The following is a 57671-nucleotide window of genomic DNA, read 5'->3' on the forward strand; positions in this document are numbered from 1 at the left end:
TACAAACATACGGTTCACTTGATATTTGCGGGCTGCTTTCGTTGCTCCTTTTTTTAATGCATACTCACATAACCGTTGACGAAATCGCATTTCTTCTGTTATTATCACTTTATTCATTGTGATACCTCTTAGTTTAGTTTAGTTTTTTGCTTAATTTTATACTATATACTAAGAGGTATTTTTTTATACTTATTTTTGTAACATATGTCTCATAATCTTACATTTATTTTTGAAAACGGGAAAAATATAATAAACAAACCCATAATACCTGCAACTGCACCACTTGACCCTATTATAGGATATTCAAGAGAAGGCATCATAAATGCTTCAGTAATTGCAGCCATAACACCAAGCACAATATACAGGCATACAAATTTTACAGAGCCAAGATATTCTTCCACATTTTTACCAAAAATATATAAAAAATACATATTTACAGCAGTGTGTAAAAAACTGCTGTGTAAAAACATATATGTAAAAAAAGATGACATTTTTTCACTGATACTCACTATCTCTGAAGGCATGGAAAGCTTTAAAGGCAAAAAACCGTGGTCTGCAAAAAGCAGCCCGTGAAAATTAATACGAAAATATATATAAATAACTATATTTATTAATATTATAAGCCATACACCATAAGCAAATCTTGTTACTGGAATATTTGTTTTTAATGGAAACATAGCTCCTCTCATTATTTTGAAAAGTATTATAGTAGTTTGCAAACATAATTGCAAACAGTTTTATAAAAAAGAATAAATGAAATGAAAAGGCAGATAAAACCATCTGCCTTTATAATATAATTGATAAGTTAAAAAATTTACTATTTTGTTCTTGTATATGCAACAGGACCGCCTACTCTGCCCCATGGGTCTACATGGAAGAATAATGAATTGCCTCCGCTGTCTTTAACATAAACTCTAAAAGCCTGCATACCTCTGCCAGCTTTATTAAAAGTTTCTACTGATTCTATATAGTAGCCTTTTAAGTTCTGTATATATTTTTCAACAGCATTTTTTGCCTGTTCAGCAGTAATAATCACTGGCTCACCCACAGCCATACCTTTTTTGCCTGTTTTTGGTCCATAAACACTGCTTGTGCATAATGGACAGTCTGGATATGGGCAGTTATAATATGCACTATTATTACCATTACCATTTTTTACTCCAATATTATTTTGAGCAAAAACAAAGCCTGCAATAACAAAAATAAAAAGTAATGATAATACTATCCTTTTCAAAACACACCTCCCAAAAAATTACCTGCTTATACACCACTCTCTAATAAAAAAGCAGGCAGACAAATATAAAAGTTTTCTAATTATTATATTGTGCTGCATCAGTTAAAGGACCTCTTACATACCCAAAAGGGTTTACAAAATAGTATAACTGATTACCTGCACTGTCTTTAACATTTACTTTATATGCATTGCCTCTATGAACCTGTATTTCATCTGTAGATGTAATAGTATAGCCTTTTAAATTAGCAATAGCCTGTTTTACAAGTTCTTCTGCTTGAGATATAGTTGTAACTGCTGCCTGATTATTATTCATCTGACCATGACCCATACCATGATATTTACCATAGCCATGTCCCATTGGACCATGACCCATGCCGTAATTCATACCATAACCGCATCCAGTGTTGCAGAAATTATCTGCTGTTTCAGAAGTAACAGGACCTTGCACCAAACCAAAAGGTGTTACTACATAATATTCTGTGCTGCCTGCTGTATTTTTTACTTCTACTTTATAGCCAGTGCCTTTGCGAAGCTTCAGCTCCTTAGAGCCTGTTACATTCCAGCCATTATTTCCTATCATACTTTTTACCATATTTTCAGCTTGAGCCGATGATGTAACTTGAGTGCCGTTAGACCAGCATCCACCCATACCCATTTGTGCATAAGCAAATGAGCCTAATGCTAAAACAATAAAAGTTGTTAAAATTAATTTTTTCACGGTATTCACCTCATTTTATATTCAATTTTTTATATATCCATAACATTTTTACAGCTGCTGTTAAATTATTAGATAAATCAGTTTAAAATAAATTCGCTTTTTAATTTTTTATTTCAAAATATTTTAATAAACATAAAATAAACTGACAGATAAATATTAGTATTTAAGGGATAAAATGGTTAATACTATCTGCCAGCTTATATTTATTTAAAAAGTATAACTTCACCCCATGGGTTTACATGGTATTCATAAGTTTTGCCATTTTCATCAGAAACATTAATAATATACATTGTTCCCTTGTGATAATGCCCCTCTGATGCAGAAACAACTTTTACACCTTTAATATTAGAGGTCTGCTGTAATACTAATGCTTTAGCTTCTTCCACATTTACAACCTTTGTATTATGATGAACACCTGCTCTGCCCATACCCATTTGTGCATAAACTGACATACTAAATGCAAAAGTTAAAACTAAAGCTAATAACATTATTTTTTTCATAAACATCTCCTTATATTAAAGATTTTGACTTATTTTTTATACTGCTTTATGCTTGATAGACAGCACATTTATACAAAAGTTTTAAAAAAATATATACAGCTTTTTCAATAAATAAAATATTTATTATTATAAATAAGTTAAAGTATTTAAAATAAAATAGAAATATAAAGGGAAATTATTCAAAAATTTTTATTGCAGTTATTTTAAGTATGATTTAACAAACAAAAAAATCTAAATTATATATTGCAATAGTGTATGATATATTTAAATTATCTGTTTTGCTTTGAACTTACCCGAAAATTTTGAACTAAGCCACTAAATAACTATCTTTTTCCTGTAATGGAGTAAGTCCATTTGCTTTGATTCTGTAATTATTATAGAAATCAATATATTTTTCAAGTTCATATTTAAACTGTTCTATATTTTTGAACTTGTTAATGTAAACCAATTCACATTTTAAAGTAGCAAAGAAACTTTCCATAACAGCATTATCATAGCAGTTGCCACGCCTTGACATACTCTGCTCTATATTATTTTCCTTTAATAACTTTCTAAATTGATTAGTCTGATATAATATACCCTGGTCTGAATGTATCATTAAATCTGTTGTATCTTTTGTTTTATCTATTGCCTGTTTTAAATTATCTATTACCATTTCTTCATTATTATATTTGCTTACACTGTATGCTGTTATTTCTCTGTTATACAAATCCATTATTGCTGATAAATACACCTTTTCATTATTAATTTTTATCTCTGCCACATCTGTTACCCATTTTAAACATGGTCTCTCACTTGTAAAGGCTCTGTTTAATTTATTGCTGCATATATGACTTACTCTGCCTTGTTTATACCTTTTCTTAACCCTGATTAGTGATGAAATTTTTAGTTCTTTCATCAATTTATACACTGTCTTCCTGTCATAAGTATAACCCAGTTTCTCTAATACCTTTGATATTCTTGGATAACCATAAGTCTTGTTAGATTTTTCATATATTTCTAATATGGATGCCTTGACTTCTGCATATTTATCTAATGCAGCAGGCTTTTTAACATTATAATAGTAAGTGCTTCTTTTCATATTACTCACAGACAACAGGATATCCAAACTGTAATACAGCTCTTTTTCAAGCTCTGCTATTCTTGCTTTCATTGATTTGTATTCTTCACACACTTCTGTTTAATTATTAATATCTTTTACAAAGTGAAGATGTTTATTATTCGGGCTCTTATATGACATATTATCTCCATTATAATTACAGCAGAAATTATGCCAATCATATATTACTGATGCTGATGGTATATTAAAATGTATTGCTGTCTGCTCATAACTTAAATTATTTGATGCCTTATAAGTTAACACATTTAATTTAAAAGCTCTACTATATTCATTGCGGGTAAAGATATGATGTAAACTTGATTCGCCTGAATGCTTATATCTGTTATAGATATTACATATTACTCCTTTATGAATTTTACAGCGTCTTGATAATTCACTGGCACTCATTATTCCATTTTCTAGGACTGTTACTAGATATTTCTTAAACTCATAACTATATTTTCTTGCCATATACACTCCTTATATGGCTCGTCCAACTTTTTTGGGTAAATTCATCAGGACGAGCCGTCTGAAAGTAAGCTATATATGAACTTGTTTTGGCAGAGCGTGATTTTTCAAATCCAAAGGGAGCGTTTTTTTACTACACTCCGCTTCTAGTATAGAAAACGGCTTGCCATTAATATAGGCAAGACCCCGTTTTTGCGACGCAAGCATTTCCCTACCGAATAGGGAGGAAACAGAAATGAGTAGCTGGATTAAATTTGAAAATAAAAAATTAATAAGGATAAAAAAAGGCTGCTTATTAAGCAGCCAAAAATCGGGGTGACAGGATTTGAACCTGCGACATCATGTTCCCAAGACATGCGCGCTACCCCTGCGCTACACCCCGTTTGAGAGTATTATATATATATTAAACTAATAATATTGTCAATATATTTTTTTAAAAAAAAATTAAAAAAAATATTAAAAAAATGAAACACAAAAAATAACATCAAAATAGTATATTTTCTTCTGTTACTGCATTCATTGGACTTACAAAAATTAGACTAATCTATATAAAGAGCTCATAATAACTTTATACTGCATTTGATTTATAAGCAAGGTATAAAATAAGATAATTTAAATATATCATACACTTCTGCAATATAAATAATCTAGATTTTTCGCCTGAACTTACCCAAAAAAGTTGGACGAGCCATATAAGGAGATTATATGGTAAGAAAATACAGCTCTTCTGGAACTTCATAATCCGTTAATTTTAAAAACTCTTTCGCTTTTTCTATGCTTAATTTATCAAATTCATTAAAGAAATTTAATACATATGCTTTCCATCTTTCATATCCTGCTTTATCTAATTCGCAAAATAATTCTTCTATTGTCTGGTATTGTAGTTTATATAATTCTTCACTTTCTTCATCTTTTATTTCTACATAATCAGGATCCCATGGCAGTGGAACTTCGTACAAAAATATTGATGATAATTTTAACTCTTTACAGCATGTAACAACTCATTATTATTGGTTATTATTTCATATACTTGCTGCATTTCATAGGTTCTTTCTATATCTCCATAACCATAAAGCTGATATACTGCTAAAAACAAGACTGTATCTTGATTTTCAAACTTTAACTGCATTTTACCTCGTTTTATGCCTGCATCTTTATTCACACGCTTTTTATGATAAGTATTTATGTATGATAAAACATTAGATAATAATTTATCATTCGCTTCTGGAATATATGTTTTTATTATATTTACTATATTTATGCCTGTATCTAAAAACTTATCTGTTATGGTGATTGTATTATATCTTGAAAATCCTGCAATTTTAAAAATATCTACTTCTGGATAATCTTGTATATCAGAATACAGATATGTGGCATATTGTTTATTAGTATCATAATTTTTTAATTTATCCAATTCTATGGTATAAAATTCTATTTTTTTTGTAAAAATATCAATAATTAATAATAAACTTATTATTGAAGCACAAATAATAAAAAGAAAAATACCAATTTTCATAAAATCAGATAAATTATAATAATTTATTCCAAATAATAGAAAAAAACTGATTATTATAACTGCAATAAATAATACGACTATCATAGCCTGAACCTTTTCAAATAATACAATTTTTACATTAATCTTCATCTTTTTCATTCTCCAATATATTGGATATACCATAATAACCCAAAATACCACCACCTATTGAACCAATTAGACCACCAATAATTGTGCCAATACCTGGAGTTCCTATAACTGAGCCTGTAGCGATACCTACTTTTCCACCAGCCCACATTCCAATATATGCTCCACCCCAACCAGCAACTTGTTTCGTAACTTCTTGTACAATAGGTCTGATAGATTTTTCTTCTGCAGAATTTATACCCGCATTTACTATTTCTACTGAAGTAAATATACAAGCTAATGGAAAAAAAGCTCTTTCAAGTTTTACCAATAATTTTGCTTTTGATAAACTGGCATCTGTATATATAGATTGGACAGATTTTTTATCTGCACCCTTAACAAGCACTTCTTGGTCAACTATTGCTTTATGTCTTGCGTCGTTATTTCGTATAACAGCATGTATATCAACTTTATTTTTATTCATTAACTTTTTATTAGCATCAATAAAAGCTTCTGAAATTTCTTCTGTAGAAATAAGTGTTGCTCCTGACTGTTTTAATTTATTAATATCAATATATAATTTTTTGCTACTGCCATTTATATTAAATCTCTCTGCACCGTTTGATAATGTTTATGCAGAAACATATTGACTATTTTTAGTGGTTCCCCTTACATGACTAACAATACTATTGCCAGATTCTGGACTAACTGCATATAAACCATATTTCTCAGGAAATACTTTTAAGTCTGTTTTAATTCCAACTAACTCACCTTTACTATGATACTTAATGGCATTCTCTGTTGTTTTATATGTATACCTAACCAAAAAACCTTCTCTGCCAAAATCATAAACTATAAAATAAAAATTCAATGGTGTTATTTTTTCTATTATAGCATCATTAAGTATTTTTATACCATTTATATTATTATTAAAATTTCTAATATCTATATAATTAATATTAAAATATGGGATAGGAACAAATACATAATTATTGTTCTCTATTTGTTTTACTTCATCTTTGGATAATATTTTATTTGGAATTATTGATATTATCTCTCCAGTCTCTGATAGATGATGAAATTTCTCATAAAGCTTAATTGATGGTTTTAAAACTGTAATATTTGATAAAGATTTTAATTCCCTGTTATTTAATAACATATAGCCCCATTTTATTTTATTTGTATCTTCTACATTACTATATGCTTTAAATTTATGCTCTAAACTTAATCTATTAACTTTACTTGCTGCTATTTCTTCTATATTATATAATTCAATTCCAGATATTATATCTTGTGGTATATCTCCCCTATTTATCGTAAAAGTTCTTTCTGCTTTTTTATTTTTCCTGTCTGTCTTATTTATCAGCATAAAATCTAAACTTTTGCTGTTAGCTGCTTTTTTACTTGCAAAATCTGCCTTATTAAAAGAAAACAATACTTTCTGGTTACTGTTTGTTTCTTCTGGGTTATAATAAAAGGATGCTCTGCCATTGCTTATTTTGCTCTCAAATATTTCTCCTGTTTTATTTACATACATATAGTATGGTTTATCATTTATATTTATTCATTTAATGTTTCATCTAAACTTGTTAAGATTATATCTAATTTAAAGTCACTGATTAAAAATTTCATTTCATCTAACTAATTTAATAAAAGATTTATTTATTTGTCATTATTATCTTTGCACTAAAGGGGTTTCTTCTTGATATTTGTCCATCTATACACAATGCCTTATTTAACTTTGGATTATATGATATTTCATAATATTTAGTGCAATTATCAATGGTATCATAATAAAATTTTACTGAATAACTAACAGTATGTGAAAAAATATTGCTATATGAAATATAAGAAATAGCTTTATTTTGAAATAAATCAAAATTATAATAACAACCTGATTTATTTTGATTATCACAAAATACTAAATGAAATCTATTATCTTTAAAATTTGCATTACCTGTTATTGCTAAATTAGACATATTATCTGATAAACTTAATACTGTATGTTCTGAAAGCTGAGGAGCTTCATACAAAAAATTATCACTAACAAAGGATATAACTACTATCCACATCATCACTGCTGGCGGTACCGTTACTAGAAAAAATATAATTCTTTTGATAGTTTTTTTACGATACTTCATAAACTAACCAATATTAATATAATAGGATAAAAGAATAATATAAGTCATACATCAATATAAGAATAAGAAAAATAAATATAGGAAGATACACAACAATAAGCTTATATGGTAATATTATAAATTCCACAAAACTTTCATTTGGCTTTATAAAAAAACTCTTAGATATATAGTAAAAAAAATAAGATACAATTAAAAAAATATGTATACCAGCATTATCTAATAGTCTACTAAATATTTTTTTCAATTTTTGTTCTCCTTTATTGTTTCATTAATATATTGTCGGAAATCACATATGATAATATCTTATCTGCTTTAATAGTATTAGTTTGTTCATAAAAATTATACAAAGAAAAACCAAGTTTTATTGCTGACTTATCACTTTCTGAATCACCTTCGGGAATCATAAGTTTAAAAATATCTTTTATATTATAAATAAGTTGTATAATGTCTTTTGTATTATCAATAGTTTCTAATGTATCTTTCATATTATTACTTAACTGCTTTATATCGTCTCTATTAGAAATTCTCTGAGCAATGTCTGCTCCAACTAATAATGTATTTTCACTAAATCTACAATATTTACCTATTACACCAAAATGTATATTAGACCATACATCATATGGGATTTCTTTATCTCTATATACATGATGATAACGCCTTGATAAGCCCATACTTGGAAATAAGGCTGATAACTGCCACTTATGGTCCCAAAAACTATCTGTTTTTACTGCTTCATAAAACAAAAAATATGGTTGAGCTGTTCCATATAACGGTATCATATCATAAAATGGATTTGAGAACCTTATAATATCTTGAGCAACACTGCTTTTTAAATTATTTTCAATTTCCCCTGCCATATAATTTGCTACATCAACAGCATCAAAACCAAGTTGAATATATTTACCTTGTTCTAATACAGGATTATCTATAAATGGACATAAGATAACTGCACATTCCTGCTCGCTATTATTTAGCACATAATAATAAGTATTTTTATCTTCATTATATACAATACTTCCTTGATACCTATATTCTTTTAAATCGCATGCTTTTTTTACTTCACTATTAGATGCTGCTATAACACTCACATTACCTGTAACTTCTATTTTATCTGTGCTAAAGGATGCAAAATCTATTTCTAATGGATTATTTTTATATTTATCTATTATTTCTTTGCAGGCTTCTTTTAATGATAATTCCCATATTTCTCTATTATTATCATCTTCTTTCTTGTAATTTGATTTTAAATCTGTTCGTATAGTAATTTTTAACCATTTTAAACCTGCTATACCATATGAAAAATGATTAAAATTATTATCATAATTGTCGGCTTCTATTTTTATACCAAAAGTATATAGTTTTCTAATATTATCATCTTTTGGATTACCTTTCAAGCATAATTCTGGGTCTTTATTGTATAAATATTCTGCTTCATTTTCAACATTGATAACATACAATGACCTTCCATAATAGGATGTATATTTTTCTGATAATTGCAGCTTATTAAAGATCGGTTTCTTATCAGGAAAGATTATATAAAAATTATATCCTTTAAAACCTTTAAGAAATATTAATGATTTATTATATATTGCAGCTACTATTACTATCTCTTGATTTTGATGCAGCTGGTTTCTTTTTTCTTCATTAAATATACTGCTTGGTGTAAAATGAAAACAATCTCCTGTATTGATATATTCTATTTCTTTATAATTTACTATTTTATCTTTATCATACAGTATATTTAATTTATTGAGTGGTATGGTAAAATATCCCCATTGGATTTTATCTATATACTCTGAAGATGTATGAACATTAAAATGATGTTCACAGATAAAAAAATCATCTTTTGCAGATAACTCATCTATATTAACAAGTTCTATTTTATCTATAACATTATGAAACACATCCATTAAATTTATATTAAAAGTTCTTTCTGCTTTTTTATTTTTCCTGTCTGTCTTATTTATCAGCATAAAATCTAAACTTTTGCTGTTAGCTGCCTTTTTACTTGCAAAATCTGCCTTATTAAAAGAAAACAATACTTTCTGGTTACTGTTTGTTTCTTCTGGGTTATAATAAAAGGATGCACTGCCATTGCTTATTTTGCTTTCAAATATTTCTCCTGTTTTATTTACATACATATAATATGGTTTATCATTTATATCTTCTTCTTTTAATGCTTCATCTAATATGCTTAATCTAACATCTACTGTAAATTCTCCGCTTGATTTATCTGATGATACTTCATATTCTTTACCCTGCATATCTACCTGTATATTGCCTGTATAGATGTCTGTTATAAAGTTATAGAGTTTTACTTTACTTATTATTTTTTCTTCTGTTTCACAAGTTATATGAAATATATTTGCATTATTACTTAATCTGCCTGATAATTTATTATTTTCTTCTGCACTGAATAATAATATATTCTTTTCATAACGGCTTTCTTCATTAGAATTTTTTTCTGCCTTAAAGGTATCTTTTAAAAGTTCTGGATGATATTTACCATCTTTCACACTGTATAACATTATGTTTGTCTGTGATGATGACTTCTTATCTACTTTAAAAGAATATGTATAACCTGCCTTTACTGCTATTGTAAAGTGAACATTTGGGCATTTAGACTGTAATATAGATATATCATTAACTATATCTGATGTGCTGTTTAAAAACAGCAATACATTACACTTTGCCTGTAATGATGAATATTTTAGTGACATCACTTCTAAAAACTTTTCTTTATTTATACATTCTACTACATATATATTTTCTAATAAAAATAATTCTTCACTGCCCTTTTTAGCTTTTAATTCTTCTCCAAAACTCTCTTTTATAAACTGGGTAAATATTGAAAAAATAGTGCTATGTGATGCAAAATCTATTATATTATCCAAAAATTGACCTTTAAAGTATGATGCATCAGTAAAAAAATCTTTTATAAAATCTACTGTTTGGAGTGAATTTTTTATAACATCATATCTTGACTGCATATTAAATAATACTAACCCATCATCTACAGCTTTTGTATCTATTATTTTACATCGCTCATTAGTTTTTATATAACTAAGATATGTATTATCAACACTTGCCATAAAAAAATTTAAATAGGAAAAAACATCAAGTATTGTTGCTGGAATATCTGCTTTTTTTGTATCTACTGCCTGATTTTCTATTAAACCAAACAAGGTTGATTCATGCAGCCGTCTTTTATACTGCTTAGTAAACCTTAATACATTATATCTTAATGTAAACCATAGTAAAAAACGGCTTCTATTTGCATGCATAAAATCATTTACACATTTTCTTAAACTAACATCTGTATATCTATATACAAAAGATAACAGTGATATATACAGTTTTGTTTCTTTGATACTCATGTGATTAAAGGGTTTATTGTGCTCTGTTAAATATATATTTAATTTATTAGTATATTCTTTTTTACCTATATTATATATAATATCTATTTCTTCCTCTGTAAATGTAAAGGAAAAAGATTTTACAGGGATTTTCTCTATTCCATCTTGTTTATTATATTCTTCTATTAGTTGCTGGATTTCCTTACTAAGTTTGTCTAGATGGGGAATTTTTTTATTATTTAATACTTTATAATCTGTTTTATGTCTGCGGATAATATTTAATAGTTTACTATTACTGCCTTTGCAACAGCATTCTATAAAATTATCATACTTTCCGTTGCTGTATGATAATACATCGCTCTTATAACCAATTCTTTCTATTTCTTCTAATGACTTTAAGCCTGAAAGTTTTTGAAGCATTGCTATAACAAGCCAGTTCGGATTGCCCTCTATATTAAAACCAATACCAAAGGTTAGTAAACCTGCATTATCTACATATAAATCATAATCTGTTGTTTTAGGGTCTGCTTCACAATGAAGGATAAATTTTTTCTCAAGCTCTTTATAATCATCTGTTGAAAGTTTTGTATAAATGCCCATTAGTTACCACCTGCCATATGCACTTATAAATAATAAGGTGATTAATTGCAGACCAGCATATTTATAATAAAGCGAACTAAATAAATCATTATTTAGATAGCACCTATCTACATCGCTTAGAGTATACATTCTATCCCACTCATAGCCCCGAAACATTCTTCTCTTATAAAAACATGGTGTCTTGACATGAAAATTATGAGTAAAGTAAAACTTTTGACCTGTCAGCTCTTCAACTTCTTTATAAGTATAGTACTCTTATGCTAATACAACTTAATGAATAAAATATATTTATAAAATATAGTATTAATTTGTATCAGTCTTGTTTTATATAAATGCCTAATTTGTCCTTATTATCGTTGCACTAAAGGGGTTTATTCTTGATATGTTTCCATCTATACACAATGCATTATTTAACTTTGGATTATATGATATTTCGTAATATTTAGTGCAATTATCTATTGTATCATAGTAAAATGTTTGAGGATATTTTACCAATGGATCATAATAAGATCCGTCCTCGTAATCATTTTTAATTAACCCTAAAAAATTATTTTTATATGCAATATAGGCAATAGTTTCATTTTGAAAAGAATCACACCTATAACTTTCTGTATCTTTGCAAAATTTTAAACAAAACTTATCGTCTTTAAAATCAGCATGACCTGTTATTGCTAAGTTAGATAAATTATCAAACAGACTTAACACTGTTTTCTCAGAAAGCTGTGGACCATAATCTATACCATCAATAGCATCACTATTATCAATAACAACAAAAAATAGTAGCAACCACATTGCAAGTGCTGGTGGAAACAGTATTAAAAAAAATACAATATTGAATATTATTTTTTTTCTATTTTTCATATATATCTCTACCTAATACAACATATATCCTCTATATGTTTCAATAAAAAAATTATATAAGGCAATATATGGCCATAATATATACCAAAGAAAGCCTTCCATAAAGAAAGGACCTACAATAATAAAGTAAAATACATCAGTTATCCCAGTAAAAACATATACACAATATGATAAAGATTGAAAAATTTTCTTTATTTTATTCATCTATACACTCCCATTTGTAAAAAGAATATTTAAAAAAATTATTATCAACTATATGTGATAACACAATACCAGCATTTATTGAGCGGCCTTGTATATAGTTATCATATAGAGAAAAACCTATTTTGATAGCAACTTTATCACATTGAGTATCACCTTGTGTGAAAGATCTATTAGACCATTTCTGATCCACATCTGCTCCATATAATAATGTGTTTTCACTAAATCTACAATATTTACCTATTACTCCAAAATGTATATTTGCCCATACATCATATGGGATTTCTTTATCTCTATATACATGATGATAACGCCTTGATAAGCCCATACTTGGAAACAAGGCTGATAACTGCCACTTATGGTCCCAAAAACTATCTGTTTTTACTGCTTCATAAAATAAAAAATATGGTTGAGCTGTTCCATATAACGGTATCATATCATAAAATGGATTTGAGAACCTTATAATATCTTGAGCAACACTGCTTTTTAAATTATTTTCAATTTCCCCTGCCATATAATTTGCTACATCAACAGCATCAAAGCCAAGTTGAATATATTTGCCTTGTTCTAATACTGCCCTTTCTATAAATGGACATAAGATAACTGCACATTCCTGCTCGCTATTATTTAGCACATAATAATAAATATTTTTATCTTTATTATATACAATACTTCCTTGATACCTATATTCTTTTAAATCGCATGCTTTTTTTACTTCACTATTAGATGCTGCTATAACACTCACATTACCTGTAACTTCTATTTTATCTGTGCTAAAGGATGCAAAATCTATATCTAATGGATTATTTTTATATTTATCTATTATTTCTTTGCAGGCTTCTTTTAACGATAATTCTTTCTCTTTCTTATTGTCATCTGTTTCTTTTACTTTTAAGGCTGTTGTAATGTTTATTTTTAACCATTTCAAACCTGCTATACCATATGAAAAATGATTAAAATTATTATCATAATTGTCGGCTTCTATTTTTATACCAAAAGTATATAGTTTTCTAATATTATCATCTTTTGGATTACCTTTCAAGCATAATTCTGGGTCTTTATTGTATAAATATTCTGCTTCATTTTCAACATTGATAACATACAATGACCTGCCATAATAGGATGTATATTTTTCTGATAAGTAAAGCTTATTAAATATCGGTTTTTTATCAGGAAAGATTATATAAAAATTATATCCTTTCAAACCTTTAAGAAATATTAATGATTTATTATATGATGCAGCTACTATTATTACCTCTTGATTTTGATGCAGCTGTTTTCTTTTTTCTTCATTAAATATACTGCTTGGTGTAAAATGAAAACAATCTCCTGTATTGATATATTCTATTTCTTTATAATTTAATATTTTATCTTTATCATACAGTATATTTAATTGATTGAGTGGTATAGTAAAATATCCCCATTGGATTTTATCTATATACTCTGAAGATGTATGAACATTAAAATGATGTTCACAGATAAAAAAATCATCTTTTGCAGATAACTCATCTATATTAACAAGTTCTATTTTATCTATAACATTATGAAACACATCCATTAAATTTATATTAAAAGTTCTTTCTGCTTTTTTATTTTTCCTGTCTGTCTTATTTATCAGCATAAAATCTAAACTTTTGCTGTTAGCTGCCTTTTTACTTGCAAAATCTGCCTTATTAAAAGAAAACAATACTTTCTGGTTACTGTTTGTTTCTTCTGGGTTATAATAAAAGGATGCTCTGCCATTGCTTATTTTGCTCTCAAATATTTCTCCTGTTTTATTTACATACATATAGTATAATCTATCATTTATATATTCTTCATTCAATGTTTCATCTAAACTTGTTAAGGTTATATCTAACTGATTAAAAATTTCATTTCATCTAACTAATTTAATAAAAGATTTATTTATTTGTCCTTATTATCTTTGCACTAAAGGGGTTTATTCTTGATATGTTTCCATCTATACACAATGCCTTATTTAACTTTGGATTATATGATATTTCGTAATATTTAGTGCAATTATCTATTGTATCATAGTAAAATGTTTGAGGATATTTTACCAATGGATCATAATAAGATCCGTCCTCGTAATCATTTTTAATTAACCCTAAAAAATTATTTTTATATGCAATATAGGCAATAGCTTCATTTTTAAAAGAATCACACCTATAACTTTCTGTATCTTTGCAAAATTTTAAACAAAATTTATCGTCTTTAAAATCAGCATGACCTGTTATTGCTAAGTTAGATAAATTATCAAACAGACTTAACACTGTTTTCTCAGAAAGCTGTGGACCATAATCTATACCATCAATAGCATCACTATTATCAATAACAACAAAAAATAGTAGCAACCACATTGCAAGTGCTGGTGGAAACAGTATTAAAAAAAATACAATATTGAATATTATTTTTTTTCTATTTTTCATATATATCTCTACCTAATACAACATATATCCTCTATATGTTTCAATAAAAAAATTATATAAGGCAATATATGGCCATAATATATACCAAAGAAAGCCTTCCATAAAGAAAGGACCTACAATAATAAAGTAAAATACATCAGTTATCCCAGTAAAAACATATACACAATATGATAAAGATTGAAAAATTTTCTTTATTTTATTCATCTATACACTCCCATTTGTAAAAAGAATATTTAAAAAAATTATTATCAACTATATGTGATAACACAATACCAGCATTTATTGAGCGGCCTTGTATATAGTTATCATATAGAGAAAAACCTATTTTGATAGCAACTTTATCACATTGAGTATCACCTTGTGTGAAAGATCTATTAGACCATTTCTGAGCCACATCTGCTCCATATAATAATGTGTTTTCACTAAATCTACAATATTTACCTATTACACCAAAATGTATATTTGACCATACATCATATGGGATTTCTTTATCTATATATACATGATGATAACGCCTTGATAAGCCCATACTTGGAAACAAGGCTGATAACTGCCACTTATGGTCCCAAAAACTATCTGTTTTTACTGCTTCATAAAATAAAAAATATGGTTGAGCTGTTCCATATAACGGTATCATATCATAAAATGGATTTGAGAACCTTATAATATCTTGAGCAACACTGCTTTTTAAATTATTTTCAATTTCCCCTGCCATATAATTTGCTACATCAACTGCATCAAAACCAAGCTGAATATATTTACCTTGTTCTAATACTGCCCTTTCTACAAATGGACATAAGATAACTGCACATTCCTGCTCGCTATTATTTAGCACATAATAATAAATATTTTTATCTTTATTATATACGATACTTCCTTGATACCTATATTCTTTTAAATCGCATGCTTTTTTTACTTCACTATTAGATGCTGCTATAATACTAACATTACCAGTAACTTCTATTTTATCTGTGCTAAAGGATGCAAAATCTATTTCTAACGGATTATTTTTATATTTATCTATTATTTCTTTACAGGCTTCTTTTAAAGATAATTCCCATATTTCTCTATTATTATCATCTTCTTTCTTGTAATTTGATTTTAAATCTGTTCGTATAGTAATTTTTAACCATTTCAAACCTGCTATACCATATGAAAAATGATTAAAATTATTATCATAATTGTCAGCTTCTATTTTTATACCAAAAGTATATAGTTTTCTAATATTATCATCTTTTGGATTACCTTTCAAGCATAATTCTGGGTCTTTATTGTATAAATATTCTGCTTCATTTTCAACATTGATAACATACAATGACCTGCCATAATAGGATGTATATTTTTCTGATAAGTAAAGCTTATTAAATATCGGTTTTTTATCAGGAAAGATTATATAAAAATTATATCCTTTCAAACCTTTAAGAAATATTAATGATTTATTATATGATGCAATTACTATTATTACCTCTTGATTTTGATGCAGCTGTTTTCTTTTTTCTTCATTAAATATACTGCTTGGTGTAAAATGAAAACAATCTCCTGTATTGATATATTCTATTTCTTTACAATTTAATATTTTATCTTTATCATACAGTATATTTAATTGATTGAGTGGTATAGTAAAATATCCCCATTGGATTTTATCTATATACTCTGAAGATGTATGAACATTAAAATGATGTTCACAGATAAAAAAATCATCTTTTGCAGATAACTCATCTATATTAACAAGTTCTATTTTATCTATAACATTATGAAACACATCCATTAAATTTATATTAAAAGTTCTTTCTGCTTTTTTATTTTTCCTGTCTGTCTTATTTATCAGCATAAAATCTAAACTTTTGCTGTTAGCTGCCTTTTTACTTGCAAAATCTGCCTTATTAAAAGAAAACAATACTTTCTGGTTACTGTTTGTTTCTTCTGGGTTATAATAAAAGGATGCTCTGCCATTGCTTATTTTGCTTTCAAATATTTCTCCTGTTTTATTTACATACATATAGTATGGTTTATCATTTATATCTTCTTCATTCAATGCTTCATCTAATATGCTTAATCTAACATCTACTGTAAATTCTCCGCTTGATTTATCTGATGATACTTCATATTCTTTACCCTGCATATCTATTTGTATATTGCCTGTATATTTATCTGATATTAGGTTATAGAGTTTTACTTTACTTATTATTTTTTCTTCTGTTTCACAAGTTATATGAAATATATTTGCATTATTACTTAATCTGCCTGATAATTTATTATTTTCTTCTGCACTGAATAATAATATATTCTTTTCATAACGGCTTTCTTCATTAGAATTTTTTTCTGCCTTAAAGGTATCTTTTAAAAGTTCTGGATGATATTTACCATCTTTCACACTGTATAACATTATGTTTGTCTGTGATGATGACTTCTTATCTACTTTAAAAGAATATGTATAACCTGCCTTTACTGCTATTGTAAAGTGAACATTTGGGCATTTAGACTGTAATATAGATATATCATTAACTATATCTGATGTGCTGTTTAAAAACAGAAACACATTACATTTTTCCTGCAAAGATGAATATTTAAGCTCCATCAGTGCAATAAACTTTTCTTTATTGATACATTCTACTGCATATATATTTTCTAATAAAAATAATTCTTCACTGCCCTTTTTAGCTTTTAATTCTTCTCCAAAACTCTCTTTTATAAACTAGGTAAATATTGAAAAAATAGTGCTATGTGATGCAAAATCTATTATATTATCCAAAAATTGACCTTTAAAGTATGATGCATCAGTAAAAAAATCTTTTATAAAATCTACTGTTTGGAGTGAATTTTTTATAACATCATATCTTGACTGCATATTAAATAATACTAACCCATCATCTACAGCTTTTGTATCTATTATTTTACATCGCTCATTAGTTTTTATATAACTAAGATATGTATTATCAACACTTGCCATAAAAAAATTTAAATAAGAAAAAACATCAAGTATTGTTGCTGGAATATCTGCTTTTTTTGTATCTACTGCCTGATTTTCTATTAAACCAAACAAGGTTGATTCATGCAGCCGTCTTTTATACTGCTTAGTAAACCTTAATACATTATATCTTAATGTAAACCATAGTAAAAAACGGCTTTTAGCAACTCCTTGAAATATATTACTATGTTCTTGTAAAGTTCCTCCCCCCTGCTGATATGTAAAGGATAATAATGAAATATAAAGCTTTGTATCTTTAATACTATGGATATTAAAAGGTCTACCTGTCCCTGTTAAGTATTTAGCCAATTGATTTTCATATTCTTTTTTACCTATATCATATATGAGCGATATTTCTTCGTCTGTAAATTCAAAAGAAAAATCATTCACAGGGATTTTTTCTATATCACTTCCTTTATTATATTCATCTATTAGTTTTTGTATTTCCTTGCTTAGTTTATCTATATTTTTTACCTTTGTATTTTTTGCTGTTTTATATTTACGGATTATTTGCAATACTTTATTATCTGAACCATTACCATTGCAATTTTCTTCTATAAATTTATTATATTTACCATTACCATATAATAATACATCTTTCTGATAACCAATTGTATTTATTTCTTCTATAGGTTTTAAACTTGAAAATTTGTGCAAAAGTGCTATAGCAAGCCAGTTAGGGTTATCCTCTATATTAAACCCTATACCAAAAGTAAGTTTCTTTTTGTTATCTACATATAAGCTGTAATCTGTTGATTTTGGGTCTGCTTCACAATGAAGTATAAATTTTTTTTCAAGTTCTTTATATTCTTCCTTATTAAGTTTGGTATATACTCCCACTATGCACCTCCAGTATATGTACTGATGAATGCTGCTGTAATTAACTGTAAACCCATATATTTATAATAAAGGGAAGATATTAGTATATTTTCATTTGTAGTATAAAGCACATCATCTATTGGGGACATTCTATCCCACTCATAACCTTTCATCATTCGGTTTCTATACATACATGGAGTTTTTACATGAAAATTATGGGTAAAATAAAAGCGTGTTCCTAAAATCTCTTCCGTTTCTTTATATGTATATTCATATATTTCTTTAATAATATTTCCTTTATCATCTGTTATTCTTTCTGGATACTTCCTCATAGGTGGTGCAGGCTCTTCTATGGGAGTAAAAAACCATTTAGTATATAAATCTCTTTCTCCGTGCTTATTTGCCTTTGCCTGCTCTATAGACCTGCCACATACTTCCCATAACTCATCATAACCAGGACCTAGTTTAGGATTATAATAATCATTTTGAAAATTATATGACTGCTCTTTATATTTTTTATTGTATTCATTATCAGCACTTTTTACTATTATACTTTTATCTGATAGTAATTTTGGAGTTGTACATTCTAGGCGAACTATATTCCTATCTATATTTGGAAAAAGTTCTAACTCTGTTTCAGAACCATATAACTGGTTAAACTTTAACTCTTTATAAGTAAATGTATTTTTTGGTAGTTTATAAAGTGGAATATACTTATTTATAATACCATTTTTAAATGATGCTCTTAATGTTTTACATACTCCGTTATAAAATAAATCATATATAAAATCATATAAGGTAAAATCTGTATTTCTAAATGCATCATCTACAGCAAATTCAAAATCTGCAATGTTATATATTATTTCTTTACTATAATCATCATACCCTGATTCTTTTTTATATGATATTGTCTTATACTTCTTACCATCTAACTGTTGAAGTATAGATGCCATGGATTCAAATGTGGCTGTATAACCAAAATCACTCTCAATATCTGGGTTTTTGGTATATTCTTCATAGGGTAAGTAATGATAACTTAAATATTTATTAAATGATTTATAATCTTTTATAAATTCTGATGCACCTATTAATTTTGGGTTGCTTTGGCATATACTATATATTTTATTGAGTATCCAATATTCTACTATTAACTGAATATATGGATATTTCAGCACTAAACGAGATAAATGACTATCTGACTGTTTCGCTGTTAATACTGCCTCTTTCACTAGCTCTGCAGGAATTGGGATACTAAAAGCATAGTAACTGCCATATTGTTTTTCATTATCAACATCTACTAAATCTAAAGATGATAATGGAAACAAATTTAATTGCATTGATAATAATACATCATACATATTGTCATGTTTACTTAATATGTCTTTAATTGTAATCTGATTATTTTGATGCCCCATGCTCTTTCCTTGTAGATGTTAATAAGTTTATTTATTTCCAAGCCTGCTAAATTATTACAGGCTTGGAAAAGAATATACTATATTATTTAAAAGCAATGTCTATAAATTATATTTTAATTTAACCAATCTATCGGTAAAAAATAACATTCTGCATCATTACCATTCTGTATGTAATAAGAATAATATTTGTTATCTGTCTCGCATGATGTATCTATAACACCTACACTTCCATTATCATCCCATACATACTCTGCTTTACCACACCCATCGCTTGTAACATTTCGAGTCTCTGTTCCTGCACTTGGCAGTTCATCACTACTTAATTTATAGTATAAATCATCAATTGAAGCATTTTTCATGACTGTTTTCATTGGGTGTTTATGAAAAAATATTGGAATATCTTTATATACTGTGCCTGATTTTGTTTTTATATCACTTTTGTATATATAATCAACCCATATATTTTCTTTATCACCATAAAAATCATGTAGTTTTTCATCAAATAAATATGGAAATCCTTCATCATATTTCTTACTATTTTCAACTAAAAAGTCAAGATATTCAGAATTTTTGGTAATAAATACATCTTTCCCTTGCTGCTTAAATTCAATTTTTGCTTCAACACCACCATTAGCTCTAATAGTAATATTTACAACATTAGGACTTATAGTATATATAACTTCACCTGATAAATCTTGAATACCTGTTTTTGTTGAAATTCTTTCTGCTTTTATACCAGTTTCAATATTTTCAACATCAATAATCATTTTGGTATCTTTAGATGGAAGTTTATCTGATAATACTCTATATAAAGGGTGATAATCTGCCATCAATGTTTTAAATTGTGGATATATTTCTTTAATAGTTGTATTTTTTACAACCGCATTACCCCATGGTGATATTGGACGGCATATTTCTACTGACATATTGTAAAACATGGTGTTTACACACATATCATTATTTTGCAATCCATTATTATTTGAAAAATTAATTTCTGCTCCATATACATTAGAGCTGATAAATATAACAAAAATAAATAATATAAATTTTTTCATATTTCCTCCTTATATTTATTTTTTCTTATATTTTTTTGCAACATAATCATATTGCTCTGTAAAATTTGTTTTAATATATTCTTTATATGGATTTTTATCTGAAAAAAAATCATCTATACTCTTATGGTCACTCCATTTATTACATGGGGCAATTTCATTAGATGGATATTTAAAATCAAAAAAACAGGCAGGATTGATTTTTTTATCTAATCCACCTAATCCTTCTGCACCTATACTTCTTATTTCTATATGTAAATGTGGTGAATCTGAACCTTTTGCATTTCCACTAGAACCTGTATAGCCGATTAAATCGCCAGCTTTAACTTCTTTTTTAGTTCCTATTAATTTATGGTCAAATTCTTTTAAGTGACAATAAGAAAATGTATATACATTATTATCTGTTTTATAGCCATTTCCCATAAGTTTTTCATAAAGATTTGGATATAATAATTGATATTTTTTTCTTTTATCCTATTTTTATATATATCTAACCCTTTTTCTGTATTAATTTCTAGAAATATTCTATATCCATAACCATAATTTTTTTTTCATCAGTATAATTATAATGTATAATTCCATCCATACATGCATACACTGGTGTTCCATCTAATGCAAATAAATCAAGCCCTGTATGTATTTTACCTCCTTTTTCTCTCATATTACCAAAAGCTCCATGCGATGGCCGGTATTGTTTCATATTAAACAAAGCAATTTCCATTTTATCCAATGGGTCACACCAGTCTTTACTATATTTCACTTCCAGTTTTATTGGTACTTTACCATATACTTTATATAATTTATCTTTATAAGTATTATCTATTATATTATTTAAAGCATTAAAAAAATTATCTGCTTTTTCAGATAAATCTATACCACCATAGATTATGTTTGATGTCATAAATTTATTATAATGACTTGTAACATTCATAATATAATCTTTTATAGTAATCATTGTATTAAATGATTCTTTATCTGTAAAATCAATATTATAGTGTTCAAATATATGCATATATCTAGAACCTTGAACATTTAAAGCTTCTTTTAAAGCATTAGGGTTAGTTTTTATATCATTTGCCATGATATAATAAGAACCCTCTGGTATTGTATTAGTAGCTTTATCATCATAATAGAACTTTTCACTTTTTTCAATATTTAATGTATTACCTGCTGAATAACCAGGATAATGTACAGCCTTTAAATTATCATTTAACATATTAAGCGATATTGTATTATTATGCTGTATTTGATTATCACTTATAGTCTGGTTGTGAACTTACCCAAAAATTTTGAACTAAGCCACTAAATAAATTTCTTTTTCCTGTAAAGGTGTAAGTCCATTAGCTTTTATTCTGTAATTATTATAGAAATCAATATATTTTTCAAGTTCATATTTAAACTGTTCTATATTTTTGAATTTGTTAATATAAACCAATTCACATTTTAAAGTAGCAAAGAAACTTTCCATAACAGCATTATCATAGCAGTTGCCACGCCTTGACATACTCTGCTCTATATTATTTTCCTTTAATAACTTTCTAAATTGATTAGCCTGATATAATATACCCTGGTCTGAATGTATCATTAACCCTGTTGTATCTTTTGTTTTATCTATTGCCTGTTTTAAATTATCTATTACCATTTCTTCATTATTATATTTGCTTACACTGTATGCTGTTATTTCTCTGTTATACAAATCCATTATTGCTGATAAATACACCTTTTCATTATTAATTTTTATCTCTGCCACATCTGTTACCCATTTTAAACATGGTCTCTCACTTGTAAAGGCTCTGTTTAATTTATTGCTGCATATATGACTTACTCTGCCTTGTTTATACCTTTTCTTAACCCTGATTAGTGATGAAATATTTAATTCCTTCATTAATTTTGCTACTGTCTTCTTATCATAAGTATAACCCAGTTTCTCTAATACCTTTGTTATTCTTGGATAACCATAAGTCTTGTTAGATTTTTCATATATTTCTAATATAGATGCCTTGACTTCTGCATATTTATCTAATGCAGCAGGCTTTTTAACATTATAATAGTAAGGGCTTCTTTTCATATTACTCACAGACAACAGGATATCCAAACTGTAATACAGCTCTTTTTCAAGCTCTGCTATTCTTGCTTTCATTGATTTGTATTCTTCACACACTTCTGCTTGATTATTAATATCTTTTACAAAGTGAAGATGTCTATTATTCGGGCTCTTATATGACATATTATCTCCATTATAATTACAGCAGAAATTATGCCAATCATATATTACTGATGATGATGGTATATTAAAATGTATTGCTGTCTGCTCATAACTTAAATTATTTGATGCCTTATAAGTTAACACATTTAATTTAAAAGCTCTACTATATTCATTGCGGGTAAAGATATGATGTAACCTTGATTCGCCTGAATGCTTATATCTGTTATAGATATTACATATTACTCCTTTATGGATTTTACAGCATCTTGATAATTCACTGACACTCATTATTCCATTTTCTAATATTGTTACTAGATATTTCTTAAACTCATAGCTATATTTTCTTGCCATATACACTCCTTATATGGCTCGTCCAACTTTTTTGGGTAAGTTCAAAAAATCTAATATATAAGCTGTAGTTAAAATTGTATATTTATTCAGGCACTATAATCTATAAATTAAAGGCTTCCATAACTATGCAGACCTGAAAATAATAAATTAACCCCTAAATATGTAAAAATAGTTACTAAGAAGCCAATTAATGCGATTGATGCTGCCATTTCTTTTGACCACCTGAGAGAATATCTTCCATGTAAATATATACCATATATTACCCATGTAACAAATGCCCATGTTTCTTTTGGGTCCCAGCTCCAGTATCTGCCCCATGAAGTTTCAGCCCATACAGCTCCAAAAACTAAACCGCCTATTGTAAATATTGCAAAGCCTGCTGTTATAAATTTATATATTATCCTTTCAAGCATATCTAAATCAAAATCTATATTTTTAAATAAATTTTTAATAGAAAGACCATAAATAAAAAACAGGACACTAAAAATTATCATAAAAAGCACATATAATATATTTATAAAACTGTTTGTTCCAAAAACTTTTATTAAAATTAAAAATATTATAGATGCAGAAGATAAACCTAAAACTAATGTCCATATAATATAATAGTAACTTTTTCTCATCTTTGATACTTTTATTAAATAAAGCAAAGCAGCAATAGCAGAGACTGCAAAACATACATAAGCTGTAAAACTTAATGATACATGGGCTAAAAGCCAGTTACTCTGCAAAGCTGGAACAAGTGGGTTTAAATTAGAAGATGCTCCTATTGCATTTATAAAAAGCACTGTTGCACCACATAAGGCAAAAGCAAAAGCACCAAGAGATTTATTTTTTGTTTTAAATTCTAATATAACATAAAAAACTGCAAGTAAAAGAGCAAAAAACATAAGCGATTCATAAAGATTTGTAATAGGAACAGCTCTTAATATACCACCACCTGCAAATTCATAAAACTCTGCCCATCTCATAAAAAACGAAACTATGTGAATAAATGTGCCTATTACACCAGCAGCTGTTGCTGCAATACCAGTATTTTTATTTTTAAAAATCAAATAAAATGTATATAATACCATAGCTAAAATATACAATATACCTGCTATGCCAACCATCTTATCAGTCATTACAGTAAGAATTGATGCTGTATTTTCCATAATAGCTGTTTCTCCTTAACTTATATTAAAATATTTATAAAATTTATCAGCAGGGTTTACAAGCGGGAATTTTCTGTGAGTAAAAACTTTATACTTTAATATTCCATTAGAAACTGTAAAAATAATGGCTGTATAGTTTAAAAGATAAATAAAAACTACACCAAAGCATAACAGTATACCGCCAAAATATACAATGGAAATGCCCGGATTATATTTTACAGAAAAACCACTGTATACTACATCTTTTAATTCTTTAAACTGAAAAGCCATATTAAGTGGCTCTACATAAGTAGGCTCTTTAGAATAAAGCAGCAGCCAGCCACCCATAAGCCCCCTGCCGTCTTTATCATATACAGCTAAATATAAAGCAGGATTTGAAAGATTATATGATTTATTATAATATTCTCCTGTCTGGCTGTTGTAGGCAATATCAGAATAAAAGTCCCTTACTACTATTTTATAATCATTAAAATCATAAGCCTTGCCATATTTTAAACCCACTGTTTCTGATTTATTATCTTTTGATATTAATACATTCATAACCATATCATTATGTGGTGACTGACCATAACTCGCCTGATAAAAAACTACATCTTTATATTTTAATGGGTGATTTACATTAATATCTACATTTTTTACTTCGTTATCATTTTCTATAAGGCTGATATTACTTGTAAATGCTTTTGCAGTTTTTGAGCCTTCATAAAATTCAATATTAAAATCATTTAATTTAACAGCAAAATTTAACTGTATTTTTTCACCATTCTGTTTTTCCACTTCATTTAATATTTGGTTTTCAAAAACAAGCATAGAGCCAGAAAAACCCATATAATGCCCTATAAATGCACCTATCATAATAAATATTATACCAAAATGAGTGATTATTACACCATATCTGCCCGGTTTGTGATGTTCTGCTTTTACTAAATTATTATTTTCATGGCTTCTACTGACATGCCAGCCTTCTTTATAAAAAAAGTCTGTTACCGCTGATATATCATCTTTAAAAGCTGCTTCATTTTTTAATGCACTTTCATCTATAAAAGGAAACCCTTTTTTTGCAAAAGGAAAAAGTTTAAATGTGCATATAAGCAGATTAATTGTAAAAAGAGAAAGTAATGTAATAAATAATGGGCTTGTATAAATATTTAAAAGTCCAAGTGTAGATACAAAATCTCTAAATTCATTTGAAGATGTATCAAAAAACAAAGAAACTATAAAATTATACTTAATTTTATCAATAGAAGCATCTGAAATAATACTGCCAATTATAGATAAAATAATAAGAGATATAATTAAGATAAATGCAAATTTAATTGAGCCTAATATTTTAACAGCTGGCTTTATATATAAACTGTAAAAATTTTTCATCAGAGTTATCCTTGGATATTTTATGAAGAACTTATATATAATAAATTATTTATAAAATGAACAAGAAATAATTAAGTGTCCAATTTTTCTACACAGTCAAAAAACAGGGCAGCAAAATTACTCTGCCGCCCTGCCTTATATTGTGTTACCATTCAGCAGCTATTTTTTCATAGCAGCATCAAGCATATCATAACCTTTCATAGATTCATTAATTGATTGAGTTAATGATTCTCTAGCAAGTTCTGGATTATGGAAACCATCAGAGTTTTCTGCTGTCCAGTATTCCCAAAGGATATGAGCTTTTGAATGCTGAGTTCTTGCTGCATCTAATGTAGCTTTATCAACACCTAAGCGTTCTGCTAATGCTATTGTGTCTATTAATTGAGCAAGCCAGAATTCAGCTTTTCTCATTTTACCAGTAGTATAAGTTTTAATAGAGTCAATAGAGTATTTTGCATCTTCTGCTGTCCAGTTAGTAGATACTTTTACATATTCAGCATCTTTACCCTGCCAGTTAGCATGTTTATCTGCACCTGTTCCATGGCAGTCAGAAGTTAAGCATGTAGCATTAAGTATATATCTTGGAGATTGAACAAAGTGAGATGTATAATCTAATTTACCGCCTTTTTCAACTGTTTCCATGTGACATTGAACACATGATATACCAGCTTTATCATGGACAGAATTGTAGTATGTTTCATATTCTGGGTGCTGACCTTTCCAAAGCATTGCACCAGAGAATTTGTTTTTAAAATCAGCAAATTTTAAATTTACAAAGTAGTGGTCATATAATGCAAGTGCATTTTTAAGTGGAAAATGGTTAGTTCTTGGGTCATTCATACCAACTTTTGCACCAGTTCCTAAATCTGTTCCAGCTCCACAGTTATATTCCACATGGCATTGAGCGCATTGTAATGACTGTCTTCTTGGGTCATCTTTTGGAAGAATAGCAATTTTTCTAATCATTTTTGGCTCAGTATCATCCATCATACTTCTTGTATCAATAACACGGATTTCTGCTTTAACTTTATTCGCATCTTGTTGATACAGGTTATTTTTAGCATAAGGAGCGTCGCTTGAAATTGCCTCAATTAAAGCATCACGAACAATTCTTGGCTCAGCAGAGTGTGGGTCGTGACAGAAGAAACAGTTAAGAGCATGGTTCATATTTTTCGCCATTTCAACTGGATTAGAAAGTCTAGACCATTTAGCTTTTGGATTTGGTTCACCAAGGTATGCCCAGTCAAGCATGTGGTCCATAGTTTTACAGTTCATACATACTGGATTAACTGCTCTTGCAGTTTGTGGAAGGTCTTTAAAATCAGGGTCTTTTTCTTTTGCATCATATAATACATCCCATACTGGACCTGATTCAAATATATAATTCCATCCGTCTTTTGGCTGAAACTGACCGCCAAATGCTCTATCTACAACAAACTGGTCAATAAGCATTAATGAGTGTGAACGAGTTGCAGCATGCTCTTTTGTAAAACCATAAGGAGCCATAAGTTTATCCCATGCTGGATTTGGTGAACGGCCATTAAAGTTAGATTTTTCAAAACGAGCTGGTCTGTGTTTGCCAACATCTAAAAATGAATGCATTTGGTTATCATGACACTGTCCGCATGCTTCCCAATTCATATTAACTTTTGGTCTGTTTGCTGGCGAAGGTGCTTCTGTATGCTCTGTCGTAATGTCAAAGTGGCAGTTAGAACAGTCTAAATCTTTATGTAAACCTCTATTATGAAGTTCACTTACACCAGTGTGGCATGAAAAACAAGTTTCTTTATCTGTTTTTCCAGCATTTTCTTTTACTTTGCCTGCTGCAAGAGTAAAATCAGCTTTTGATGCTGCTAATGCACCTCTATCATAGCCTGCTTTAACAACTGCATTATCTGCTGATGAAGCAGGTGCTTGTGCTGAAGCAGATGTGCTGTTATTATTTTGACATGCTGCTGCAAAAACAAATAATAAAGCAGTGATAAAAGCCATAACTGAATATTTCAGTATTTTTTTCATAACATCCTCCTCATAAGATATTATTTTTATAATTTATAGAATACATACAATAAAGTAAATGTGTTGCAAAAGTAGTATAAAAATTGTAAAGATTTATCTTTACATAATTTTTCTACATAATGACAAACTTAACAACATATTTTCACAATATATGATATAGTATATATGTAAGCAAATCGTTTGGAGGAATGTATGAAACAATCTATCATATTTCTAACACTTTTATTCTCACTTATTTTTTCTGTGGCTTATGCTCAGACAGCAAAAGTAGAACACCCATTGCCTATAAATGGTAAAGACTGTGCAGTATGCCATGCACCGGGCAGCACAGAAGAAACACCTGCAGACTCTGCAGCTTATCAGGAATGGGAAAGCTCAATGCATGGACTTAACAGTGTAAAATGTGTTACATGCCATGGGGAAGAATCTACATTTAAAGCAGATTCTGATATTAATATATGTTTATCCTGCCACCCACAGGAAACAACAGTTATTAATAAAAAAGTAGAAAGTGCAGATTATGGGCTTGTATGCTCTGCATGTCATAAAGTTCACAATTTTACTGTAACAGAAGAAGCAACACCTGTTCATACTAAATAAAGGGGGCTACTAATATGGATATTTCAAGAAGAAATTTAATAAAAACATCACTTGCTGCAAGTGCTGCAGCTGCAGCTGGTATTACATTAGGCTGCAAGAAAAAAGAAGCAGTGCAGGAACCTGTTAAACAGGCACCTGTAGAAACAAATAAAATAGTTTCTACTCAGGAAGTGGATAAATGGGTAAAAGGTGTATGCAGAATGTGTGGAACAGGCTGCAGCATTTATGTTGGTGTTAAAAATGGCAAAATGGTTGCTATAAAAGGTAATGTTGATTCTAAAACAAATACAAAAGGCTTTTTATGTATTAAAGGTATGAATATATGGAAAGTTGCATACCATCCTGACAGGCTGACTACTCCCCTTATTAGAAAAAATGGCAAATTAGAGCCTGCTTCATGGGAAGAAGCTCTTTCATTAATAGAAACAAAATTTAAAGAATTTCATAAAAAATATGGTTATGATTCTGTTGCATACTATGGCTCTGGTCAATGCACAACAGAAGAAAGCTATACTTTTAATAAAATATGGAAAGGCGGCTTTGGCTCAAATATGATGGATGGTAACCCTAGGTTATGTATGGCTTCTGCTGTTGCAGGCTACCTTTCATCATTAGGTTCAGATGAACCAGCAGGTGCTTATGAAGATATAGAAAATGCAAAATGTATATTTTTAACTGGTTCTAACACTTCAGAAGCTCACCCTATTCTTTTTAGAAGAATTGCAAGATATAAAAAAGAAAACCCTAATGTAAAAATAATTGTATGCGAGCCAAGAAAAACTCAAACCTCAAATATTGCTGATTTATGGATGCCATCGCTTCCTGGAACAGATTTAGCAATATTTAATGGTATGGCTAGAGAAATTATTAAAAATAACTGGCAGGATAACGAGTTTATCTCTAAACATGCAAGATTTACACAAGGAGATGGCTCAAATGTCTCATCTTTTGATGAATATATTAAATTTATAGATAAATATACTCCAGAATATGTGGAAAAAGTAACAGGCTGTCCAGCTGCATCTATTAAGCAGGCTGCTGAATGGTTTGCAAAAAGCGGAGCTACAATGTCACTTTGGTGCATGGGCTTAAACCAGCGTTCAAATGGTGTATGGGCTAATAATCTTATCCACAACCTTCATGTTATTACAGGCAACTTTGGAAAACCCGGTTCTGACTCTTTCTCTTTAACAGGTCAGCCTAATGCATGCGGCGGTGTTAGGGAAACAGGCTCTCTTTCTCATCTTTTACCAGGGTGTAAACCTGTTGTAATTGAACCATGGAGAAAACATGTTGAATCTTACTGGAAAGTTGCAGAACACAGCATAAACCCAGCTAAAGCAATTAATCCAAAACCGGGATTTCCTGCAGTAAAACTTTTCTCAAGTTTAGGTGGTGAAAATGAAAATGATAAACCTGTTAAGGGTATTGTTATATCTACAACTAACCCAGCACAAACACTGCCTAATTTAAATAAATTTATACCTAATATAAAAAATGCTTTTACTGTTGTTATAGATATTTTCCCAACAAGAACAGCTCAGCTTGCATCAGTTGTTCTTCCTGCTGCATTTTTATATGAAAAAGGTGGTGTATACGGCTGCTCTGAAAGAAGAAGTTTCTTAACAGAAAAAGCTGTAGAAGCACCTGATGGCACAAAACCAGACCTTTGGATTGCCTGCCAGATAGCTAAAAGAATGGGACTTGAAAAATTTATTGCATGGAGCAATGAAGAAGATATAGTTAAAATGGCAGAAATGGCTTGGAACGACTATACAGGCTGCACAGCAAACAGTGAAAAAACACTTGCTGGTGCAACTTATAAAAGACTTAAAGAATCTACAACAGGTGTTCAGTGGCCATGTCCTTCTGAAGACCATCCAGGCACATATAAAAGATATGTAAGGGGGATGGACCCAATTTTTGATGACCCTAAAAAATATGGTTTAAATATACCTGCTGATGCTGATATGTATTTCTATGGCAGACCAGATGGTAAAATTAATGTGTTTATGCGAGATGCTGAGCCAAAAGACAGTGAAAAAATTTCAAAAGAATATCCATTTTTAATGACTACAGGTCGTGTTATAGAACAGTGGCATACAGGAACTATGACTATGCGTATACCAGAGACTGCATCAGCTCACCCTAACTCATACATTGAAATACATGTTCAGGATGCGAAAAAACTTGGACTTTCTCAAGGGGATATGGTAAGAGTAGAAAGTATCCGTGGCATGAATATATTACCAGTAAAAATAGTTAATATGACACTTGAAGGTGTATGTTTTGTGCCAATGCATGACCAAAAAGGTAATCGTATGGTAAACTTTATATGCAGTGATGTAGTAGATGCTACATCAGGTGAACCTGATTACAAAGTGTCTGCTGTTAAAATAGTTAAAATCAGCGGACCTGAAAAAGTTGATGATAGATATGTAGTTACAAAAGAAGAGCTGGATAACCCTACATTCAGTTAAACCACCCATATTACAACTACCCTGCTAAGTATCCCTTTACTTGGCAGGGTTAATATTATAACTCTTATGGTGATATATGATTATTGCAGCAAGTGTATTATATTTTGATGAAAAAAAATATGATGAAGTTTTAAAATTATTAGAAAAATATGATAATATAGAAACTCACCAGCAGGATATAGAAAATGGAAAAATGGTTATCACTATTGAAGCTGAAAATAATAAAGCTATAGAATATATAGAGCAGGATTTTATTAAACAGGATTTTATTGTAGATTTAGCCCATTTTGCTTTTCATTTTGGTGAAGAAGTAGAAAAAGTTTTAGCTGGTGGAAAAGTGCCTGATTTTGACATTACTAAACCGTTTAGCAGGAAAAGGCTGCAATGAGTATATGGGAAGAAATAAAAAATATACTAAATAATTTTCCACTTAAAAGTTCATATCAAATAAACCGTATGCGTCCACCGGGTTCATGTGATGAACAAATGTTTATGAAACTGTGTGTTAGGTGTGCAAGATGTGTGGAAGCATGCCCTTACAGAGTATTACGCCGTTCTTCTGCTACAAAAAATGGTGAAATAGGCACCCCTTATATTTATGCAGATGTTGCAGGATGTCAGCTGTGCATGAAATGCACAAGTGTATGTCCAACAGGAGCAATAGACAGCTCAACAGTTGAAATGCAGCAGGCAGCAATAGGTGTCGCAAGAATAAATGAAGATACATGTATGAATTATCTTTATTCAAAAGTAGAATCTGGTGAAATAGAGCCAACAGGCAGTATGGCAATATGCAATTCTTGTTTGAATTCATGTCCTTTAAGAGAAGAAGCAATATACTTAAAAGATGGAATAATCCCTTCAATTACAGAAAAATGCACAGGATGCGGCTTGTGTGTTGAAAGATGCCCTGTTAAGCCTGTTAAAGCCATTGCAGTTATACCAAAAGGTATGCCTGATGCAGAAACAGCAGGATATTTTCATTATTTAAAAAGGATTGGTAAATAATATGAATAAATTAAGAAAAATAATGCAGTTTATGTTTTTAGCCCCATTATTTATTGTTCCAATACTTAATCTGCTTGAAATATATTTTATTAAGGGCACATATATTTCTCTTGATATTGGCGGGCTTTCTATTTCTGACCCTGTGGCTGTGCTGCAGGCACTTTTTATATCGCACAGTGTCCGCCCTGTTATGCTTGCTTCTGTTGCAATTCCTGCATTAATAGTTATACTTTTTGGCAGAATATGGTGCAGCTGGGCATGCCCTTACTATCTTATGCTTGATGGATTTGAAAAATTAAGAAAAAAATTAAAAATGAAGCCATTGAAGCCAAAATATAGCCCTGAAATTAAAAGAAAAGCTAATATATCAAGACTTGCTGTATTTATTATTGGTCTTATTATTGTGGGAATAGCAGGTATACCTTTAATGTATCTTATTTCTCCACCGTCTATTATGAGCTCACAGGCAGTGCTTTTAATAAAATATACATATATAACTGCAGAATTTATACTGCTTCCTGTGCTTGTTATTATAGAATTTTTCTTCGGATATAGAATATGGTGCAGATATGTATGCCCAACAGGCACATGTTTAAGCCTTATGCAGTCAAAATTTTCCATGCATGTAGAATATTCTGGAAACTGCTCAAAATGCCAGAAATGTGTTCAGATATGTCCTATGATATTAGACCCTAAAACAGATAATCTTTCTTCTGCCTGCAATAACTGCGGAGAGTGTATTTCTTCATGCCCTGATAACCAGAAAAAGCCTACTCTTTATTTTAAATCGCATTAATTTATTGAAATAAAAAAAATAATAAGGTATAGTAAACTATGCGGTTAATGAGTAAAATTATATTAATCATTTGTATTGTTGTATCAATAGTTTCTATACCTGCTATTACTCTGCTTTGGAAAAATCAGCAGAAAACAGTTAGAGAACAGGCACATATTCGTGCACAGGCAATTTATCAAATGATAGTTGTTACAAGGCAGTGGGTAGCAGATAATAGAGAAGCCGTTGACCCTGTGCCTGCTGTTGTTACAAAAGAACTTGCTAAATATGCAGACCACATGGCTACATTTAAATTTCACATTACAAGTGACAGACTTGTAAACCCTGAAAATGCTCCTAATAACTTTGAAAAATATGCTCTTAAAAAAATAGAAAATGACAACCTGCTTGAATATGCAGATGTGCATATAGATGATAATAAAAATAAATTTTACAGATATGCTGCACCACTTTATATTAACCAGTCATGCCTTGCCTGCCATGATAATCAGGATTACAGAATAGATGATGTCAGGGGCTTAATCTCTATTGAATTTCCATTAGAAGAAATGGAAAACTCTATTGCAAGCAGCAATAAAATTACTTCTTATGCTGTAATAATTGGTCTTATTATATTAATTGCAAGTATAAGTTTTTCTATTTATATGCTTGTGATAAGGCATTTAAGGACTTTACAGAAAGCAGCAGATGCTATGCGGCTGGGTATTAGAGAAGAAACAAACATAGAAACAGATGATGAAATAGAAAACTTATCACTTGCCTTTGACCAAATGAGCCTGCAGATTGTTAATAATGAAGAAATATTAAAAAGCAACCTGCAGCAGGCAGTATCTAAATATATTGATTTAGTTAAAGAATTAGAATTAAAAAATGAGAAGCTGGACAGCTTAAATAAATTGAAATCTGATTTACTTGATTCTGTAGCTCATGAAATACGCACACCGCTTACAAAAATACTTTCCTATTCTGAGCTTTTAAATGATGAAAGAGTGCTGAGACAGTCTGATATGCGTGAAAAATTTACATTAGCTTTAAAACATAATGTAAATGTATTAAAAAATATGTTCAATGATATTATTACTTTAAGCCGCTTAGAGCATGACCAGCATACATATCACCATATCCCTATACAAATTGAATATTTAATACAGGATTTAATATATAATAATGAAATAGATATAATCAGTAAAAATCTTCAGATTATGCAGCATATTGAGCCTTATACAATTAATGTAGATGGTGAAACATTTTCTATTGCCATATCAAATATTTTATCTAATGCAATAAAATATTCAAAAGAAAATGGAGTAATAGAAATTAACGGCAGAAAAGAAAATAATAACTATATACTTACTTTTAAAGATTACGGCATAGGTATTACTCAGGAAGATATATTAAAACTTTTTGAAAGATTTCACAGAGGTGCAAATGCTAAAAAAGAATACCCCGGCACAGGGCTTGGCCTTTCTATCGTTTCTAGAATTATAAAAGCCCATAAAGGAAATATTGAAATACAATCAGAATTAAATAAATATACTATCGTTACTGTTACGATACCATTAATAAATGACTGTAACAAATAAGGTTATAAAATTTTGTCCTTTCTCATAATACCAGTCATAAGACCTGTCAAAAATAATGCCTGCATGCAGGACATTGAAAGACCTGTATTATATTCTGTAAGTGCTTCTATAAAATATCCTGCCATAACCGCTGCTCCGCAAAAAGCATAAGGGGAGTTAAAAATATTTTTTACTAAATCAAATATTATCTTGCCATAAAAAAGGCAGAATGTAATAAATCCAAATATACCAAAAGTTATTAAATGCATAAGAAAGCTGTTATGAGCATGACTTAAAGGAAGAAATATATTATTTTCAGGCATAACTGTAACCATAAAGTCTTCATAAGCATTAACACCTATACCAAACAAAGGATATTCCTTAAAAACTTCTATTCCATTTTTCCATAAAAGAAGCCGCCAGCCGTTGCTTGATAGTGGCTCATCAAATGATGCAAAAAAGTTATCAAACCTTGCAAGCATATAATCATTTGTAATTATATAAATAAAAGAACTTATTAATATAAGCAGTGCAGCAATTACACCTTTCCACCTTAATTTTATTATAAGCATTAATGAAATAACTGTAATTACAGCAATCAAAGGCATTCTTGTTGCTGTAATAAAAAGCATATTTAAAGAAGTAAGAATGACAATAATATAGAAAATAATCATATATTTATTTCTTTCAAGTTTTGATAACATAATAGCTGCAAGAAATATAATACCAATAGAAAGCAGGTGTGCAGTCATCATATATCCACCTGCTAAACTATGGCTGCGAAAATATCTGTAATCTGTATCACCAAACATTATATAGTAATAGTAGCCTGATAATGTAATTATAAATAAACCTGCAGCAAAAGCTGATACTATATAAGGCAGATATTTCTTATCAATAAAATAAACAGATGTAAAAAAAATAAGCATAGGCCATGGACTTGTTAGACCTTTACCCACTGCTGCATATTCACTGCCTAAAAAAGTAGATAAGAAAGCAGATATCCAGTAAAAAATAAATAAAGTAAAATAAATATCCTTTGTAAAAATATTATATCTATTATCAATAATATAAATGATAAGACATAAAAGTAGAACACCAAGAGCAATTTGAGATAAAGAAATAGAAATATTTAAACAAAAACCTAAAATTATTAAAAATGATGCTGTTGTAATATGAAAATATTTATTTGATATTATTTTAGCCATAAGATACCTTATTGTTTAATATGATTTTATATAATAACCATATATCTTTGTCAAGATTTAAGAAAAAATATTATACTTTTATAAAATCTAAAAACAACTGTAAAAATTAGATAAAATATAAAATCATTTACTTTAAATTAGACTTCTTAACTAACAGGACAAATGTTACACTTTTAGTAAAAAATAAATCTTAACTTAATATAAATCAAGCAATAATTTATTTTCAATAACAATCTCATATGGAGATTTAAAATTTAAGCATGTTTTAGCAGTATTATTATATCTATCTTCATGCTGTTTAAGAGCCTTAATTAATTCATCTTTGGAATAGAATTTATTATTTGCATATAAAATTTTTCCATCCTCTCTATGACTTCTTTCCACCTTTCCATTCTGCCAAGGTGAATAAGGTCTTATTCGTTTAATAGTATATCCTTTCTTTTCAGCTGTCTCTTCAAAATAGCTTTTCTTGTTTGTAACTTCCTTATCATTTACAAACTCATAGCCATTATCCACTTGAATTGTTTTTAGTGGAAAGCCAAATTTACTTTCCAGTTCGTCTAAAAACTTACCTGTTTCAAATGTGCTTTTTTCTTCTACTATTTCTAATACTCTCATTCTGCTGTATTCATCTATCGCTGTTATCTGATAATATTTTTTACCATAGCTGGAAAACATTATACATTCCTGTGGAACATATTTTATATCTATCTGAACCTTGTCGCCTATATACTGACCTGTTATTGGTTCATATCTTGTATAGCTCTTTTTTGACTTGTTTAATGACTTTAAGCCTTTCTTCCTTATCTGCATACACATACTGCCAAAACTACGATTATAACCAATTTCTAGAAGTCTGACATATACCTCCGCATTACCATACAAACCATGCTCGGCATATGTGTTAAATATTAAATCAAGCTCTTCTTTACTATGCTTATTTGGACTGTTTCTTGGTCTACGACTTTTAAAAGATAAACTCTGAACTGTTCCATCATATTTCTTTAAATGCCTGTATACAAACATACGGTTCACTTGATATTTGCGGGCTGCTTTCGTTGCTCCTTTTTTTAATGCATACTCACATAACCGTTGACGAAATCGCATTTCTTCTGTTATTATCACTTTATTCATTGTGATACCTCTTAGTTTAGTTTAGTTTTTTGCTTAATTTTATACTATATACTAAGAGGTATTTTTTTATACTTATTTTTGTAACATATGTCTCATAATCTTACATTTATTTCATAAATCAAAAATTTGTTGTTTATAATAAAAGAATACAAAAATATACATATAGTTAAGTAATATTTATATATTATAAGAAATTTTATTTTAATTACATAACTTCATAATATAAAAATATTTATAAATATATCTTTATTTGTATTGATGTATTTAAAGTCTATTTTCTAAATAGATTGATTTTTATAAATTACTGTTATATAAAATAGCTGCTGAAATAAAAAAATATAATAATAAATATTAACTTTTTTAACAAATAACCATACCTGCTCTAAAATGTTTATTTATTTTCTGCTTATAATGAACAGGATACTGCTTTTATTTATGTTGTGCTGCTTTTGCTGTTTCAAAATAATATGATTTATAAAAACTGTTTTTTTGATTAATTACCATAGGAAACATAAAAGCAAAATCAGTATTTACATGAATATAGTTACATATACCTTTTTAAAATCATCTGTTACTCAGCTAGATAGTTTCGCTTTAATATATTTTAAAGATATTCTATTTTTAGCCATAATAATTATATAAATTTTAATATTTACATTCTGTATAGCTGGTATGACTATGTTATCTTTGTAATCGCATTAAAAATATCTTTTAGATGATGTATTAATAATGTTTGTATATCTTTTGATATATTCTTAGATAAAGCAATATTCACATAATTTATTTCCTTTGGTTTAGCCCCTCTGGCGAGCCTGCTATATTAAAAATTAATCAATATTATTCACAGACTTATATGCAAATAAATTTGCTAAGTCTGTAGATAGCTTATCTAAATCATAGCATAAATTATCAAACTCTATTACTTCATACTCTGATTTATATTCTAAAGTCCTTGAAATGTAAAATATTTTTCTGGTAGACAAAAATTTTTGATAAGTGGCATACTTAATGGGTAGATGGAAAAACCAGACTGAATAAAATCATCATCATATTCAAAAGCAATCAACCCATTGTGTGCTTTTGCTAAAACACCAGCATATATATTATTATAATATACATTTCTAGTATTTTTTAAGAATCAATACTACAATCAATATTATCTTCTGTTATAATAAGCTGATTAATTAAAACATTATCCTTATACTTTTTTAATTTTCTTTCAGGTCATTACATATTCTTTTAAAAGGATTAAATTAAGAAACGGAGGAGGTAGGATTCGAACCCACGGTAGGCTACTAACCTACAACGGTTTTCAAGACCGCCGCCTTAAACCACTCGGCCACTCCTCCAAGGAAGTATTTTTATACTATATATTTTTTTATAATGCAAGCATTTTTTTTAAAAAAATAATATTTTTTACAGATATATTTTTAGTGGATAAATCATTCTATTTATTGCTGAATATTACTATATCAGTCCCAGAATTGTTGTCTCCTGCAACTACCTTTTCGCCATAAGAATGGATAGAATATTTTACACCGTTGCTTTTATATTCATAATTTCTGCCCCAGCCGTCTACTAAATCAGGTGCAGGAAAATTATAACCTTCCCATTTTAGATTTCTGCTGTCAAAATTTCCTTCTAAATATCTGTTTGGAACAATATGGTCTGGCACAACTGTAACATTATATTTTTTGAGATTTTCAAGCCCTTCTTCTGTCTTTGGATAGTGTCCATGCTCTTTTTTATATGCTTCAAGCTGTTTTTCTATTACAGAAATATCATATATTGAATGCTTTACTTTATCTTCATGGCTTTCATTACTATTTTCTGCATAACTTATACATGTAAATAACAAGCCCGCACAAATAATGTTTAATAATACAAATATTTTTCTCATAAAATACTCCGTTTTCTGATTAATTTTATTATAAAATTTCATTAAGCATATTTAAAAATTTATCAGGATAATATAGTGCAAGTTCACCATGATTTAAACCTTTATATTCTATTATCCTTGAATGTGGCAGCAGTTTTTTCAGCTGCTCTGCTGAATGTTTAACACATTTCATTTCTTTAGAACCATATATACATATTATATCAGTTTGTGAATTTTTAATTGTTGATTTTAACTGATATGAAGCCATATATGTATCATATATATTATAAAGTGTTTCTTTTTTCAAGACAGGAATATATTTTATATACATTTGTTTTTGGATATTAGTAACAGTCCTTTTTCTTGAAAATTTTAAAAGAAACATCTGTATTTTGCAAGCTGTTTTTGTAAACATTATATTATAGCAGTATTTAACAATAATTTTTGATATTTTTGCAAGTTTTGGCTGTGGATAAAATATACTTCCATCTATTACTGCTTTTTCAGCAATATCTGGTTTTGATGACATCATCTCTAATGCTATCTGCCCGCCAAGAGAAAGACCGTATAATAATTGTAATTTTTTTGCAGGGCTTTTTCCAATATATTTAATAATTTGTTCTGCACAATATTCTGTAGAGATATATTGTGTTTGACTATCTTCACTATGACCATCAAGTGTTGGAATAATAACATAATATGATTTAGATAGAGTATCAATATAGTTTATAAAATTCCACCATCCATATCCTGCTCCGTGTATAAGCATAATATGTGGGTTATCTATGCTGCCATAAGTATTGAAAATCATATATTTTATCCAACAATAAAAAATTATTTCATAAACTTTGCTTTTGCAGTACGCAGTATTTCTCTATGGTCAAAAGCTATATTTTCAGGCAGATTATCTATATGGAAATATTTTGCATCCTGTGCGTCATCATTTGCATCAGCTTTTTTATCAGAGAAATACACATATACAGCACTTACCGTATGCCCTCTTGTATCTCTTTTTGGGTCAGAATATATTCCAAGCAGGTGCAGGTCATTAATATTTGCTTCTATCCCTGTTTCTTCCTGCAGTTCTCTTAATGCTGCATTTTCTATTGTTTCATATAAATCCACAAATCCGCCGGGTATTGCCCAGCCAAGCGGCTCATTTTTCCTGTCTATTAATAAGACTTTATCATCATTGATAACTAAAACATCAGCAGCAAGTGTAGGGGAAATTTGAAACCAGCCGCCATATTTTACATTCATAATTTTAAGCAGACAGTCGCAGTATGGAGCAGCCTGCCCATATTTTTCATGAGTGCGAACAACAACCCCTAGTATCGCATCAATCTCTGGGTTTCTGTTTGCTTCAATATCCTGATACATACTTGATTTAAAGGATACATTTTCCTTACATCTTGATGTTATTTTATCATATTCTTCATCTGCTATATCCACACCACATAGTTTAGCAGCATTTTGAGCTTCTTTAAAAAGAGATTTAGTCAGGCTTATGGCATCATCAAAGCTGCTCATTTTAAAAAATGTTTTGCGGAAAAGTGCTGACAGTGGGTTTAAAACAATATTAAGCATTAACTTCTGCCACTGATAATATTTTATATTATCAGTATATTTTGCATTTAATTCTGCATGCTGTAATATCTGCATATATGTATCAGCATATTGAGAATTTTTCCCATTAATATGACCAAAAATAAGCCTGCCCTCTGCCATATATTCTAAAATACCTTTTTCCTGCATAACCGCTGTCATATATATAACATTTGTAATGATTTTTTCTGGCATAATAAAAGCAGAAATAATATCAGGGTTTTCCACTCCATTTTGGATAGATACAACAAAGCCATCATTATTTAAATGGTTTTTTACATGTTTTGCAGCATCAACAGTATCTTTTGATTTAACACATATTAATACTGCATCATACAAACCGATTAATTCTTTAACTGCATTTACTTTCAGATTATAAGGAGACTTATCTTGATAATTTTTAACAATAAGACCCTTTTCTTTTAATACATTATACCCAGAGCGAGCCACAAACTCCACATTAGTAAACCCATGTTCAATAAATTTTGAGCCAATATATGAGCCTATGGCACCTGCACCAAATATTGCTATCCGTTTATTTAATAAGGACTTCATTATTTTTCACTACTGCTTTAAATACTTTGCGTTTTGGCGAAGTATCATTTATTAAAATATCAGCAAGTTTATCTTCAATATGGCTTTGCAGTATCCGTTTAACAGGTCTTGCACCATACATATATGGATAATTATTTGTTAAAAGATACTCTTTTACATCATCAGATATACTTATTTTTTTACCGCTTGGAGCAAGCCTTTTATTAATTTCAGCAAGCTGAATATCAAATATTACTTTTAATTCTTCAAGCCCTAACGGTTTAAAATAGATTATATTATCAAGCCTGTTTAAAAACTCTGGAGCAAATCTCATTTTCAGCTCTTTTTCTGCTGCTGATTTAAAACGGCTGTGGTCTAATGTGCCTGCATTTTTCATACCACCAAAACCAAGAGATTTATCATCTGTGCCTTCTTTTGTTCCTATATTAGATGTAAGGATAATAATAGTATTTTTAAAATTTACTTTATGACCAAGGCTGTCTGTAACAAAACCCTCATCTAGTATCTGCAGTAAAATATTCATAACATCTGGATGAGCTTTTTCAACTTCATCAAAAAGCACAACAGAATATGGCCGTCTTCTAACCTGCTCTGTTAATTTGCCCCCTTCTTCATATCCTACATATCCAGGGGGAGCACCAACAAGTCTTGAAACATTAAATTTTTCCATATATTCACTCATATCTATTCTGATAAGAGCATCCCGTGAGCCAAACACTATTTCTGCAAGTCTTTTTGCAACTTCTGTTTTACCAACGCCAGTAGGTCCAAGGAATATGAAAGAGCCAAGTGGTTTATCAGGGTTTGTAATACCTGCAAAGCTGCGTTTTATAGATTTTGCAACACTATCTACTGCTTCATCCTGCCCTATTACATATTTTTTAATCTCTGAAGCAATACCCGCAACTCTTGCTTTATCATCAGACTGTAATTTTTTAGCAGGAATACCTGTCATAATAGATACAACTTCTGCCACATCATCACTTGTAAGGCTTTGATATGTTTCATTAATATCTTTATTCCAGCTGTTTATTTTAGCTTTATATAAAGCATCAAGCTTATTAATTTCTTTTGTAAACTGCTCTATTTTATCATATTCATTATAAGGAATATATTTTTCTCTTTCTGAACTGGCAGAATTAATTCTGTGCTTTAACTTTTCCAGATTCTTAGGCAGCATATTTTTATTAATTTTTCGTTTTGAACATGCTTCGTCAATAACATCTATACTTTTATCCGGCTGAAATTTATCAGTAATATATCTATCAGTTAATGAAACAACTTCTTCTGCCACTTCATCAGGAATTAATACTTTATGGTATTCTTCATAATATTTTTTTATGCCTTTAATAATAGCAACAGTCTGCTTTTCTGTTGGCGGCTGCACAATAATAGTCTGAAACCTGCGGACTAATGCACCATCTTTTTCAAAATGTTTTCTGTATTCTGCCAGCGTTGTAGCACCAATGCACTGAACACCACCTCTTGCAAGAGCCGGTTTTAACATGCTTGCAGCATCAATAGAGCCTTCTGCAGCTCCAGCTCCAACGAGTGTATGTATTTCGTCAATAAAAAGAACAATATTTTTTGCAGTTTCTATCTCTTTCAAGAGTTTTTTCATACGCTCTTCAAACTGACCGCGGTATTTTGTGCCTGCGACTAATGCTCCCATTTCTAAAGAAACTATCCGTTTATCTCTTAAAAATACAGGTATATCTTCATCAAGCATTCTTTTTGCAAGCCCCTCTACAATAGCAGTTTTACCAATACCCGGTTCTCCTATAAGCACAGCATTATTTTTCTGCCTTCTGCCTAATATTTGTAAAAGGCGGATAATTTCATCCTGCCTGCCAACAACTGGGTCCAGTTTTCCGTCACGAGCAAGAGCAGTTAAATCTCTGCCAAACTCATCTAAAACTGGTGTTTCACTGTTTTCTTTATCTGATGAACCTTTCTTATAATATATTTTAATATCATTCCTTAAAGATTCCACATCAAAGCCTATCCTGCTTAATATGGCACTGGCTTTTCCCTCTGTTTCACGAACTAAGCCTAAAAGCAAGTGTTCAGTATCAACAATTTCTTTGCCAAAAGTGTTTGCTTCTTCTGCTGCATATTCTAGAACTTTTGTAACAAGTGGGCTGTAATTCAGGTTACCCTTCAATGCAAAAATATCGCTCATATCAGAGCTGCGGCGTATTTTCATTACAATTGATGAAATATTAATATTTCGTTTCATAAAAATAGTGGCAGCAATACCCGTTTTTTCTATAAAAAGCCCTAATAATATATGCTCTGTATCAATAACAGGCTGTGCCAGTTTATCTGCTTCTTCCTTTGCATGAGCAAGCACCTGCATAGCTCTGTTGCTTAAATTATCAAACATTTAATTCTCCACAATTAAAAATACAAGTATAATATCCATAGTATTATATTAAATATTTTATTTTTATCAAGTAGTAAAATATGTTGTCTAGATAATGTCTATACATTATGCAGGAAAAATGCTTGATACTTACATATTGGACTTACCTAAAATTTTTTACAGCAGTAGTGTTGAGTCTGATTTGAAAGGCGAAAAATCTAAATTATATATATTAAAGTATTGTATAATATATTTAAAACTATCTAACTTTTTAGATACTTCGCCTTTCAGGCTCAGTAAAACAATGCAGGGACAAGGAAGTCCCGTCGCATAGCGTAAGCGATGGGAGCATTTACTGCGACCAAGCGTGATTTTTCAAATTCATGGATGAATTTGAAAATGAAGGGTAAATTTAGATACTTCGCCTTTCAGGCTCAGTAAAACAATGCAGGGACAGGAATTGTCTTAGTCTAAATTTTTTGAATAAATCCATTAATTTTATTTTCAGTCATTATTAATTCATCATAAATCTTTTGAATATCCATATCTTTAAAGTATGTTTTTATATGTGCAGAAATACCTATTGTATCAGGCATTTCTAAATATCCAATGCCATATTCTGCAAATACATATTTTTCAAAATTTAAAGGAATGTTGTATAAGTTTCCTTCAAACATACATTCTTTTAATGGAAAAATATCATCATATTTAAAAATTCTTCCATGATTATAAGCATATAATGATAACTTTCTATTGCTTTTAGAAAGACTTTTTTTCAATATCAAAAAAAGATACTAGTCTAGAGCCTTATTTATATTGTATAAAAAGGTATATCTACCTCCATAAGCCTTTATAAACCTTAAATATAAAAAATATCTTGCTTATTATTATATAATTATCTATCTTATAAATATATTCACATGAGGTTATATATGGATAAACAATATTATTATGCATTAAGTTTTGTAAATACTGACTCAAAAGGTATTGTGGCAGATACTACAAAAGTTCTTTTTGATAACGGCTTTAATCTATCTGATTCCAGCTCCACATTATTACAGGGCGTTTTTTCTATGATATTTATAGTCACAAATGATAAAGAATATAAAGAGCAGGAAATAAAAGATATGTTTAAAAATGTCCGCTCTAATATGGAAGTTTTTAAATTTAATAAAAAGCCTGAAATAAAAGACGGCAGTCATTATTCTATTTCTGTATATGGTGCAGATAAAGCAGGCATTGTTCATGCTATTACTAAAGAGATAACAAAAAACAATTTAAATATTATAGATTTACAGACAAAAATCACAGGCGGCAGCACAAAAGTATATATTATGATGCTGGAAGTTGTTGCTAATAATGAAGATAATGAAAATATCTGGCAGGAAGCATTAAAGAAAACTGCAAAAGAAATTAACACCCAAATAAATATAAAAAAAATTGAATTTTATGAGCTTTAATCATGGCAGTAAGAGAAGTTTTAAAATACCCAAATGATATATTAAAGCAGGACGCTGCTGATGTTATAGAATTAACAGATGAAGTTAAGCAGATTATACAGGATTTAAAAGATACAATGCTTGATGCAAGACATTCCACAGGGATTGCTGCTCCACAGATAGGCATACTTAAAAGAATAATCACAATAGATGCATCTCTTAATAAAAAATGCAAAGAAAACCACGGCTTTATGGTAATGATTAACCCAGAAATTATTGAGCACAGCGGCACTATTACATCACGAGAAGGCTGCATGAGTGTGCCTGATTTTACTGGCAATGTTACACGAGCAGAAAGAATAGTTGTAAACTATTTTGATGAGAATATGCAGCAAAATGTGCTTGAAACAAGCGGCTTTGAAGCTGTCCTTATCCAGCATGAAACAGACCATCTTAATGGTATGCTTTTTATAGACAGAGTTATATCAAAAAGGACAGATTTATTTAGAAGAAAAAAATATTAGGAGTCAGTATGAAAGTTGTTATTACTTCCAAATTACCAAACATTATTACTAATTATTTAGAAGATATACGCATTGATACAAACAGTATAGATGAGCCGCTTCCGCCTATCAGGCTTAGGCAGATGATGAGCGACACTGATGCTTTAATATGCACATCAAGCGATATTATTGACAGACCATTAATGGAAGCAGCTCCAAAACTTAAAGTAATAGTAAATTATGATGCGGGAAGTGATAATATAGATATAGATTATGCTACTCACAGGGGCATAACAGTATGCACAACAAAACATATATTAACTCAAAGCACAGCAGAGCTTGGCTTTGCTTTATTAATGAGTGCAGCTCGCCACATACCAGAAGCAGACAAATATGCAAGAAATGGCAGATTTTCAGGCAACACTAACCACAGCTTAATGACAGGGCTTGATTTTTATAAAAAAACATTAGGTATTTTTGGTATGGGAAATATTGGTCAGGCTGTTGCAAAAATAGCAACTGGCTTTTCTATGGATATAATATACCATAACAGGCATAGAGATAAGCAGGCAGAATTAATTTTTGGTGCAACTTATGCTACATTTGATGAGCTTTTGGAGTGGTCTGATTTCCTGATTATCACTGCACCATTAACACTTGAAACAAGGCATATTTTTTCATTAAGAGAATTTAAAAAAATGAAAAAAACTGCTGTTTTAGTAAATATTGGCAGAGGAGCAATTATAAGAGAAAGTGATTTGGCAGCAGCTCTTTCTGAAAAAATAATATATGCAGCAGGGCTTGATGTATACGAATATGAGCCAGATATAAATGAAGAATTAAAAAAACTTGATAATGTAGTGCTTTCCCCCCATTTAGGAAGTTCTACACAGGCAACAAAGGAAAATATGGCAATATGCTGTGCAGAATCAGTTATAAGTGTATTAAAAGGCGGCATTACACCAGATACTGCTATTAATAAAACAGTGCTTATATAGTTTTATATTTTTGCAGGTTATAGTTTAAATATATTATACAATACTGTAATATATATATAATTTAGATTTTTCGCCTGTCAAAATCAGGCTCAAAATGACTTATGGTGTGAAAACTCTATGTCATACTGAGCCAAAGGCGAAGTATCTAAAAACAGATAATTTAAATATATTATACACTTTTGCAATATATATATAATCTAGATTTTTCTCCTTTAAAAAAAGGCTCAAAATTACTGCCACACAAAATTTTTGGATAAGTCCAAATACATTAAAAAATACTGCTGTTTTTAGCAGCAGTAAAATACATTATTTTTAAATAATATTAAAATATTTTTTCTGGAACTATTGAGCGGGAATGAGCAGACCTTGCACTAATATCTACTTCTTCTTTTGATACAATTCTTTCTGACTGAATAGTTCCGTCTTCATTATATACTGTAAATTTAAATTTATCCACTTTTGCATCAGCAATAGAGAAAGCAAGCATTAATAATACTGTTACTGCAAAAGCAATATACCAGTATTTCATATATTCTCCACCAAAATATCTAGAAAACTTTTTAAATTTTTCTCCCATTATATTCTCCAGCTATATACTATGTTTTTTAATATTTTCAAGAAGCTTTGGAAAATCATTAAGACTAACCATATTAGCACCATCAGACAATGCTTTTGCAGGCTCTGGGTGAGTTTCTGCAAAAAAACCACGAATACCGCATGCACTTGCAGCTGCTGCAAGGTATGGAGCATATTCCGGATTGCCGCCGCTTTTGCCATCTAATGCACCCGGTTTCTGTGTAGAGTGAGTTAAATCCATAATAACAGGCACATTAAACTGCTGCATATCTATAAGGCTGCGGAAATCTACCACAAGATTACCATATCCAAACATTGTGCCCCTTTCTGTAAGCATTACCTGATTATTATCTGCTGAATATACTTTTTCAAGTGGATACTTCATATCTAACCCACTTAAAAACTGAGCTTTTTTAATATTTACTATTTTTTTTGTTTTTGCTGCTGCTGTTAATAAATCAGTCTGTCTGCATAAAAAGGCAGGTATTTGTATTATATCACATACTTTGCCAGCTGGCTCAGCCTGACAACTTTCGTGAATATCTGTAACTATAGGCACATTAAATTTATCTTTAACAGCTTTCAAGATTTCTAACCCATTTTCAAGACCTGTGCCACGAAAACTTGATGCAGCTGTTCTGTTTGCTTTATCAAAAGATGCTTTGAAAATATATGTAAATCCATATTGTTCTGCCACAGCTTTTGCTCGTTCTGCAATTTCAAAACATATATCTTTACTTTCTATAACACATGGACCTGCCATAATAAATAAGTTGTTTTTTAATGTTTCATATAATGTCATAACTTTTCCTATTTTAATAATATAAAATCTTCATACAGCTTGCCGTCAATAACAGCTTTAACTGTAATTTTAGTAATATTTTCTTCTTTTAATGAGCCTTTATATAAATGCAAATCAAATATTTCATCATCTGATTTTAAAGGAATATTAATTGAAGAATCATCTTCGTTTAAAATTCCACCATTTTGAAGAACTGCTATTGCTGGATAAATATCGTCTATTACAGTATTCCATACACGCCTTGTATCAGCATCAGCTATAATTTCAATCTGCTCTAAATTTCTGCCACGGGCAGAAACATTTAATGAAATCACAATATCGCTGCTGCCATCCTTTTCTATATAGCCTTTGTTAGAAACCATATCTTCCCCTTCAAAATCTTTAAGAGCGATACTTAAAACTTTACGGGGTTTATATGAAGCTGCATTACCATAATAGCTTAAATCTATGCTGACATTGCTGCCATTAAATATAATATAATCTTTTTCATCACCAATTAAGCCTATAAAATAACCCTGCTCATTTGGCTGGCGGATTTGGCTTGAAATATCAAGCTTGATTTCATTTTTATCTTCTTTTGTAATTGTTTTAAGTGGTGCAATTCTCTGCATAGAGACATATCCGTTTTTATCTACCACTTTTTTAAAAAGCACAATTTCTGCTTTATTTTTAATATTTAAGCCCAGAATATTCAGTTTTAAAAATGCTTCTTTAAAATAAAGCATATCTTTGCCTATAAAATCATTTGTTTTAAGTTCAAGATAGCTTTTATTTGCAGTGCCTGCATTAAGCGGCATATTTTTTTGACTGCTGTATTTCTGCACACCATTTTGCAGCACAGAAAGATTTAGTGCTATACCTGTATCTCTAATATACGGGCTTTCTGTGATTATAGTAAATTTATTTTTATCTATAATAAAATCGCCACTGCCAACACCTATTGCTTTACCCTGCACTATATAATCAGAAACAAGACTTCCTTTAAATATTTTACGGCAGTTTAATGTGGAACCCGGCTCAGTGCAGTCTGTATCTATCGTTACATTATCGCCCCTTACATATCCAGTAACAGGAAATCTTTTATTAAGGTTTGTATCTATAAGATAGCCTGACACCCTGTTATTTTTAACAAGAATATTTAGCAAGCCGCTAAACACTTCTTTACCTTTATTTTTAACTTCTATAGGATAAAAACCTGTTGATAATGCAAGCCTTTCTCCACTAATAGAAAATGGCAGCATAATAGTTTTAACCATAGAAATAGATTTGCCTTTGCCAGAAGTAACATTAATACTAAACCTGCCATTTTTATCACTTACTACACTTTGGTTTGTTTCAACTGCTGTAATTTTTGCATCAGGAACAGGTTTATTATTAACATCAAGCACTATACCGCTTATTAAAACTGAAGCTATTTTATCACCAGTAAAAGAAAGGCTGTCCATATATAATGAAGTGCCTGTTTCAACTTTTAAATTTATTCTATTTACCGCATAATTTATGCCTTTTGTTTTAAGATATTTATAAATATTGCTTTCAATAGCTCCAGACATATCCATCTGAGCAAATCCGTCATCTGAATAAACCTGTATTACAAAGTTTCTGAAAATATATGTAATATAGAAATTAGCCTGCTGGCTTTTCCCCTGCTTTTTCTGCAATGGCAAAGCAACCATTATGCCCTGCTCCCCAAAAGGAACTGGTGCAACCTGTTTACGATTTGCATATTTTTTAGATATATCTGCAAGCTCTTTATAGTTTTTTAATGCTTCTGCAAAATTATCACATTCAAATATTCTGGCAGAAACAACATAAGTATTTTCACGCTCTATATCTAGTATTTTCTCTTTTTTAGTTGAATAATAAGCATAAGTATTTTCATAAACAGTGCATCTGTCCCGTTTTTCTGCAACCACACCTGCAACTATCCATGAAGAAGAACCGCCTTTCATTTGAGAAGCTTTTGGGAAAATATCTGCTACTGTTTTTATTTCTTCTGCAAAACTTGTAAAAAATGAATAAAAAATAAATATAGTTATAAGTAATGTTTTTTTCATAATATTTCTTTTAGCATATTTTTATTTAAATTTAAATAATTTTTTATTTAACTTTTAAGTATTTATATGTTATAAAATTTTAAATTTGTATAAACTGGAGAAAGTATGCTTGCTAAACGCATTATTCCATGTCTTGATATAAAAGACGGCAGAGTAGTTAAAGGAGTAAATTTTGTTAATATTAGAGATGCTGGTGACCCTGTGGACGCTGCAATAGAATATGAAAAACAGGGAGCAGATGAAATAGCTTTCTTAGATATTACAGCGACACATGAAAAAAGAAACATTATGATTAATGTTATAGAAAAAGCAGCAGAAAATGTCTTTATGCCTATAACTGTTGGGGGCGGTATAAGAACTATTGAAGATATACGCAGCCTTTTTGCAGCAGGAGCTGATAAAGTGTCTATAAATTCTGAAGCTGTTAAAAATCCTGATTTTATAAAAATGGCGGCTAATAAATTTGGCTCTCAGGCTGTTATTGCTGCAATAGATGCTAAATCAAAAGAAGATGGCTCTTATGAAGTAGTTATTGCTGGCGGCAGAAAAAGAACAGGACTTGATGCAGTAATGTGGGCAAAAACTATGGAAGATTTTGGTGCTGGAGAAATACTTCTTACAAGTATGGATAAAGACGGTATGAAAACTGGCTATGATATAGAGCTTACAAAGGCAGTAAGTCAGGCAGTAACTATACCAGTAATAGCGTCAGGCGGCGTTGGCACTATGGAGCATTTTTATGAAGGCTTTAAATATGGTCTTGCAGACGCAGCCCTTGCTGCAAGTGTATTTCATTTTCAGGAAATGACAATATTAGAAGTAAAAAAATATTTAAACAATAAAAATATACCTGTTAGATTATAGAGGATATAATATGGAAAATATACTGCTTATACTAAACGAAACAATTAAAGATAGACATCAAAACCCAAGCCCTGCTTCTTATACTACTACATTATTTGAAGGTGGTGCTAACAAAATCATAAAAAAACTTGGTGAAGAAAATGCAGAGTTTATTAAAGCATTTTTAACAGAGCCACCTTATGAAACAGCAGCAGAAGCAGCAGATTATATATATCATTTAATGGTTGCACTTCGTTTTAAAGGGATAGACTGGACTGATGTTTTAAAAGAACTTGAAAAAAGACATGCACTAAAAGGAGATAAATAATGAGTGAAAAACCATGGGCTGGCAGATTTAACCTGCCTACAGATATATTTGTAGAAGAATTTAATGCATCTATCTATTTTGATAAAAGATTATATAAGTTTGATATTAAAGGAAGTATTGCTCATGCTGTAATGCTTAGCCGTCAAGGAATAATAGCAGAAAGCGAAGCAAGAGCAATAGTATCAGGTCTTGAACAGGTGCTTGATGAAATAGAAAAAGGTGAATTTCATTTTGATATAGGCGATGAAGATATACACATGGCTGTTGAAAAAAGACTTACTGAAATAGCAGGTCCTGTTGGTGGTAAACTGCACACTGCACGCAGCAGAAATGACCAGGTAGCTGTTGATGTTAGAATGTATGTTATGTATGAAGCAGAAACTGTAAAAGCATACCTTATTAACCTAATAAGAGTGCTTGTTGATAAAGCAGTGAATAATATAGGTATAGTTATGCCGGGATTTACTCATTTGCAGCAGGGACAGCCTATTTTATTTTCCCATTATTTAATGGCTTATTTTCAAATGTTTAAAAGGGACTTTCAGCGTATAAATGATTTAATGATTAGAGCAAACTACTGCCCATTAGGTGCTGGTGCTCTTGCTGGCACAACTTTTCCCATAGATAGAAACTACACTGCAAATACTCTTGGTTTTTATGGACCTACTGAAAACAGTATAGATTCTGTGTCTGACAGAGATTTTATTATAGAGTTTTTGTCTGCTGCAAGTATCTGCATGATGCATTTATCAAGGCTTTCTGAAGAAATAATACTTTTTTCTAACCCTGATATTAATTTTGTCACATTAACTGATGACTACTGCACAGGCTCATCTATTATGCCACAGAAAAAAAATCCTGATATTCCAGAGCTTATTCGCGGCAAAACTGGCAGAGTGTATGGCTCTCTTATGACAATGCTTACAATTATGAAAGGGCTCCCGCTTGCATACAATAAAGATATGCAGGAAGATAAAGAGCCGCTTTTTGATGCTGTTGATACATTACTTGCTTCACTGAAAGTTTTTGCTCCAATGATAGAAAAAATGAAAGTAAATGTTGATAAAATGCAACAGTCAGCAGGAAAAGGCTACTCTACAGCTACAGATTTAGCAGATTATCTTGTCCGTAAAGGTATACCTTTTAGAGAAGCACATCATATTGTTGGTAAAACTGTTGCTTATGCTATTGATAATAATAAAAATTTAGAAGAATTGTCTATTAATGAAATGCAGATATTTTCTAAATTTATAGAAAAAGATGTTTATAACTATATTACTCTTGATGCTTCTGTAAACAGCAGGAACTCTTATGGCGGCACATCAGTAGAATCAGTTATGACACAAATAAAACTTGCTAAGAGCTTTTTAGATGACAATTTATAAATATACTGTTCTTGTATTTACAGTATTTATGATTTATGCCTGCGGGTTAAAATCTGACCCTGTGCCAAAAGGCACACTTGATATACCATACCCGCAAGCCATTGACTATGCTGTTAATAGTGATGGTATATCTATTTATAACGGCAGTGATAATTATACTTTATTTGTAGAAAAAGTAGATGAAAGTATAGGATTTTTTAATCTGGCAGGCTTTAAGCGTGTAGCATTAATTAACCCAAAGCAGACATATACGGATACTGATGTGGTAAATAATAGAGTATATAAATACAGATTTCGCCACTATTATGGAAAAGTTAAAACTTATTCTCCAGCATTAGTAAAAACAATTAAATATTACAGACCAATAAAACATACTGTTATTAATATAACTTATGAAAAAAATAAACAAATATGTGTTTATCCCGGGCTTAGTGATGTTGTAGCAAACACTGTTGTTACTATTAACGGCACAAAAATTGGCGATGCGAAAAATGGTATTAAAACATGTTTTGATGAACTGCCTGTAAACTCTACAACACTTTCTGTTATGGTTATACCCTACGATTATGATAATAATACAGGTATCCCATACAGGCAGGATTTTAAACTGGATACAAGCAAACTAAACCTGCCGCCACAGAATATTATAGTCCGCCGTAACGGTAATGATATAGTATTAACATGGGATAAGGAAAAAAACAGCTCAAACTATAATGTTTATATTACAACCAACGGAAAAGATAAGTTTATACAGCAGGTAGATGTGGAATTATTCAGATACAGTGCAAAAGATGATAAATGTGTTGATTTTAAGCTGACAACTATAAGAAATGGTAAAGAATCTAAAAAAATATCTATATCTGCATGTAAATAATATGATAACTTATATACAGCAGCTTATATGATTATTAATGAATGAAAATAATTTTATCAAAATATTTTTATAATTATATTATGGTATAATACATAAAAATAGTCAGTATGAAAATGATATTTTTTGGATTTAACCAAAATAGCATATTATACAAAGTTTTGATTTATAGTGTGAGAGATATATGTCATACTTGACCTGCTTCCATGTCATAATGAGCCTGAAAGGCGAAGTATCTTAATTCATCTTTTATTAAAAAATACATCCCTGTATTTTTTAAATCACGCTCTGCCAAAACAAGTTTGTCTATCGCTTACTAAAGACGGGACTTCCTGTCCCTGCATTAGTCATACTTGACCTGCTTCCATGTCATAATGAGCCTGAAAGGCGAAGTATCTAAAAAACAGATAATTTAAATATATTATTCACTTTTGCAATATGTATAATTTAGATTTTTCGCCTATAAAATCAGGCTCAAAATGACTGATATTGTAAAAATTGTATGTCAATGCTGAACTTGAAATATAGCGAAGTATCTAAAAAATAATATCTCATTTTTCTCAATAATAAACTACTTCTCTAAAAAGCCGTCAAATGTTACAGAATATGCACACTGACCTGTAAAATTTACAGTAAATAATGCTATGTTTCTATGAAAATTCTCATCATAATCTTTCATAGGAATATTAAATTTAAAATCACCTGTATTACATCTAACAAAAGAAGTGTAATCATAACCGGGCATAAGCCCTGAACTTGTCATATCAACAATATTAAAGTTTACAAATTCAACATAACCATTAGATGATTTTGGTATATTAAAGCCTTTATAGCCAAGATAAAATGGCATATCCAGCTTTAATCCATCTTTATCCGTCCAGCCATAATCAATAGAATATATGTCGTTTAATCCTAAATTTTGATATAAAGCAGAAAACTCAAATTTTGTATTAGTATCACCTTTTTTATAAGCTATTAAATCTCTTGCATAATCTTCAGAGTATTTTCCACTGATACCAGTAACTTTTTGAGCAAATAACCCTGTCCCATTAGCCTGTATATTACTTTCCCCTTTTATATGAAGTGCAAAATACATAAGACTTGTATCATCACCAAACTGTGATAAAAATAGAGTAGGAAAATATTCTTGAATCAATGTATATTTTTGTGAACCTAAGGCAGCTCTTTTTGCAGCACCATTCTTTTTATATTCCAATTCAAGTTTAACAGTATAATCTCCACCTTTTTTATACAGCCAGTGTCCATTATATTGACCTTCTGCAATGCCCCCATCTCCAAAACTCCAGTAATATTCAACAATCTCTATTATTTCAGGAATTTCTTTTTCAATCACATCACAATCAAGGGCTAATTCATTAGGATAACAAATAAAAGATATGTCTATTCCATCTTCTATAACAGTATCATCTGGATTCCCCCCCCCATAACCACTGTTATCACTATCTGTATCACCATTGCTGCCAGTATTGCCACTATTATCATTACCGCCTGTATTTCCACTATTATTAGAATTATTTTTATTAAAAATATCAGAAACATCTCCACAGCCTGATAATAAAAGGAATATTGAAACACAAACAATATTAATACTCTTAAAAATTATTGATTTCATATTTATCATTATTCACCTCACAAAATAACTATTAAATTAATATATAAACCATCTATATAATATAATTACTTATTGACAAATCCATCAAACAGCACATTATAAGAACAATTTGAATCACCATTAAAATTTATTGTAAATTTAGCAATATTCTTATGAATATCAGGATTATAACCATTTGGAATTGTAAACTTTAAATCATCTGTCATACATCTTACAAAACTTGGGTCCCCTAAAAAAATTGTATTTTCCTTGTCTTTTATAACAAATGAAGCAAAAGAAATATTTTTTGAATTAATATCTGTTTTAAAATCTGCATCTCCAAGATAAAAAGGCATTTCCAATTTTTTACCGTCATAGTCTGCCCAGCCATATTGCACATTATATAATTTTATTCCCCACAAATCCCACAGACCCCATTTTTTATAATCTCTTGAAAATATAATGTCTTTTTCTCTGTTACCATTTTTTAATTGAAATGATAAATCTTTGGCATATGTTTTATGCTGCTGCATAAATAGTCCGTTTGCAGCACTGCCTGTTATATGCAGTGCAAAATACATTTTATCAGGCTCCCTTCCAAAACCTTCAAAAAACAAATCCATTAGACTAACATTAATCTTTTTACTATGATATATTTTTTTATCATTATTTAAAACTGCTTCAAGAATAACTTCATATAAACCGCTTTTACTATAACTATGAACTGCTTCGTAGTCAGAATATATGTTTCCATCCCCAAAATGCCATATATATGATTTTACATTATCCACAGGCTCAGTTGAAAATTTAACTGTTAAACTCTTAGTTTCATATTCAAAATCAATAGGTATTGAAAAATTATCTACATTATCAGTATTTTCATTAATACTAATATCTATATTTTTACTTATATTCAATTTACTGTCATTATCCAAAATAACTTCAAGAATAACTGTATATAAACCTTTTTCGCTGTAATGATGTGTATGAGATTTAGAAGAAGAAGTGCTGTTATCACCAAAATTCCATAAATAAGATTTGACATTTGTTTCATCAATATTATTTAAAATAACTGAATATGAAACATATAAACTATTTATATCATATATAAAATCAACTGTCTGAATATTATCATCAGAAACATAGGAATGGGGGGGGGAATCAGATATGTCAGAACACCCATATACAAAAAACAGAGCAGATACCATAAAATAATATAGTATATATTTTTTTAAAAGAGATACCATACCATTAAAGTAGCATAATTATAATCAAAGTCAAGGATTAAAATATCATATGTAAAAATAATCATATTAAATTGGTATAATATTATAGTTGATATATTATAGTTATGATAAAAAATTTATCATTTCAAAGACTAATTGAAACATATATAATGAAGATAAAACAATATTAAATGTTTATTGATTATTAAAATTTAATATTCTTGAACCAAAATTAAGCATCAAAATTGCAGTAATAAAAAGTTTATTTCCATCTTTCAATTCTTGCCCATGCATTATGGTTATGAATTGATTCCATATTTTCGCATTCTACTTCAAACCATATAATCCTGCTGTCATTCATAAGTTTTTCTGTTATATTACGAACTATATCTTCTACAAATGCAGGGTTATCATAAGCATATTCTGTTATATATTTTTCATCTTCTCGTTTTAAAAGAGAGTAAATAGATGAACTTGCTGAACTTTCTGCTATCTCTATTAAATCTTCTATCCATACAGTTTTATTAAAGCGGACAGAAATAGAAGCAATACTTCTTTGATTATGTGCTCCATATTCTGAAATTTCCTTTGAGCATGGACATAATGACTGGACAGGAACTTTTACTTTTAATACAAAATCAAGCCCTTTTTCAGAGCAGCTTCCAGAAAATTCACAATTATAATCCATAAGTGATGTCATTTTAGAAACTGGTGCTGTTTTTTCCATAAAGTATGGAAAAGAAAGAGATATAAAAGAAGAATCTGATGAAAGCCTTTCTCTCATATCCTGCAATATAGAGCCTACATTATGAATATCAATATTATCTTTATATTTATTTAAAATTTCTACAAATCTTGACATATGAGTGCCTTTATACTGATGTGGAAGCATAACACTCATTGTGATTTTTGCAATTGTATTTTGAATACCTTTATTTCTATCTTTTAAAGATATTGGGTAGATAATATCTTTTATACCTACCTGATTTATATCTATATTTCTTGTATCTTTTGAGTTTTGTATATCTTCAAGCATAAATTCTACTTATCTTCTAGTTATTTTTTGTCTACCTATTAATGTTTGATACTGTTTTATTCCCTCAGGCATTTTTGCTAAATGAAGCTGCAGCCATAAAGTATTATAAGCCTGCATTTTTATTTTCTTTCTGTTTTTAAGTGCATCACTAGCATTTTGCAGCCTTTCATCTGAAGGCAGTTTTTTCATAGCTTTTGCAAGCACAGCAATAGCACTATCA

At 29.7% G+C, this 57671-nt stretch carries 53 protein-coding genes, 2 tRNA genes and 1 pseudogene (2 of these 56 cut by a window edge); 13 read left to right on the forward strand and 43 right to left on the reverse strand.

Annotated elements, in window-relative coordinates:
* The 27 genes from N508_RS02915 to N508_RS03045 all read right to left on the reverse strand — a co-directional run.
* Positions 1 to 117, reverse strand: the beginning of a protein-coding gene (locus tag N508_RS02915; RefSeq protein ID WP_023274864.1) for a DDE-type integrase/transposase/recombinase. The gene continues 822 nt to the left of window position 1, outside the view; the window shows 117 of its 939 coding nt (coding positions 1-117); it begins with the start codon at positions 115 to 117; the stop codon falls past the left edge of the window.
* Between the two features lie 92 nt (positions 118 to 209).
* Positions 210 to 677 carry a rhomboid family intramembrane serine protease gene (locus N508_RS02920; protein WP_023274903.1) on the reverse strand — a complete coding sequence of 156 codons (468 nt, stop codon included), beginning with the start codon at positions 675 to 677 and terminating at the stop codon, positions 210 to 212.
* Between the two features lie 140 nt (positions 678 to 817).
* Entirely contained in the window at positions 818 to 1234 is a 417-nt protein-coding gene (locus tag N508_RS02925) for a hypothetical protein (RefSeq protein WP_023274904.1), read from the reverse strand.
* A 76-nt stretch (positions 1235 to 1310) separates the two neighbouring features.
* Entirely contained in the window at positions 1311 to 1952 is a 642-nt protein-coding gene (locus N508_RS02930) for a hypothetical protein (protein WP_023274905.1), read from the reverse strand.
* Between the two features lie 203 nt (positions 1953 to 2155).
* Positions 2156 to 2452 carry a hypothetical protein gene (locus N508_RS02935; protein WP_023274906.1) on the reverse strand — a complete coding sequence of 99 codons (297 nt, stop codon included), beginning with the start codon at positions 2450 to 2452 and terminating at the stop codon, positions 2156 to 2158.
* Between the two features lie 307 nt (positions 2453 to 2759).
* On the reverse strand, positions 2760 to 3605 hold the full coding sequence (locus N508_RS02940) for an IS3 family transposase (protein WP_023274907.1): 846 nt from the start codon (positions 3603 to 3605) through the stop codon (positions 2760 to 2762).
* A 27-nt stretch (positions 3606 to 3632) separates the two neighbouring features.
* Complete coding sequence (locus N508_RS02945; RefSeq protein ID WP_023274908.1) at positions 3633 to 4022, reverse strand: transposase; 390 nt, start codon at positions 4020 to 4022, stop codon at positions 3633 to 3635.
* Positions 4023 to 4329: 307 nt separating this feature from the next.
* Positions 4330 to 4401: transfer RNA gene (locus N508_RS02950), tRNA-Pro, on the reverse strand.
* Between the two features lie 319 nt (positions 4402 to 4720).
* A complete protein-coding gene (locus N508_RS02955; protein WP_023274909.1) occupies positions 4721 to 4978 on the reverse strand; it encodes a hypothetical protein in 258 nt (85 codons plus the stop codon).
* Positions 4979 to 4995: 17 nt separating this feature from the next.
* On the reverse strand, positions 4996 to 5664 hold the full coding sequence (locus N508_RS02960) for a hypothetical protein (RefSeq protein ID WP_023274910.1): 669 nt from the start codon (positions 5662 to 5664) through the stop codon (positions 4996 to 4998).
* Positions 5654 to 6124: a hypothetical protein gene (locus tag N508_RS02965; RefSeq protein ID WP_023274911.1), complete on the reverse strand. Its 471-nt coding sequence runs from the start codon at positions 6122 to 6124 to the stop codon at positions 5654 to 5656. Before N508_RS02965 ends, N508_RS02960 begins: the two co-directional genes overlap by 11 nt.
* A gap of 147 nt (positions 6125 to 6271) precedes the next feature.
* Positions 6272 to 7177: a hypothetical protein gene (locus N508_RS02970; protein ID WP_023274912.1), complete on the reverse strand. Its 906-nt coding sequence runs from the start codon at positions 7175 to 7177 to the stop codon at positions 6272 to 6274.
* 121 nt (positions 7178 to 7298) lie between these two features.
* Positions 7299 to 7781, reverse strand: a complete 483-nt coding sequence (locus N508_RS02975; RefSeq protein ID WP_023274913.1) for a hypothetical protein — start codon at positions 7779 to 7781, stop codon at positions 7299 to 7301.
* Positions 7782 to 8038: 257 nt separating this feature from the next.
* Positions 8039 to 11737 (reverse strand): polymorphic toxin type 44 domain-containing protein, encoded by a 3699-nt coding sequence (locus N508_RS02980; RefSeq protein ID WP_251930651.1) that lies wholly within the window; start codon positions 11735 to 11737, stop codon positions 8039 to 8041.
* 336 nt (positions 11738 to 12073) lie between these two features.
* Positions 12074 to 12598 carry a hypothetical protein gene (locus tag N508_RS02985; protein WP_076653995.1) on the reverse strand — a complete coding sequence of 175 codons (525 nt, stop codon included), beginning with the start codon at positions 12596 to 12598 and terminating at the stop codon, positions 12074 to 12076.
* Positions 12599 to 12794: 196 nt separating this feature from the next.
* Complete coding sequence (locus N508_RS02990; protein ID WP_251930652.1) at positions 12795 to 14624, reverse strand: polymorphic toxin type 44 domain-containing protein; 1830 nt, start codon at positions 14622 to 14624, stop codon at positions 12795 to 12797.
* A 76-nt stretch (positions 14625 to 14700) separates the two neighbouring features.
* Entirely contained in the window at positions 14701 to 15228 is a 528-nt protein-coding gene (locus N508_RS02995) for a hypothetical protein (RefSeq protein ID WP_076654001.1), read from the reverse strand.
* Positions 15229 to 15424: 196 nt separating this feature from the next.
* Entirely contained in the window at positions 15425 to 17806 is a 2382-nt protein-coding gene (locus tag N508_RS03000; protein ID WP_251930654.1) for a polymorphic toxin type 44 domain-containing protein, read from the reverse strand.
* A 117-nt stretch (positions 17807 to 17923) separates the two neighbouring features.
* Complete coding sequence (locus N508_RS03005) at positions 17924 to 19036, reverse strand: hypothetical protein (RefSeq protein ID WP_023274919.1); 1113 nt, start codon at positions 19034 to 19036, stop codon at positions 17924 to 17926.
* Positions 19036 to 20430 (reverse strand): hypothetical protein, encoded by a 1395-nt coding sequence (locus N508_RS03010; protein ID WP_023274920.1) that lies wholly within the window; start codon positions 20428 to 20430, stop codon positions 19036 to 19038. Before N508_RS03010 ends, N508_RS03005 begins: the two co-directional genes overlap by 1 nt.
* 113 nt (positions 20431 to 20543) lie before the next feature.
* Positions 20544 to 21485, reverse strand: a complete 942-nt coding sequence (locus N508_RS03015) for a hypothetical protein (protein WP_023274921.1) — start codon at positions 21483 to 21485, stop codon at positions 20544 to 20546.
* Positions 21486 to 21500: 15 nt separating this feature from the next.
* Entirely contained in the window at positions 21501 to 21905 is a 405-nt protein-coding gene (locus N508_RS03020) for a M23 family metallopeptidase (protein WP_023274922.1), read from the reverse strand.
* Between the two features lie 91 nt (positions 21906 to 21996).
* On the reverse strand, positions 21997 to 22698 hold the full coding sequence (locus tag N508_RS03025) for a hypothetical protein (protein ID WP_023274923.1): 702 nt from the start codon (positions 22696 to 22698) through the stop codon (positions 21997 to 21999).
* A gap of 78 nt (positions 22699 to 22776) precedes the next feature.
* On the reverse strand, positions 22777 to 24039 hold the full coding sequence (locus N508_RS03030) for an IS3 family transposase (RefSeq protein ID WP_251930656.1): 1263 nt from the start codon (positions 24037 to 24039) through the stop codon (positions 22777 to 22779).
* A 107-nt stretch (positions 24040 to 24146) separates the two neighbouring features.
* Positions 24147 to 25193, reverse strand: a complete 1047-nt coding sequence (ccsB, locus tag N508_RS03035; protein WP_023274926.1) for a c-type cytochrome biogenesis protein CcsB — start codon at positions 25191 to 25193, stop codon at positions 24147 to 24149.
* A 15-nt stretch (positions 25194 to 25208) separates the two neighbouring features.
* Entirely contained in the window at positions 25209 to 26564 is a 1356-nt protein-coding gene (locus N508_RS03040; RefSeq protein WP_023274927.1) for a cytochrome c biogenesis ResB family protein, read from the reverse strand.
* A gap of 159 nt (positions 26565 to 26723) precedes the next feature.
* Positions 26724 to 28583 (reverse strand): ammonia-forming cytochrome c nitrite reductase subunit c552, encoded by a 1860-nt coding sequence (locus N508_RS03045; RefSeq protein ID WP_023274928.1) that lies wholly within the window; start codon positions 28581 to 28583, stop codon positions 26724 to 26726.
* Between the two features lie 192 nt (positions 28584 to 28775).
* Here N508_RS03045 and N508_RS03050 point away from each other — a divergent pair, with 192 nt between their 5' ends.
* The 6 genes from N508_RS03050 (at position 28776) to N508_RS03075 (ending at position 35050) form a co-directional block, all read left to right on the forward strand.
* Positions 28776 to 29183 (forward strand): cytochrome c3 family protein, encoded by a 408-nt coding sequence (locus N508_RS03050; RefSeq protein WP_023274929.1) that lies wholly within the window; start codon positions 28776 to 28778, stop codon positions 29181 to 29183.
* Between the two features lie 14 nt (positions 29184 to 29197).
* Positions 29198 to 31663 (forward strand): molybdopterin oxidoreductase family protein, encoded by a 2466-nt coding sequence (locus tag N508_RS03055; RefSeq protein WP_023274930.1) that lies wholly within the window; start codon positions 29198 to 29200, stop codon positions 31661 to 31663.
* A 76-nt stretch (positions 31664 to 31739) separates the two neighbouring features.
* Complete coding sequence (locus N508_RS03060; protein ID WP_023274931.1) at positions 31740 to 32051, forward strand: chaperone NapD; 312 nt, start codon at positions 31740 to 31742, stop codon at positions 32049 to 32051.
* Complete coding sequence (locus N508_RS03065; RefSeq protein ID WP_023274932.1) at positions 32048 to 32671, forward strand: 4Fe-4S dicluster domain-containing protein; 624 nt, start codon at positions 32048 to 32050, stop codon at positions 32669 to 32671. Before N508_RS03060 ends, N508_RS03065 begins: the two co-directional genes overlap by 4 nt.
* A gap of 1 nt (position 32672) precedes the next feature.
* Positions 32673 to 33467, forward strand: a complete 795-nt coding sequence (locus N508_RS03070) for a 4Fe-4S binding protein (RefSeq protein ID WP_023274933.1) — start codon at positions 32673 to 32675, stop codon at positions 33465 to 33467.
* 47 nt (positions 33468 to 33514) lie between these two features.
* Positions 33515 to 35050, forward strand: coding sequence for a sensor histidine kinase (locus N508_RS03075; RefSeq protein WP_051350755.1), 1536 nt, complete (start codon positions 33515 to 33517; stop codon positions 35048 to 35050).
* A 2-nt stretch (positions 35051 to 35052) separates the two neighbouring features.
* Here N508_RS03075 and N508_RS03080 read toward each other — a convergent pair whose 3' ends face one another.
* The 9 genes and pseudogenes from N508_RS03080 to N508_RS03115 all read right to left on the reverse strand — a co-directional run bounded on the left by N508_RS03080 (position 35053) and on the right by N508_RS03115 (position 44560).
* Positions 35053 to 36237 carry an O-antigen ligase family protein gene (locus N508_RS03080; RefSeq protein WP_023274935.1) on the reverse strand — a complete coding sequence of 395 codons (1185 nt, stop codon included), beginning with the start codon at positions 36235 to 36237 and terminating at the stop codon, positions 35053 to 35055.
* Between the two features lie 195 nt (positions 36238 to 36432).
* On the reverse strand, positions 36433 to 37371 hold the full coding sequence (locus N508_RS03085; RefSeq protein ID WP_023274862.1) for a DDE-type integrase/transposase/recombinase: 939 nt from the start codon (positions 37369 to 37371) through the stop codon (positions 36433 to 36435).
* A 943-nt stretch (positions 37372 to 38314) separates the two neighbouring features.
* Positions 38315 to 38479 (reverse strand): annotated as a pseudogene (locus N508_RS10960) (type II toxin-antitoxin system HipA family toxin); the annotation flags it as partial.
* A 153-nt stretch (positions 38480 to 38632) separates the two neighbouring features.
* Positions 38633 to 38720 (reverse strand) — tRNA-Ser (locus N508_RS03090).
* Between the two features lie 98 nt (positions 38721 to 38818).
* A complete protein-coding gene (locus N508_RS03095) occupies positions 38819 to 39271 on the reverse strand; it encodes a type II secretion system protein GspG (RefSeq protein ID WP_023274936.1) in 453 nt (150 codons plus the stop codon).
* A gap of 28 nt (positions 39272 to 39299) precedes the next feature.
* Complete coding sequence (locus N508_RS03100; RefSeq protein WP_023274937.1) at positions 39300 to 40061, reverse strand: alpha/beta fold hydrolase; 762 nt, start codon at positions 40059 to 40061, stop codon at positions 39300 to 39302.
* 23 nt (positions 40062 to 40084) lie between these two features.
* The gene (locus N508_RS03105; RefSeq protein WP_023274938.1) at positions 40085 to 41410 is read right to left on the reverse strand and encodes a 2-dehydropantoate 2-reductase; all 1326 of its coding nucleotides are present in this window, start codon (positions 41408 to 41410) and stop codon (positions 40085 to 40087) included.
* Positions 41391 to 43796, reverse strand: coding sequence for an ATP-dependent Clp protease ATP-binding subunit (locus tag N508_RS03110; RefSeq protein WP_023274939.1), 2406 nt, complete (start codon positions 43794 to 43796; stop codon positions 41391 to 41393). Before N508_RS03110 ends, N508_RS03105 begins: the two co-directional genes overlap by 20 nt.
* Positions 43797 to 44245: 449 nt before the next feature.
* Positions 44246 to 44560 (reverse strand): LicD family protein, encoded by a 315-nt coding sequence (locus N508_RS03115; protein WP_143815604.1) that lies wholly within the window; start codon positions 44558 to 44560, stop codon positions 44246 to 44248.
* Positions 44561 to 44707: 147 nt separating this feature from the next.
* Here N508_RS03115 and N508_RS03120 point away from each other — a divergent pair, with 147 nt between their 5' ends.
* Genes N508_RS03120 through N508_RS03130 form a run of 3 tightly spaced genes read left to right on the forward strand, consistent with a single transcriptional unit; the run spans position 44708 to position 46715 of the window.
* Positions 44708 to 45235 carry a glycine cleavage system transcriptional repressor gene (locus tag N508_RS03120; protein ID WP_023274941.1) on the forward strand — a complete coding sequence of 176 codons (528 nt, stop codon included), beginning with the start codon at positions 44708 to 44710 and terminating at the stop codon, positions 45233 to 45235.
* 2 nt (positions 45236 to 45237) lie between these two features.
* Positions 45238 to 45738, forward strand: a complete 501-nt coding sequence (gene def / locus N508_RS03125) for a peptide deformylase (protein ID WP_023274942.1) — start codon at positions 45238 to 45240, stop codon at positions 45736 to 45738.
* 8 nt (positions 45739 to 45746) lie between these two features.
* Positions 45747 to 46715, forward strand: coding sequence for a 2-hydroxyacid dehydrogenase (locus tag N508_RS03130; RefSeq protein ID WP_023274943.1), 969 nt, complete (start codon positions 45747 to 45749; stop codon positions 46713 to 46715).
* 322 nt (positions 46716 to 47037) lie between these two features.
* Here N508_RS03130 and N508_RS03135 read toward each other — a convergent pair whose 3' ends face one another.
* Genes N508_RS03135 through N508_RS03145 form a run of 3 tightly spaced genes read right to left on the reverse strand, consistent with a single transcriptional unit; the run spans position 47038 to position 50150 of the window.
* Positions 47038 to 47292 carry a hypothetical protein gene (locus N508_RS03135; RefSeq protein ID WP_023274944.1) on the reverse strand — a complete coding sequence of 85 codons (255 nt, stop codon included), beginning with the start codon at positions 47290 to 47292 and terminating at the stop codon, positions 47038 to 47040.
* 12 nt (positions 47293 to 47304) lie between these two features.
* Positions 47305 to 48093, reverse strand: a complete 789-nt coding sequence (gene kdsA, locus N508_RS03140; protein WP_023274945.1) for a 3-deoxy-8-phosphooctulonate synthase — start codon at positions 48091 to 48093, stop codon at positions 47305 to 47307.
* 8 nt (positions 48094 to 48101) lie between these two features.
* Positions 48102 to 50150 carry a carboxypeptidase-like regulatory domain-containing protein gene (locus tag N508_RS03145; RefSeq protein WP_023274946.1) on the reverse strand — a complete coding sequence of 683 codons (2049 nt, stop codon included), beginning with the start codon at positions 50148 to 50150 and terminating at the stop codon, positions 48102 to 48104.
* A 105-nt stretch (positions 50151 to 50255) separates the two neighbouring features.
* Here N508_RS03145 and hisF point away from each other — a divergent pair, with 105 nt between their 5' ends.
* The 4 genes from hisF to N508_RS03165 are packed head-to-tail and all read left to right on the forward strand — an operon-like array spanning position 50256 to position 53580.
* Positions 50256 to 51014 carry an imidazole glycerol phosphate synthase subunit HisF gene (gene hisF, locus N508_RS03150; protein ID WP_023274947.1) on the forward strand — a complete coding sequence of 253 codons (759 nt, stop codon included), beginning with the start codon at positions 50256 to 50258 and terminating at the stop codon, positions 51012 to 51014.
* A 10-nt stretch (positions 51015 to 51024) separates the two neighbouring features.
* Positions 51025 to 51321, forward strand: a complete 297-nt coding sequence (gene hisE, locus N508_RS03155; RefSeq protein WP_023274948.1) for a phosphoribosyl-ATP diphosphatase — start codon at positions 51025 to 51027, stop codon at positions 51319 to 51321.
* Complete coding sequence (gene argH / locus N508_RS03160) at positions 51321 to 52706, forward strand: argininosuccinate lyase (protein WP_023274949.1); 1386 nt, start codon at positions 51321 to 51323, stop codon at positions 52704 to 52706. The genes hisE and argH overlap by 1 nt, the downstream gene beginning before the upstream one ends.
* Positions 52693 to 53580 carry a hypothetical protein gene (locus N508_RS03165; RefSeq protein ID WP_023274950.1) on the forward strand — a complete coding sequence of 296 codons (888 nt, stop codon included), beginning with the start codon at positions 52693 to 52695 and terminating at the stop codon, positions 53578 to 53580. Before argH ends, N508_RS03165 begins: the two co-directional genes overlap by 14 nt.
* A gap of 568 nt (positions 53581 to 54148) precedes the next feature.
* Here N508_RS03165 and N508_RS03170 read toward each other — a convergent pair.
* The 4 genes from N508_RS03170 to N508_RS03185 form a co-directional block, all read right to left on the reverse strand.
* A complete protein-coding gene (locus N508_RS03170) occupies positions 54149 to 55210 on the reverse strand; it encodes a PKD domain-containing protein (RefSeq protein ID WP_143815607.1) in 1062 nt (353 codons plus the stop codon).
* Between the two features lie 65 nt (positions 55211 to 55275).
* Positions 55276 to 56397: a PKD domain-containing protein gene (locus tag N508_RS03175; RefSeq protein WP_179077841.1), complete on the reverse strand. Its 1122-nt coding sequence runs from the start codon at positions 56395 to 56397 to the stop codon at positions 55276 to 55278.
* A 280-nt stretch (positions 56398 to 56677) separates the two neighbouring features.
* Positions 56678 to 57451 carry a GTP cyclohydrolase FolE2 gene (folE2, locus tag N508_RS03180; RefSeq protein ID WP_023274954.1) on the reverse strand — a complete coding sequence of 258 codons (774 nt, stop codon included), beginning with the start codon at positions 57449 to 57451 and terminating at the stop codon, positions 56678 to 56680.
* 9 nt (positions 57452 to 57460) lie between these two features.
* A protein-coding gene (locus N508_RS03185; RefSeq protein WP_023274955.1) for a tetratricopeptide repeat protein crosses the window boundary here: on the reverse strand, positions 57461 to 57671 show its end. The gene runs 509 nt beyond the window's last position; the window shows 211 of its 720 coding nt (coding positions 510-720); its start codon lies beyond the right edge, outside the window; its stop codon occupies positions 57461 to 57463.

Source organism: Mucispirillum schaedleri ASF457, assembly GCF_000487995.2.
In the GTDB taxonomy this organism is placed as follows: Bacteria; Chrysiogenota; Deferribacteres; order Deferribacterales; family Mucispirillaceae; genus Mucispirillum; species Mucispirillum schaedleri.

Excerpts from the sequence above, each read along its gene's own strand:
- N508_RS02920 (WP_023274903.1), bottom strand. The coding sequence starts at position 677 with ATGTTTCCATTAAAAACAAATATTCCAGTAACAAGATTTGCTTATGGT.
- N508_RS02935 (WP_023274906.1), bottom strand. The coding sequence starts at position 2,452 with ATGAAAAAAATAATGTTATTAGCTTTAGTTTTAACTTTTGCATTTAGT.
- N508_RS02940 (WP_023274907.1), bottom strand. The coding sequence starts at position 3,605 with ATGAAAGCAAGAATAGCAGAGCTTGAAAAAGAGCTGTATTACAGTTTG.
- N508_RS02945 (WP_023274908.1), bottom strand. The coding sequence starts at position 4,022 with ATGGCAAGAAAATATAGTTATGAGTTTAAGAAATATCTAGTAACAGTC.
- N508_RS02960 (WP_023274910.1), bottom strand. The coding sequence starts at position 5,664 with ATGAAGATTAATGTAAAAATTGTATTATTTGAAAAGGTTCAGGCTATG.
- N508_RS02965 (WP_023274911.1), bottom strand. The coding sequence starts at position 6,124 with ATGAATAAAAATAAAGTTGATATACATGCTGTTATACGAAATAACGAC.
- N508_RS02970 (WP_023274912.1), bottom strand. The coding sequence starts at position 7,177 with ATGTATGTAAATAAAACAGGAGAAATATTTGAGAGCAAAATAAGCAAT.
- N508_RS02975 (WP_023274913.1), bottom strand. The coding sequence starts at position 7,781 with ATGAAGTATCGTAAAAAAACTATCAAAAGAATTATATTTTTTCTAGTA.
- N508_RS02980 (WP_251930651.1), bottom strand. The coding sequence starts at position 11,737 with ATGGGCATTTATACAAAACTTTCAACAGATGATTATAAAGAGCTTGAG.
- N508_RS02985 (WP_076653995.1), bottom strand. The coding sequence starts at position 12,598 with ATGAAAAATAGAAAAAAAATAATATTCAATATTGTATTTTTTTTAATA.
- N508_RS02995 (WP_076654001.1), bottom strand. The coding sequence starts at position 15,228 with ATGAAAAATAGAAAAAAAATAATATTCAATATTGTATTTTTTTTAATA.
- N508_RS03000 (WP_251930654.1), bottom strand. The coding sequence starts at position 17,806 with ATGGAGCTTAAATATTCATCTTTGCAGGAAAAATGTAATGTGTTTCTG.
- N508_RS03010 (WP_023274920.1), bottom strand. The coding sequence starts at position 20,430 with ATGGGGCATCAAAATAATCAGATTACAATTAAAGACATATTAAGTAAA.
- N508_RS03015 (WP_023274921.1), bottom strand. The coding sequence starts at position 21,485 with ATGAAAAAATTTATATTATTTATTTTTGTTATATTTATCAGCTCTAAT.
- N508_RS03020 (WP_023274922.1), bottom strand. The coding sequence starts at position 21,905 with ATGGGAAATGGCTATAAAACAGATAATAATGTATATACATTTTCTTAT.
- N508_RS03025 (WP_023274923.1), bottom strand. The coding sequence starts at position 22,698 with ATGTTAAATGATAATTTAAAGGCTGTACATTATCCTGGTTATTCAGCA.
- N508_RS03030 (WP_251930656.1), bottom strand. The coding sequence starts at position 24,039 with ATGGCAAGAAAATATAGCTATGAGTTTAAGAAATATCTAGTAACAATA.
- ccsB (WP_023274926.1), bottom strand. The coding sequence starts at position 25,193 with ATGGAAAATACAGCATCAATTCTTACTGTAATGACTGATAAGATGGTT.
- N508_RS03040 (WP_023274927.1), bottom strand. The coding sequence starts at position 26,564 with ATGAAAAATTTTTACAGTTTATATATAAAGCCAGCTGTTAAAATATTA.
- N508_RS03045 (WP_023274928.1), bottom strand. The coding sequence starts at position 28,583 with ATGAAAAAAATACTGAAATATTCAGTTATGGCTTTTATCACTGCTTTA.
- N508_RS03050 (WP_023274929.1), top strand. The coding sequence starts at position 28,776 with ATGAAACAATCTATCATATTTCTAACACTTTTATTCTCACTTATTTTT.
- N508_RS03055 (WP_023274930.1), top strand. The coding sequence starts at position 29,198 with ATGGATATTTCAAGAAGAAATTTAATAAAAACATCACTTGCTGCAAGT.
- N508_RS03060 (WP_023274931.1), top strand. The coding sequence starts at position 31,740 with ATGATTATTGCAGCAAGTGTATTATATTTTGATGAAAAAAAATATGAT.
- N508_RS03065 (WP_023274932.1), top strand. The coding sequence starts at position 32,048 with ATGAGTATATGGGAAGAAATAAAAAATATACTAAATAATTTTCCACTT.
- N508_RS03070 (WP_023274933.1), top strand. The coding sequence starts at position 32,673 with ATGAATAAATTAAGAAAAATAATGCAGTTTATGTTTTTAGCCCCATTA.
- N508_RS03075 (WP_051350755.1), top strand. The coding sequence starts at position 33,515 with ATGAGTAAAATTATATTAATCATTTGTATTGTTGTATCAATAGTTTCT.
- N508_RS03080 (WP_023274935.1), bottom strand. The coding sequence starts at position 36,237 with ATGGCTAAAATAATATCAAATAAATATTTTCATATTACAACAGCATCA.
- N508_RS03085 (WP_023274862.1), bottom strand. The coding sequence starts at position 37,371 with ATGAATAAAGTGATAATAACAGAAGAAATGCGATTTCGTCAACGGTTA.
- N508_RS03095 (WP_023274936.1), bottom strand. The coding sequence starts at position 39,271 with ATGAGAAAAATATTTGTATTATTAAACATTATTTGTGCGGGCTTGTTA.
- N508_RS03100 (WP_023274937.1), bottom strand. The coding sequence starts at position 40,061 with ATGATTTTCAATACTTATGGCAGCATAGATAACCCACATATTATGCTT.
- N508_RS03105 (WP_023274938.1), bottom strand. The coding sequence starts at position 41,410 with ATGAAGTCCTTATTAAATAAACGGATAGCAATATTTGGTGCAGGTGCC.
- N508_RS03110 (WP_023274939.1), bottom strand. The coding sequence starts at position 43,796 with ATGTTTGATAATTTAAGCAACAGAGCTATGCAGGTGCTTGCTCATGCA.
- N508_RS03120 (WP_023274941.1), top strand. The coding sequence starts at position 44,708 with ATGGATAAACAATATTATTATGCATTAAGTTTTGTAAATACTGACTCA.
- def (WP_023274942.1), top strand. The coding sequence starts at position 45,238 with ATGGCAGTAAGAGAAGTTTTAAAATACCCAAATGATATATTAAAGCAG.
- N508_RS03130 (WP_023274943.1), top strand. The coding sequence starts at position 45,747 with ATGAAAGTTGTTATTACTTCCAAATTACCAAACATTATTACTAATTAT.
- N508_RS03135 (WP_023274944.1), bottom strand. The coding sequence starts at position 47,292 with ATGGGAGAAAAATTTAAAAAGTTTTCTAGATATTTTGGTGGAGAATAT.
- kdsA (WP_023274945.1), bottom strand. The coding sequence starts at position 48,093 with ATGACATTATATGAAACATTAAAAAACAACTTATTTATTATGGCAGGT.
- N508_RS03145 (WP_023274946.1), bottom strand. The coding sequence starts at position 50,150 with ATGAAAAAAACATTACTTATAACTATATTTATTTTTTATTCATTTTTT.
- hisF (WP_023274947.1), top strand. The coding sequence starts at position 50,256 with ATGCTTGCTAAACGCATTATTCCATGTCTTGATATAAAAGACGGCAGA.
- hisE (WP_023274948.1), top strand. The coding sequence starts at position 51,025 with ATGGAAAATATACTGCTTATACTAAACGAAACAATTAAAGATAGACAT.
- argH (WP_023274949.1), top strand. The coding sequence starts at position 51,321 with ATGAGTGAAAAACCATGGGCTGGCAGATTTAACCTGCCTACAGATATA.
- N508_RS03165 (WP_023274950.1), top strand. The coding sequence starts at position 52,693 with ATGACAATTTATAAATATACTGTTCTTGTATTTACAGTATTTATGATT.
- N508_RS03170 (WP_143815607.1), bottom strand. The coding sequence starts at position 55,210 with ATGAAATCAATAATTTTTAAGAGTATTAATATTGTTTGTGTTTCAATA.
- N508_RS03175 (WP_179077841.1), bottom strand. The coding sequence starts at position 56,397 with ATGGTATCTGCTCTGTTTTTTGTATATGGGTGTTCTGACATATCTGAT.
- folE2 (WP_023274954.1), bottom strand. The coding sequence starts at position 57,451 with ATGCTTGAAGATATACAAAACTCAAAAGATACAAGAAATATAGATATA.